The organism is Aliivibrio sp. 1S128 (assembly GCF_001691065.1).
In the GTDB taxonomy this organism is placed as follows: domain Bacteria; phylum Pseudomonadota; class Gammaproteobacteria; order Enterobacterales; family Vibrionaceae; genus Aliivibrio.
On the sequence record NZ_MAJV01000106.1, the window covers coordinates 1 to 57,671 of the forward strand.

41 protein-coding genes, 4 tRNA genes and 1 riboswitch (1 of these 46 running past the window's edge) are annotated in these 57,671 nt (G+C 37.6%); of the genes, 26 read left to right on the plus strand and 19 right to left on the minus strand.

Annotated elements, in window-relative coordinates; translation table 11 throughout:
- Positions 1-214: 214 nt before the first annotated feature.
- Positions 215-2,023 carry a DUF3413 domain-containing protein gene (locus A6E03_RS13620; protein WP_065592937.1) on the minus strand — a complete coding sequence of 603 codons (1,809 nt, stop codon included), beginning with the start codon at positions 2,021-2,023 and terminating at the stop codon, positions 215-217.
- A 19-nt stretch (positions 2,024-2,042) separates the two neighbouring features.
- Complete coding sequence (locus tag A6E03_RS13625; protein ID WP_065592938.1) at positions 2,043-2,270, minus strand: YejL family protein; 228 nt, start codon at positions 2,268-2,270, stop codon at positions 2,043-2,045.
- A 76-nt stretch (positions 2,271-2,346) separates the two neighbouring features.
- Between A6E03_RS13625 and yejK the strand changes: the two genes are divergently transcribed.
- Entirely contained in the window at positions 2,347-3,363 is a 1,017-nt protein-coding gene (yejK, locus tag A6E03_RS13630; protein WP_065593002.1) for a nucleoid-associated protein YejK, read from the plus strand.
- Positions 3,364-3,504: 141 nt separating this feature from the next.
- Positions 3,505-4,695 (plus strand): chemotaxis protein, encoded by a 1,191-nt coding sequence (locus A6E03_RS13635; RefSeq protein ID WP_065601072.1) that lies wholly within the window; start codon positions 3,505-3,507, stop codon positions 4,693-4,695.
- Positions 4,696-4,817: 122 nt separating this feature from the next.
- Here A6E03_RS13635 and nhaC read toward each other — a convergent pair whose 3' ends face one another.
- Entirely contained in the window at positions 4,818-6,254 is a 1,437-nt protein-coding gene (gene nhaC, locus A6E03_RS13640; protein ID WP_065593003.1) for a Na+/H+ antiporter NhaC, read from the minus strand.
- A gap of 623 nt (positions 6,255-6,877) precedes the next feature.
- Here nhaC and asd point away from each other — a divergent pair.
- Positions 6,878-7,993, plus strand: a complete 1,116-nt coding sequence (gene asd / locus A6E03_RS13645) for an aspartate-semialdehyde dehydrogenase (RefSeq protein WP_065601073.1) — start codon at positions 6,878-6,880, stop codon at positions 7,991-7,993.
- A gap of 105 nt (positions 7,994-8,098) precedes the next feature.
- Here the strand turns inward: asd and ansA are convergent, their stop codons facing one another.
- Together ansA and sppA are read right to left on the minus strand one after the other, a co-directional pair.
- The gene (gene ansA / locus A6E03_RS13650) at positions 8,099-9,112 is read right to left on the minus strand and encodes an asparaginase (RefSeq protein ID WP_065592941.1); all 1,014 of its coding nucleotides are present in this window, start codon (positions 9,110-9,112) and stop codon (positions 8,099-8,101) included.
- A gap of 92 nt (positions 9,113-9,204) precedes the next feature.
- The gene (sppA, locus tag A6E03_RS13655; protein WP_065601074.1) at positions 9,205-11,061 is read right to left on the minus strand and encodes a signal peptide peptidase SppA; all 1,857 of its coding nucleotides are present in this window, start codon (positions 11,059-11,061) and stop codon (positions 9,205-9,207) included.
- A gap of 220 nt (positions 11,062-11,281) precedes the next feature.
- Between sppA and A6E03_RS13660 the strand changes: the two genes are divergently transcribed.
- The 4 genes from A6E03_RS13660 to A6E03_RS13675 all read left to right on the plus strand — a co-directional run bounded on the left by A6E03_RS13660 (position 11,282) and on the right by A6E03_RS13675 (position 17,831).
- Positions 11,282-13,285, plus strand: coding sequence for an NADPH-dependent 2,4-dienoyl-CoA reductase (locus tag A6E03_RS13660; RefSeq protein ID WP_065601075.1), 2,004 nt, complete (start codon positions 11,282-11,284; stop codon positions 13,283-13,285).
- Positions 13,286-13,381: 96 nt separating this feature from the next.
- Positions 13,382-15,322: a DNA topoisomerase III gene (locus A6E03_RS13665; RefSeq protein WP_065601076.1), complete on the plus strand. Its 1,941-nt coding sequence runs from the start codon at positions 13,382-13,384 to the stop codon at positions 15,320-15,322.
- Between the two features lie 87 nt (positions 15,323-15,409).
- On the plus strand, positions 15,410-16,234 hold the full coding sequence (locus A6E03_RS13670) for a DUF5718 family protein (RefSeq protein ID WP_065592945.1): 825 nt from the start codon (positions 15,410-15,412) through the stop codon (positions 16,232-16,234).
- A gap of 124 nt (positions 16,235-16,358) precedes the next feature.
- The gene (locus tag A6E03_RS13675) at positions 16,359-17,831 is read left to right on the plus strand and encodes a sensor domain-containing diguanylate cyclase (protein ID WP_065592946.1); all 1,473 of its coding nucleotides are present in this window, start codon (positions 16,359-16,361) and stop codon (positions 17,829-17,831) included.
- 16 nt (positions 17,832-17,847) lie between these two features.
- Here A6E03_RS13675 and dusC read toward each other — a convergent pair whose 3' ends face one another.
- The gene (dusC, locus tag A6E03_RS13680) at positions 17,848-18,795 is read right to left on the minus strand and encodes a tRNA dihydrouridine(16) synthase DusC (protein WP_065592947.1); all 948 of its coding nucleotides are present in this window, start codon (positions 18,793-18,795) and stop codon (positions 17,848-17,850) included.
- Positions 18,796-18,850: 55 nt separating this feature from the next.
- On the minus strand, positions 18,851-19,381 hold the full coding sequence (locus A6E03_RS13685; RefSeq protein WP_065592948.1) for a type II secretion system protein: 531 nt from the start codon (positions 19,379-19,381) through the stop codon (positions 18,851-18,853).
- A 102-nt stretch (positions 19,382-19,483) separates the two neighbouring features.
- On the opposite strand from A6E03_RS13685, the gene A6E03_RS13690 reads away from it, so the two are divergent.
- Complete coding sequence (locus A6E03_RS13690) at positions 19,484-20,098, plus strand: YecA family protein (protein WP_065601077.1); 615 nt, start codon at positions 19,484-19,486, stop codon at positions 20,096-20,098.
- Positions 20,099-20,238: 140 nt separating this feature from the next.
- Here the strand turns inward: A6E03_RS13690 and dsbB are convergent, their stop codons facing one another.
- Positions 20,239-20,754, minus strand: a complete 516-nt coding sequence (gene dsbB, locus A6E03_RS13695) for a disulfide bond formation protein DsbB (protein ID WP_065592950.1) — start codon at positions 20,752-20,754, stop codon at positions 20,239-20,241.
- A gap of 69 nt (positions 20,755-20,823) precedes the next feature.
- Complete coding sequence (nhaB, locus tag A6E03_RS13700) at positions 20,824-22,419, minus strand: Na(+)/H(+) antiporter NhaB (protein ID WP_065592951.1); 1,596 nt, start codon at positions 22,417-22,419, stop codon at positions 20,824-20,826.
- Positions 22,420-22,870: 451 nt separating this feature from the next.
- Between nhaB and fadR the strand changes: the two genes are divergently transcribed.
- Positions 22,871-23,713, plus strand: coding sequence for a fatty acid metabolism transcriptional regulator FadR (gene fadR / locus A6E03_RS13705; protein ID WP_065601078.1), 843 nt, complete (start codon positions 22,871-22,873; stop codon positions 23,711-23,713).
- Between the two features lie 530 nt (positions 23,714-24,243).
- Here the strand turns inward: fadR and A6E03_RS13710 are convergent.
- The gene (locus A6E03_RS13710; RefSeq protein ID WP_065592953.1) at positions 24,244-24,648 is read right to left on the minus strand and encodes an H-NS family nucleoid-associated regulatory protein; all 405 of its coding nucleotides are present in this window, start codon (positions 24,646-24,648) and stop codon (positions 24,244-24,246) included.
- Between the two features lie 244 nt (positions 24,649-24,892).
- Positions 24,893-25,075, plus strand: a riboswitch (Lysine riboswitch).
- A 78-nt stretch (positions 25,076-25,153) separates the two neighbouring features.
- Between A6E03_RS13710 and A6E03_RS13715 the strand changes: the two genes are divergently transcribed.
- The 13 genes from A6E03_RS13715 (at position 25,154) to nspC (ending at position 40,363) form a co-directional block, all read left to right on the plus strand.
- Positions 25,154-26,740, plus strand: coding sequence for a Na+/H+ antiporter NhaC family protein (locus tag A6E03_RS13715; protein WP_065592954.1), 1,587 nt, complete (start codon positions 25,154-25,156; stop codon positions 26,738-26,740).
- A 107-nt stretch (positions 26,741-26,847) separates the two neighbouring features.
- Positions 26,848-27,624 (plus strand): nucleotidyltransferase domain-containing protein, encoded by a 777-nt coding sequence (locus A6E03_RS13720; protein WP_065601079.1) that lies wholly within the window; start codon positions 26,848-26,850, stop codon positions 27,622-27,624.
- 3 nt (positions 27,625-27,627) lie between these two features.
- Positions 27,628-29,997 (plus strand): DNA polymerase II, encoded by a 2,370-nt coding sequence (locus tag A6E03_RS13725; protein ID WP_065601080.1) that lies wholly within the window; start codon positions 27,628-27,630, stop codon positions 29,995-29,997.
- 239 nt (positions 29,998-30,236) lie between these two features.
- Positions 30,237-30,881 (plus strand): UvrY/SirA/GacA family response regulator transcription factor, encoded by a 645-nt coding sequence (gene uvrY / locus A6E03_RS13730; RefSeq protein ID WP_065592957.1) that lies wholly within the window; start codon positions 30,237-30,239, stop codon positions 30,879-30,881.
- On the plus strand, positions 30,881-32,707 hold the full coding sequence (gene uvrC, locus A6E03_RS13735) for an excinuclease ABC subunit UvrC (RefSeq protein ID WP_065601081.1): 1,827 nt from the start codon (positions 30,881-30,883) through the stop codon (positions 32,705-32,707). The genes uvrY and uvrC overlap by 1 nt, the downstream gene beginning before the upstream one ends.
- Before the next feature lie 45 nt (positions 32,708-32,752).
- Entirely contained in the window at positions 32,753-33,307 is a 555-nt protein-coding gene (pgsA, locus tag A6E03_RS13740; RefSeq protein ID WP_065592959.1) for a CDP-diacylglycerol--glycerol-3-phosphate 3-phosphatidyltransferase, read from the plus strand.
- 316 nt (positions 33,308-33,623) lie between these two features.
- Positions 33,624-33,697 (plus strand) — tRNA-Cys (locus A6E03_RS13745).
- A gap of 22 nt (positions 33,698-33,719) precedes the next feature.
- Positions 33,720-33,795: transfer RNA gene (locus A6E03_RS13750), tRNA-Gly, on the plus strand.
- A gap of 110 nt (positions 33,796-33,905) precedes the next feature.
- Positions 33,906-33,992, plus strand: a tRNA-Leu gene (locus A6E03_RS13755).
- Between the two features lie 32 nt (positions 33,993-34,024).
- Positions 34,025-34,100 (plus strand) — tRNA-Gly (locus A6E03_RS13760).
- A 951-nt stretch (positions 34,101-35,051) separates the two neighbouring features.
- Entirely contained in the window at positions 35,052-37,940 is a 2,889-nt protein-coding gene (locus A6E03_RS13765; protein ID WP_065601082.1) for a pyridoxal phosphate-dependent class III aminotransferase, read from the plus strand.
- Between the two features lie 13 nt (positions 37,941-37,953).
- On the plus strand, positions 37,954-39,198 hold the full coding sequence (locus tag A6E03_RS13770; RefSeq protein WP_065601083.1) for a carboxynorspermidine synthase: 1,245 nt from the start codon (positions 37,954-37,956) through the stop codon (positions 39,196-39,198).
- Between the two features lie 31 nt (positions 39,199-39,229).
- Positions 39,230-40,363, plus strand: a complete 1,134-nt coding sequence (gene nspC / locus A6E03_RS13775) for a carboxynorspermidine decarboxylase (protein WP_176703487.1) — start codon at positions 39,230-39,232, stop codon at positions 40,361-40,363.
- Between the two features lie 41 nt (positions 40,364-40,404).
- Here nspC and yccS read toward each other — a convergent pair whose 3' ends face one another.
- The gene (gene yccS, locus A6E03_RS13780; RefSeq protein WP_065592963.1) at positions 40,405-42,573 is read right to left on the minus strand and encodes a YccS family putative transporter; all 2,169 of its coding nucleotides are present in this window, start codon (positions 42,571-42,573) and stop codon (positions 40,405-40,407) included.
- 196 nt (positions 42,574-42,769) lie between these two features.
- Here yccS and helD point away from each other — a divergent pair, with 196 nt between their 5' ends.
- Positions 42,770-44,833: a DNA helicase IV gene (helD, locus tag A6E03_RS13785; RefSeq protein ID WP_065601085.1), complete on the plus strand. Its 2,064-nt coding sequence runs from the start codon at positions 42,770-42,772 to the stop codon at positions 44,831-44,833.
- A gap of 79 nt (positions 44,834-44,912) precedes the next feature.
- Here helD and A6E03_RS13790 read toward each other — a convergent pair whose 3' ends face one another.
- Both A6E03_RS13790 and torT read right to left on the minus strand, forming a co-directional pair.
- Positions 44,913-45,368, minus strand: a complete 456-nt coding sequence (locus A6E03_RS13790) for a methylglyoxal synthase (protein ID WP_065592965.1) — start codon at positions 45,366-45,368, stop codon at positions 44,913-44,915.
- Between the two features lie 67 nt (positions 45,369-45,435).
- A complete protein-coding gene (torT, locus tag A6E03_RS13795; RefSeq protein WP_065601086.1) occupies positions 45,436-46,431 on the minus strand; it encodes a TMAO reductase system periplasmic protein TorT in 996 nt (331 codons plus the stop codon).
- A 74-nt stretch (positions 46,432-46,505) separates the two neighbouring features.
- On the opposite strand from torT, the gene torS reads away from it, so the two are divergent.
- Both torS and A6E03_RS13805 read left to right on the plus strand, forming a co-directional pair.
- Positions 46,506-49,382 carry a TMAO reductase system sensor histidine kinase/response regulator TorS gene (gene torS / locus A6E03_RS13800; RefSeq protein ID WP_065592967.1) on the plus strand — a complete coding sequence of 959 codons (2,877 nt, stop codon included), beginning with the start codon at positions 46,506-46,508 and terminating at the stop codon, positions 49,380-49,382.
- Between the two features lie 127 nt (positions 49,383-49,509).
- Positions 49,510-51,150 (plus strand): methyl-accepting chemotaxis protein, encoded by a 1,641-nt coding sequence (locus tag A6E03_RS13805; protein ID WP_065601087.1) that lies wholly within the window; start codon positions 49,510-49,512, stop codon positions 51,148-51,150.
- Between the two features lie 80 nt (positions 51,151-51,230).
- On the opposite strand, the gene A6E03_RS13810 is transcribed toward A6E03_RS13805, so the two are convergent.
- The 6 genes from A6E03_RS13810 to A6E03_RS13835 form a co-directional block, all read right to left on the minus strand.
- A complete protein-coding gene (locus A6E03_RS13810; protein ID WP_061013845.1) occupies positions 51,231-51,863 on the minus strand; it encodes a DUF2057 family protein in 633 nt (210 codons plus the stop codon).
- A 72-nt stretch (positions 51,864-51,935) separates the two neighbouring features.
- Positions 51,936-52,526 (minus strand): porin family protein, encoded by a 591-nt coding sequence (locus tag A6E03_RS13815; RefSeq protein ID WP_065592969.1) that lies wholly within the window; start codon positions 52,524-52,526, stop codon positions 51,936-51,938.
- Between the two features lie 159 nt (positions 52,527-52,685).
- Positions 52,686-53,435, minus strand: coding sequence for a phosphate ABC transporter ATP-binding protein PstB (gene pstB, locus A6E03_RS13820; protein ID WP_065592970.1), 750 nt, complete (start codon positions 53,433-53,435; stop codon positions 52,686-52,688).
- A gap of 74 nt (positions 53,436-53,509) precedes the next feature.
- The gene (pstA, locus tag A6E03_RS13825) at positions 53,510-54,364 is read right to left on the minus strand and encodes a phosphate ABC transporter permease PstA (RefSeq protein WP_012550648.1); all 855 of its coding nucleotides are present in this window, start codon (positions 54,362-54,364) and stop codon (positions 53,510-53,512) included.
- A gap of 4 nt (positions 54,365-54,368) precedes the next feature.
- Positions 54,369-55,295 (minus strand): phosphate ABC transporter permease subunit PstC, encoded by a 927-nt coding sequence (pstC, locus tag A6E03_RS13830; protein WP_065592971.1) that lies wholly within the window; start codon positions 55,293-55,295, stop codon positions 54,369-54,371.
- A gap of 75 nt (positions 55,296-55,370) precedes the next feature.
- Complete coding sequence (locus A6E03_RS13835) at positions 55,371-56,192, minus strand: phosphate ABC transporter substrate-binding protein (protein WP_065601088.1); 822 nt, start codon at positions 56,190-56,192, stop codon at positions 55,371-55,373.
- A gap of 422 nt (positions 56,193-56,614) precedes the next feature.
- Between A6E03_RS13835 and A6E03_RS13840 the strand changes: the two genes are divergently transcribed.
- Positions 56,615-57,671, plus strand: the 5' end (the start) of a protein-coding gene (locus tag A6E03_RS13840) for a GGDEF domain-containing protein (RefSeq protein WP_065592973.1). Its footprint extends 1,061 nt past the window's final position; 1,057 of the gene's 2,118 nt are visible here — the first part of the coding sequence; it begins with the start codon at positions 56,615-56,617; its stop codon lies beyond the right edge, outside the window.

Sequence of the window (57,671 nt, forward strand, 5' to 3'; positions counted from 1 at the left end):
GCCATCCCTCCAATGCCGAGCATAATAGGGGTTTCTGATTTTATTGTAAAGCATAAAATGAAAAATAACGTCTGACTGCACTATTTTTGTTCGTTATGCTTTGTTTTTAACTTATTAAGCTGTTTTTCTATATAAAACAGTGGGTAGTCAGCATCTGATTTTCTTTAATTGCAGATATAAAAAATCCCTTTATAAGAAAGGGATTTTTGATTTATTATTTTTTAGGATGATAAAACCGTTTTAATTCTGAAATGCCTTGCATTAACAAAGACAATTTTGGTTTGTCATCGGCTAGGCGATTATAGTTTTCGTCGTAGACTTTATAATTACCAAAAGTATCGATCACTACCGTATTTTCATTTGTGATTAACGCGATGTTTTTTCTATCGCCAGCGAGTAACCAATTTCGCTCATTATCCTGAGTAAATAGATTCAAACCACTGCTGTAGCTTTCAGATGGCGTAGTGGTACTTAAAAAGGTTTCCATTAGCGTTGGTGCTAAATCTAAATGGCTTGATCGAGTTGTTATTAATTCAGGCTCTACTTCAGGCCAATGGATTAGCATAGGCACGCGTAATTGATACTGGCTAAAGTTAGTGCTTGCTCCCCAACTGTTTGTGTTGGTTTCATCAAACTCCATTCCGTGATTTGAGGTAATAACGACAATCGTTTTTTCCCAATCAGGAGATTGTTTTAATGCCTCTAGTACCATTTTTAATTGTTGATCTGTTTTTTGTACCGCTTTACGGTAATTAATCTCAAACACATCTTCATTTGAATTGGTTGTTGAAATTGGGCTTGTTGCATCATATTCAGACACTGAGGTTAGTTCTAAATAACTAAACCACGGTTGATCTTCTGTTTGCGCGCTAAACCAATCATTCCATGCTGTGATTGCTTTTCCATCATTCATATTCACGTTGGATTCAGCGATTTCACCGTTGGTGAAAATAATTTGTTTATAAAGTGAAGAATTAAAATTATCACCACTGAATAAGCCAAAAGAGTAATTACGATTATGTAATTCAGCTAAAATAGGAGACTCAATATTTGAATTCCTAAAATTATCTACGTAATTTCCAGGAAGACCATAGAAAAGCCCAAATAGGCTGGTTGGGTTATTGCTTGCGCTGTAATGATTATTGTAGTTTAAATTATTTTGCGCAAAGCGGGTTAGATTTGGCGTATCTGTATGGTTCAAGGTATCAGCACGAAGACTATCGATCATGATGATTTGTAAATTATAACCCGTTTGTTTTGCCTTGAATTTAATCGACTCTAACGGATAACGCATTGCTTCTTGAGCTCCGCCTACTCCTTCTTCTTGAATTTGTTTTGCTAAAGCATCACGGTCGATAAAGCCGTGTTTTTCTAAGAATGAACGAGCAGTCATTGGATATGACAGCGGGAAAGTGGCACGTTGAGCGGTTACTGGTCCATAAGCAGATGCATCTGCCCATGTATGAATTAAATGGCTGCCAATGAAGGCAACAGAAAACAGAATAGCAAAAGGGCGACCTACGTGCTTATGAGCTAATTTACGTAGCTTATTCCATACCCATTCAGATAAAGAAAGCTGAAGTAGGAACATCACAGGTACGAGAATGAATAGATATTGCCATTGTGTATTTAAATTCGATTTATCGTTATTCAATAACATATCCCAAACTAAAGGGGTGATATGTAAATGAAGGGTTTGATAAGCGTAGGTATCAAGCAATAATAATGTCATACCAGCGGTTGCTATAATGACACTTAATATCCGCATTAAGCGCTGGGATGGTGTAATAAAGGTTAGGGGAAATAAGACGAGAATATAAAACCCGAAGACTAAAAAACCAAAATGACCTATCCAGTTTAATACTAGATAGGTCTGCCCAAGTAGCGTTTCAGGCCATGGTGATTGCGATATATAACGTGTGCCAATAAGCATTGCAGCAATGATATTGAAAAAGCTGAACCAGTGACCCCAAGTAATTAACTTGGAGACTTTGTCGCCGTAGGTATTTCCGCTATCAACCATGGTAATTGAATTCTCGCTCTTAGTGAGTTTTTGGTAAATCTAATGAGCTAAGCAGTGCTTGAGCAAATTTTTCAGCGATAATTTTACGCTGTTCTGCTGGCACTTCTTGGTTTAGAACATTAGTCGCAATGTTACCAACCAACATTAGAGATAGATCTGCAGGAGAACGATGTTTATCTAATACATCGACCATCTCTGTTAGCATTTGTTCAATTTGTTTGTTGCTGTATTTAGAAGTAATAGCCATAAGTCTTTTCAGTTAATGATAGTGAAAGCGGCTTATGATAACCTACTATGTACGTCAACTAAAAACCTTTTCTATTATGAGTTTAATCCTTTCAAACGTAATTTTACATAAATTAGTAAAAAATGAGCAAGATGAGCTTGAAGTTTGTCTACGAAATCAACTTCTTGAGAATGAAGAATTTACTGAAGCCCTAGTTTCTGAGCTGCACAGAGTGTTTAATTCAAAAGCAGGTAAAGGTTTTGGTATTTTCAAGACTGAAAGTGAATTTGGTCACTGGTTAGGTTCTGTTCGTAAGAATGAAACCCCATTCTTAGAGTTTAGTAATAAATCAGCAGAAAAGCTGAAATCTGAGCTGATCAAATACCCATTTGCTGAAGAAGGTATTTTAGTTATCGCTGAATATCGTTCACTGGCAACGGAATATTTGTTTGTCGCTGTATTACCATCAAACGAAAGTATGAAGGTAACGGATCAACTGGATATTAGCTCTACTGATTACCTTGATATTGCCAAAATGGACATCGCAGCACGCATTGATTTATCAACATGGGAAACAGATTCAGACTCTAATCGATACCTTACTTTTATTAAAGGTCGAGTGGGCCGCAAAGTATCTGATTTCTTCTTAGATTTCTTACAAGCAGATGTTGGTATGGATACGAAGGTTCAAAACCAAGTATTAATGCAAGCAGTTGAAGATTTCTGTGCTGATGAACGGTTAGAGAAAGAAGAAAAACAGCAATACCGTAAGCAAGTATATGATTACTGTAATGGTCAGTTACAAGCTGGTGAAGAGTTAACGGTAAAAGAATTATCAGGTGAACTACCAACATCTGAATCGGGTTCTAATTTCTATCAATTTGCTGAAGAGCAGGGTTATGAGTTAGAAGAGTCTTTCCCTGTTGATCGTACGGCATTACGTAAATTAACTAAGTTTGTGGGTGCTGGTGGTGGTTTATCCCTGAACTTTGATGCGATGTTACTGGGAGAGCGTGTTTTCTATGATCCAGAAACAGATACATTAACGATTAAAGGCACTCCGCCGAATTTAAAAGATCAATTAACACGCCGTTTAGGTTCTTCTGAATCATAGATGGTATGTATTTGTTCATGTCATAAATGTGAAAATAGCGGTATTTTTATCGTAGATATTAACTATCTAAGTTAATTGTTTTTTACAAAATGCTACCCTATCTATTCTTAATTATAATAATTTGGCTAGGTAGGGTTGTTTATGAAACACACCTCAAAATTCTTTTCTATATTTCTATCTTTATTTGTACTTAATGGGTGTTCTTTACTTGAACTTAAAATTGAATCCCAATCGGTGCCTCTAACAACCGCGGAGTTAAATACCCGTATTTTAACTCGCGCATACAGTAAACATTTCTTTAGTGAAGTTGAATCTGCCGCAGACGAAATCTCAGCGATGTATCCGAAAGACGATACCTTGCATCAATCTTATGTCTTGTTGTGGAAAATACACGCAGAAGAGGGGTTACAACATGCAGCGTATCAAGTGTCACCGACTATTTCGTTAATTGATACATGGGTCTTTGCCGCTCAAATGGAGCAATTCTTTTCTGATGATGGAAAGGGGGCTGATGTATTTGAAGGGAATATTGATTTTAAAGCGAGTCAATTACTGCATGTCGACATTGAGGCATTAGCGAAGAAGCTATTACCAAGTTCTGAATTTAATGAAGCAAAAGACTTTATCGCACAATTTGTTGCAGATCACCCATTTGATAGCGTCGCCATGAGAAGAACCCCTGCGCTAAAAGCATGGCTAGCCGATCAAAATATTGATGAGACAGAAGCGGTAGCAACGCTTGGTTCAATGCCTGAAGCGCTTGGTGATGTTTCTGATCAACTTAGTTTAGTCTCTGAGCAAACACCAAAAATCATGACATGGAAAGCTCAGCTTATCGCGATGAACAGCAATCTGAATGGCGATGACATTAATAAAACAATGGAAAGCTTACGAAATACATCGGAGTCATTCCAAGATTTTGTCAATAATAATCCAGAATACATGCAAAATTTAGCAGAACAAATGAGTTTGCAATTACAGCCATTATTGGATGATTTAGACAATAAAACAGATGATAAGTTAAACCAGTTAAGTGCAGAGCGTATCGCTTTGGAAGCCATGGTAGCAAGAGAGCGCCAAGAGCTGGTTAATATGGTAGAGAGAGAACGAAAAGCGATTGCAGTAATTGTCTCTCAAGAGCGAGAGAAGTTCACTCAAGATCTTGACCAAGTCTCACAAGATGTGCTGACGCTTGCGATGGATAAAGTGATTGATTTGATTAAGAGCACGATCATTTACTTTATCTTGTTCATCTTGGCTATTTTCTTTGCGCCTTTAGGCTTAGGTTATTTCTTAGGGAAACGAGCGGCAGTAAAGAAAACAGTGGTATAAAAATCACAATGATGACAAATATCATGCAAAAGTAAATCAGATACAATAGACATAAAAATGCCAGTGGTTGAATTAACAATCACTGGCATTTTTCTATTTAAAACAGAGTCGTTCTATTTTTATTATGCAGTTTTTGTTTCTACTGCAATAACCTCATCTGTTTCTTCTGTGGTAATAATTGGGTCGCATTTATCAACAAACCAGCCCATGTAAGACGTAACAATCGTTACGATAATACATACAAAGCTTAACCACATGAACGGTGCGTAAGACAGTGTCGCAACACCTAAAATACTTGCCATGTAGATACCGTTATCACTCCACGGAACCATACCAGAGGTTAGCGTTCCGCCGAACTCTGCGTTGCGAGATAAGTTTTTACGTTTGTAGCCTAGGCGGTCGTAGTTTTTCGCACAAATCTTTGGTGTAAGGATAAGTGATACGTACATTGCAGAACCAAAGATGTTACCAAAGAAGGCTGTCGCAATCGTACTTGTCGCAAGTGAACCAGGACCTTGAACTCGTTTTTCGAATATTTTAGCAACTGTTTCTAGTACGCCTACTTTATCTAGCAGGCCACCAAAACCTAAACCAAAGATAATCACCGCAACAGAACCTAGCATTGAAGACATGCCACCACGATTTAAAATTGAATCAATGAAACCAACACCTGATTCAATTGAATATGGAGCCCACGCTGTATTAAATGCGGTTAAGAAGTTGATGTCTTGAACCATCACAGCCCAGATAATTCCTAGCAATGAGCCAAAGCTGATCACAGGGAAAGAAGGCATACGCATTGCTAATAGACCAAGAACAATAACCACAGGAACGAATGAGAATGGGGTGATAACGAATTGTTCTTCCATTGCTAAAATTACAGAATCTACTTGGCTCATATCCACATTACCTGCGAAATGGAAACCAAAAGCAGTAAACATAATACCAGTAATGATGTAACTGATAAGGGCAACAGGAAGCATGCCTTTAATATGTTCTACGACTTCAACACCAGACATAGAAGAAGCAAGAATTACAGAATCAGATAGAGGTGACATTTTATCACCGAAGTAACAACCAGAAAGGATAGCACCTGCAGTAATTGGAGCTGGAACACCAAGTCCTTGACCAATCCCCATCATAGCAATACCAGCGGTACCAGCAGCACCCCAAGATGTGCCCGTTGCGAGTGCTGTTAATGAACAGATAATCATCGTTGCAAGAAGGAAGATAGATGGGTGAATGGCTTTTAAACCATAATAAATGATGGTTGGAACAATACCACCAGAAATCCAAGTACCTACTAAAGCACCAACAGCCAAGAGAATTAATACCGCTCCTAGTCCATTGGAGATGCCGTTTAGAGCTGCTTTTTCTAAAGATTTGTAATCATGACCTAACTTGATACCTAATGTAATGATAATGAACCAACCAATATAAAGTGCTAATTGGATAGGTAAATCAAGTTTAGCCGTGAATGAAAAGGCAAGAAGTAGAAATAGCCCTAAAGAAATAATTACCTGCGTTAGCGAAGGTAATTTTGTCGTTGCTTGCTTCATGTATAAAGCCTCTTTTTTGTATGCATGAATAAAATTCATACGATAAGGGATTGTGTTTCCTAAACGAGATGCACTTTACCTTATGATCAACAATAGATCGATTAAGTATGACTTATTTGTGATTTTCATCTCTAGCACTGTTAAGTTACTCACTTCAAAGTAAATAAATGGTTAAATTTTGTAATTTAAATGCAATGCGTTTGAATTTAACGCGATGTTAATCATTTATTTAATGTTAATTTTAAGTCATTTTTGTGATTATTATTTTTATAATTAGGCTCTTTTTTAGAGTAATCGTTTGCTTTTGTTTTTATCTGTGATGTTTTATGAAGTGTAACGGGATATTTTTATAATCAAATGTTGGTTTTTGAGAGGTTTGTTTTATTTTTTATAGTTAAAGATTAAAAAATAACTTTTATTTGACGGTAATGTGAATGAGATGACTAAGTTAATTTTAAAAGTGTTTATATTTTGCGCGTTAATAGAAGGTAAGGAGTCTCTAATGAGAAGAAATATGATGCATAAAATAAATAAAATACAACAAATAGTGCTTGAGATTTTTTTCTGTTCATCATATAGATGGAGTAAGCACTTTTTATTTTATTAATTACAGGGAGAGTACAATGAGAGTAGGTTTAGTCGGCTGGCGCGGAATGGTGGGTTCAGTATTAATGCAGCGTATGGTTGAAGAGCGTGATTTTGACCATATTGATCCTGTATTTTACACCACATCACAAGTCGGAATTCCAGCACCAAACCTTGGGAAAGATGCCGGTTTACTGCAAGATGCTTTTGATATTCAATCGTTATTAAAATTGGATGCAATTATTACCTGTCAAGGTGGTAGTTATACTGAAAAAGTATACCCAGCACTTCGTCAAGTAGGTTGGAAAGGCTACTGGATTGATGCCGCGTCTACATTACGTATGAAAGATGATGCGATTATTACGCTTGATCCAGTGAACTTTGATCAAATTCAACAAGGTATTCATGCAGGTACTAATACGTATGTTGGTGGTAACTGTACGGTTAGCTTAATGCTAATGGGTCTTGGTGGCTTATATAAAGCGGGTTTAGTTGAGTGGGTGAGTGCAATGACGTATCAAGCAGCTTCTGGTGCTGGTGCGAAAAATATGCGTGAGCTAATTTCTCAAATGGGCGTAGTGAATGATTGCGTGACATCTGAACTAGCAAACCCTTCAAGCTCTATTCTAGATATTGATAGAAAAGTAGCAGAGACAATTCGTTCTGATTCTTTCCCAACCTCAGAGTTTGGTGCTCCATTGGCGGGTTCGTTGATCCCTTGGATTGATGTGAAGCGCGAAAATGGACAGAGTAAAGAAGAATGGAAAGCAACCGTTGAAACCAATAAAATCCTTGGTCTACAAGATTCTCCAATTGCGATTGATGGTACGTGTGTACGTATTGGTGCAATGCGCTGTCACTCACAAGCACTGACTATTAAGCTAAAACAAGATGTACCGATGGATGAGATTGAAGAGATCATCGCAACGCATAATGATTGGGTTAAAGTTATTCCAAATGAGCGTGAGATTACTGCTCAAGAGTTAACACCTGCAAAAGTAACAGGTACGCTATCTGTTCCTGTTGGTCGTTTGCGTAAAATGTCGATGGGTAATGATTTCTTAAACGCCTTTACCGTCGGTGACCAATTACTATGGGGTGCAGCAGAGCCACTTCGTCGTACATTGCGTATTATTCTTAACGAAAAGAAATAATCTCTGAGTAGAATTAATAGCATTAGTTCATAGAACAAAAAAGGCTTCCCATGAGAATATCAGGGAAGCCTTTTTATTATAACAAGATAACCTTGTTACAAGATTTTAGTGAGTTAACTCGCCACGTAAACTTTGCTGCATCATTGTACGCATGGTTTCATAAGGCAAATCTTTACTTAGTAGGTAGTGAAGTTTAGCTAGTGCTGCTTCAGGGGTCATATCATAACCGCTGATCACTCCTGCATTAGCAAGCGCACAACCTGTTGCGTAACCGCCCATGTTTACTTTTCCTGATAAACATTGAGTTAAGTTTACAACGACAACGCCACGCTCAGAAGCCTCTTTTAATTGTGCTAAAAGCTCTGGGTTTTGTGGTGCATTACCGACACCAAAAGTCAGTAATATCATGGCATTCACAGGTTGGCGTAATGTATTTTTAATCACTTCCGCTGAGATACCCGGGTACATGGTTACGACGCCGATTGGTTGTGGTGTAATATTATTAACCGTGAATTCACCTTCTGGCTGTTTATTGATTTCTGCACCGTTGATTTGGATATTAATACCCGCCTCAAGTAATGGTGGCAGGTTCGGAGAAGAGAACGCATCAAAACCATCAGCGTGTGATTTTGTACTGCGGTTACCACGGATTAACTTGTTATTGAAAAATAACGTTACTTCGTTAATAGGGTAGTTAGCTGCTATATGCAATGCATTTAATAAGTTGCTTTGACCATCCGATCGCAGTTCAGCTAGAGGAATTTGAGACCCGGTTACGATAACTGGCTTTCCTAGATTTTCTAGCATAAATGAAAGTGCTGATGCCGTGTAGGCCATGGTATCCGTACCATGAAGAATTACAAATCCGTCGTATTTATCGTAGTTAGCACGAATATCATCTGCAATACGTTGCCAATCTTCTGGCGTCATATCAGATGAGTCAATTAATGGCTCATATTCGTGAATGGTGAAAATAGGCATTTCTGCACGGTGAAACTCAGGCATTTGCTTTAATTGGTGCTGCATAAAACCTGATGCTGGAACGTAGCCATGATCATCAGATTTTAACATGCCGATTGTGCCGCCTGTATAGGCGATGTAAATGTGTTTTCTTTCCATAATAACAACGGTACAGAGTTATGGGAGGTGGTGCGATTATACTGGTGATTAGACATAAAGAAAGCCCGACATGTGTCGGGCTCGTCATGCTTTTACAGATTACTGCAATTGAGGCAGAACAGATATTGCCCTTTTGGATCATTAAAGTTATTTAACGTGTTAACATCTGTTACAACTTTGCTGATAGTTGGTTGCAATGCTTCTGGTGCTAACGAGAAAAGCTCTGTTTTTATATTAGCGCTAAAGCTCATGCTTAGTTCTTCAAGGAATAGCTCCATTGGAGATAACGGCTCTTTAACCCAATATAAATTATATGATTCCATATTAGCGAGTTGAGCGGCTGCTTGAACGGCATCATCAAAGTCACCTAGTTGGTCAACTAATCCATATTTAAGTGCATCTTTGCCGGTCCAAACTCGACCTTGTGCTACTTTATCAACCGCCTCTAGAGACATATCACGATGATCACTAACCAGTTTAATAAAGCGGTGATATCCATGCTCGATACCCAGTTGCATTACTTGGGCAACATCATCACTTAATGGTCGAGTTAAACCAACACCATTAAATGGAGAAGTAGAAATACCATCGTTATGGATCCCCATTTTATCTAACCCTTTTTCAAAGGTTGTTAAAATACCAAAGATACCAATAGATCCAGTAATGGTTGTTGGTTGGGCAATGATTTTATCGGCACTTGCAGAGATCCAGTATCCACCAGAGGCAGCAACACTCGACATAGAAATAACAACAGGTTTGCCAGCTTCCTTTAAAGCATCCACTTCATTACGTATTACTTCAGAGGCGAATGCACTACCGCCAGGGCTGTCAACGCGAAGAACAACGGCTTTTACTTTATCATCTCCACGAGCTTGACGAAGTAGGGCCGCTGTTGAGTCTCCACCAACAGTGCCTTGGCGTTGAGTTCCATCCATGATTGGTCCACTTGCCACAACAATAGCGATATCTTGAGCATCAGGGATAATCGTAGGACGCACATTTGAACGGTAATCGTAGTAGCTTATTTGCTTAAAGCTGTCGTATCCATTTGAGCCAAATTCGGCAATCATATCTTTACGAACTTCTTGGCGAGTCGCTAACTTATCAACTAAACCAAGCTCAACCGTCATTTGTGACAAGTCCCCATTGAGTGTCTTTAATTTTGCAATGAATTGCTCCATTGGCATGGTTAACGTTTTAGCATCAATTTGTCGATTAGTTGAGACATCATCTAAATACGCATCCCATAATTGGTTTAACCAAACAGACGTTGATTCTTTTGCAGCATCAGACATGTCATTGCGAAGATAAGGTTCAACAGCCGATTTATAAGTACCCACACGGAAAACATGAGTGGATACGTTTAGCTTCTCTAATAGCTCTTTATAGTAAAGAGTATATGCACCGTAACCACGCAATAAAACGGTACCATCAGGCGCCATAAATACTTTATCTGCATAGCTAGCTAGATAATATTGACTTTGATTGTAGTAATCACCAATCGCATAAACCGGTTTTCCTGCAGCTTTAAAGGTATTAATCGCTTTTGCAATGTAACGAAGCTTGGTTAAGCTAGTTTCATTCATCTCTTTTAAATGAAGAACTAAGCCAGATACATTGTCATCATGAGCAGCAAAACGGATGGTATCGACAATATCAAATAACACATTTTCTTGTGATTTTTGACTGCCTAATAGATCAGACGTTACTCGCTCTAATGGCTCGCGAAATTTACTTTCTTCAACGATTGGTCCTGCTAAATCAAGAATTAAGGCTTTCTTCTCAATCTGCTGAGTTTCAATATTATGTTCATCGTTACTTAAAAAAGTGAACGCAATCAACCCTATGAGGCCGAGAAAAAATAGATTTAAGACCAGTTGACGCGTAAAGGAAAGTAACTTCCATACCGCTTGAAAACATTTTGCTATGAAGTGGAATAACCCTTTCATATTGTTCCTTATTATTAGTTTAAACTCTGTCTATATCCTACTCTAAGAGATAAGGAAAGTAACTAGATGAAAGAGTTCTAAATGAGAATTAGTTTTATTAAGAAAGTATAAGACCAAAAGATTTGATGAATGTTGCATATTTGTGAAAACTTAATTGTAGCAGAAGCCGATAACTATTATTCTGGTCAGACCACAATAATTATAAAAGCGATGGATTGTTATGACGTACCCACACCTTTTTCAGCCGCTAGATTTGGGATTTACTCAGTTAAAAAATCGAGTCTTAATGGGATCGATGCATACTGGATTAGAAGAAAGTAATGATGAATTTAAAAAGCTATCAGCCTTTTATGCTGCACGAGCTAAAGGGGGTGTAGGCCTGATTGTTACTGGTGGATTTGCTCCTAATTTTCGAGGACGTTTAACACCATTTAGTGCTCAATTTAGTTCTTCTGGAGCCGCAGATAAACATAAAGCACTTACAACCGCCGTGCATGATAATGGCGGGAAAATTGCTCTTCAATTGCTCCATGCTGGCCGTTATGCGATGCATCCACTTGCGTTAAGTGCTTCAGACATACGATCCCCTATTGGTATGTTTACACCTTCCCAAATGAGTGAACGTCAAATTAATAAGACGATCCGTGATTTTGCAAATAGCGCATATTATGCCAAACAAGCCAATTATGATGGTATTGAGGTTATGGGGTCAGAAGGGTATCTGATTAATCAGTTTATCTGTGCACGTACCAATATGCGCTATGACGATTGGGGCGGAAATTATCACAATAGAATGCGTTTTCCATTAGAAATAGTCAAAGCAATACGAGACAAAGTTGGAACGGACTTTATTATAATATTTCGTTTATCAATGCTTGATTTAGTAGAACAAGGCAGTACATTTGAAGAGGTCGTTGAGTTAGCTCAAGCCTTAGAGAAAGCCGGTGTAACTATTTTAAATACAGGTATCGGTTGGCATGAAACAAGAATTCCAACGATAGCAACGCAAGTGCCACGTGCCGCATTTAGCTGGGTAACCGAAAAATTGAAAGGTAAGGTATCTATTCCCCTAATTACTTGTAACCGTATTAATACACCTGAAGTTGCTGAGCATATATTGGCATCAGGGCAAGCTGATATGGTGTCGATGGCTCGTCCATTTTTAGCGGATGCAGAGTTTGTTAATAAAGCAGAGCAAGACAAATCAGAATTAATTAATACGTGCATTGGGTGTAATCAGGCGTGTTTGGATCATGTATTTAAAGCGAAGAGGGCGACTTGTTTAGTTAATCCACAAGCCTGTTATGAAACTGAATTAGTTTTAGACCCTGTCAGTTTAAGTAAGTCCATTGCGATTATTGGAGCTGGAATGGCTGGATTATCGTGTGCGACGTCAGCGGCAGAACGTGGTTATCAAGTTACGGTATTTGAGCGTAGTGATCGTATCGGTGGTCAATTTAATTTAGCGATGCAGATCCCAGGCAAAGAAGAATTTAAAGAAACGATTCGTTATTTCTCTAACAAAATTGATCATAAAAATATTATCGTCAAACTGAATTATAACGTTGAGTTGGATGAATTACGTCAGTTTGATGAAGTGGTTGTTGCAACAGGGGTTAAACCAAGAACACCACAATTAGAAGGGAGTGATCACCCAAAAGTGATTGATTATCAAACTTACATTAAAACGCAACCGACATTGGGTCAGAAAGTGGCAGTTATTGGTGCGGGTGGGATTGGGGTTGATGTTGCAACCATGATTACTGAACCAGAGAACACCACTCTTGATGAATGGCTGAAAGATTGGGATATCGATAAAAATATAGAATTTGAAGGTGGCCTCAAACCCCAAGAGAGTTACCAAACAACACGAGAAGTGTGGTTAATGCAACGCAGAAAAGGCAGTGTAGGTAAAGGCCCAGGCAAAACAACCGGTTGGATCCATAAGCGGACGTTAGAAAAACGTGGCGTTCATATGCTGGCCGGTGTTGAATATCTTAAAGTGAATGATGAAGGGTTATACATTCGTCAAAACAATGAAGTTAAATTATTAGATGTTGATCATGTCCTGATGTGTGCAGGGCAAGTCTCTGTAAATGAGTTAGTTGAAATATTAACGTCTGCTGATATTGCTCATCATGTTATTGGTGGTGCTGAGCATTCCGGAGAACTTGATGCGAAACGAGCTATTCGTCAAGGTGTCGAGTTAGCTGCGAAACTTTAAGTCATACCAATTTCAACAAGTTAGATAACAAAACTTGATAACTGTCTATTCATACAGGTATAGTGCTGATGTTATTCACAACATCAGCACTTTTTTATGTCACGATTATTTATTGCAGAAAAACCAAGTTTAGGCCGAGCGATTGCCGCCGGTCTGCCAAAGCCACAGAAGAATCAACAAGGTTACATTGAATGTGGCAATGGGGACATTGTTACGTGGTGTATTGGCCACTTGTTAGAACAAGTAGAGCCTGATGCTTATGATGATAAATATAAATCGTGGCGTATGGAGCATTTACCTATTGTTCCAGAAAAATGGCAACTTCGTCCAAGAAAATCCTCAAGTAAGCAACTTACTGTTATTCGGAAATTACTGAAAACAGCGTCTCAAGTCATTCATGCGGGTGATCCAGATAGGGAAGGTCAGCTATTAGTTGATGAAGTATTAGATTATTTAAAGTTGTCTAAAACTAAAAAAGCAGGCACTCAGCGTTTATTAATCAGTGATTTAAACTTACCTGCGGTGAAACGTGCATTAACGTCAATGCGAAGTAACCAAGAGTTTATTCCTCTCTCTATCTCTGCCTTAGCACGCTCTCGTGCTGATTGGTTGTATGGCATGAACATGACTCGTGCTTACACCTTGTTAGGCCAACGTGGTGGTTATCAAGGTGTATTATCCGTAGGACGTGTACAAACGCCAGTGTTAGGCTTAGTGACCCGTCGTGATGAAGAGATTGCTAATTTTGTTCCTAAAGCGTATTTCACATTAGAAGCATTAATTCCTTATCAAAACCCTCAGTTGAATGATGGACAAGCGTTTGATATTCGAGCGAAGTGGAAACCAAGTGAAGCGTGCCAACAATGGCAAGATGAAGAAGGGCGCGTGCTCAGTCTTAAATTGGTAGAAAATGTAGCTCAGCGAATTGCGAATCAACCAGCAATCGTAACCAAAGCTGAAAATAAAGAAACCAAGCAAAATGCCCCTTTGCCCTATTCTTTATCATCACTGCAAATTGATGCGGCTAAGCGATATAACTTAAGCGCTCAACAAGTATTGGATGCGTGTCAGGCGTTGTATGAAAAGCATAAATTAATCACTTATCCGCGTTCAGATAGCCGTTACCTACCTAAAGACCATTATAAGCAACGTGAGCAAGTGTGTGCCGCCATTGGCAATAACGATACGCAATTATCAAGTGCTGTAACTAAGGCTGATCTGACTCTAAAGTCACGAACTTGGAACGACAGTAAGGTTGATGCACACCATGCAATTATTCCTACTCCGAAATCAAGTGGTTCGGCGGGGCTTTCTGGCTATGAAGAAAAGATTTATCATCTAATTGCTCGTCAGTATCTCATGCAATTTTATCCTGCTGCTGTCTATGCAGAAGCTGAACTTGTGTTTGATATTGGAGGTGGTGTATTTGTGGCGAAAGGCAAGCAAATGTTATTTGCAGGGTGGCGTGTTTTGCTGGGTAAATCTCAAGCACAAAATAGTGATGATGTAGCGCACAAGGTGCCGCCATTAAAAAAAGGGGAAGTACACACCTGTCGTGAAGGTGAAATTAACCACAAAATGACAGAGCCCCCTAAGTATTTTACGGAAGCTACGATATTGCAAGCGATGACAGGAATTGCACGCTTTGTTGAAAATAAAGAACTGAAAAAAATTCTAAGAGAGACTGATGGATTAGGAACTGAAGCAACGAGAGCGGGTATATTAGATACCTTATTTAAACGCCAATTGTTGCTTCGTAATGGAAAAAATATTCATGCCAGTGATGCAGGGAAGGGCCTAATTAATGCTTTACCTAATGAAGCAACTTACCCAGATATGACCGCAAATTGGGAATTTCAACTGCAAGGAATGACGGAAAAAACCTGTTCTTACCGTCCGTTTATGTCTGAATTGGAAACGAAGGTATTAAACTTTATGCAAGGGGTGCAGCAAGGCCCGGTGCCTGATTCACTAAAAACGCTGAAAAGTTCATCAAAGCCTCAGTTTAAGCGGCGTAGAAAAACAAAGAAATCATAAAATTAGATCCGCATCATCGCATAATATAAAAGAATAAATTAAGGTGCCTTCTTGAATATTACTATTAATAGAATTTAAGAAGGCAATATGACTTTTAAGCATGTAATTGGTTTTGGTGTGGCAGGAAACTTTGCTGGGCATTTAGAGCAAGCGGGAGAAGCAACTGATTTTTTAAATGTTAAAGTTGAAAATGCAATTCAACCTAAAGCTTTATTCCCTTTTTATATCCCTTCGGCAAATGCTGGCTTTTTATCTCAATATCCACTTTCTTCTGATTCAATTATTCCGCCAAATGATGCTGATAATTTACAAATAGAGCCAGAAGTTGCTATCGTTTTTGATATTACATATCAAGATAACAAAGTGGTTGCTTTAACTCCCGTAAAATTTGCAGCGTATAATGATTGTTCTATTAGAAAGCCCAATGCGAAAAAAATCAGTGAGAAGAAAAACTGGGGTGCAAGCACAAAAGGGATCTCTAAAAACTTTATTGAATTATCCTCTTTCACAAAAGGGTGTGAATTAGATACTTACCGTATAGCTAGTTTTCATATTAGAAACGGCCAAGTGAATCGATATGGAGAAGACAGTGCTGCGATTGATTACAGTTATTTTCATGAGCAATTAAATGATTGGATGATTGATCGTATGAATAATCAAAAAGATGAGGGACCAGCTGAAAATCTGGCTCTTTATTTGTCTGATGCTGATTACCCTCAGCAAACGATTATTAGTATTGGAGCGACTCGATATACCCCATTTGGTGAAACTAATTTTTTACAATCAGGCGATGAAAGTATTGTTGTTGTGTATAACGGAGATAAATATAATTCAAAAGATATTGAAGATATGGTGAGTAAGAAACACTTTGCTACACTAGAAATATCAGTATTATCTCAGATAGTTAGATAAGTTAATCGTTCTTATTTTGACGATTATATTCTGTCATATCAATGTAAAAGGTCTTGTTTTTACAAGATCTTTTACAAAAATATAGGTACTATAGTCTGTTCATTTTGTGTTAAAGAATTTATCTATGCCAAAAACAAATTTAAAATATATTTTTATGATCCCGACACTATTTCTAGTGCTGATCTTAAGTATTGTTTTAAATAACCACATTAGCTCGGTTCAAAGACAAGTGAATCGGGAATATGACCGCATTATTGATTCTTTGCAGCGTTCCATAAAAGTAATGGTTTCTCTTGATTATAATTTATCTCAATTATACAAACAGAGTACGGGAAAATTTTATAATCATAATATGAGAGTAGATGAGGATGCTGGATTATGCATTATTCATCCTAATAATGATATTGAAGCGGTTATGGATACTCAAGAGGTCTCTGTTCCTGAAACGAGGTTAGATTATAGCATCGCGGGAATTACAGAATTATGTGATCCTCAATCTGAGCTATATAAATTAGCCTCTAAAAAAGTGACGCTTGCCCCTGTTATTTCTTTTATTCATGATTATGAAAACTATCTTCATGGTATTTATTTTATCTCTAAATATGAATACATTATATCCTCCCCAAGAGTCATCGCAGAGAATTTGTCAAAGCAAAGCCTAGAGACTATCTATTCTCGACCATACTGGAAAAATAGTATGAAAAATGGGAATGCAAAAGATATAACCTTTACTCCTCCTTATACAGATGCTTTTTTTGATGGATTAGAAGTACTGACCTTTTCAACACCTATTTATTACAAAGATTTATTTAAAGGTGTATTAGTTATAGATTTGTCGGTAGATAAATTATTGCATTCAGACAATGAAATTTCAAAACATATTCAACTACTCGACAGTGATCAATATGAACGTTTTGAACAATATAAATTTATGCAACCAATTACGTTGAATGACACGAATTTTACCTATTTTCTATACTATAAAAATTCGATAGAAGAAGAGTTAATCGGTTTTATTTTGCATGATGCAAAGACATTAATTTTAATTTTAGTTACTTATATTCTTGCTGTTTTATCAATGTTTTATTACCAAAGCCGATTATCTCATCGATACTATCGAGACTTAGCAAAACAAGATCCTATGACCGGTCTTTATAATCGACGAGGTTTTGAAATAAGTTTGAAAGATCGTGTCGTTAAGACATTTGTCGGTTTTGCGTTATATGACATCGATGATTTTAAACAAATTAATGATGTATTTGGTCATGATGTTGGTGATGATGCCATTAAATACGTAGCTAAAATTTTGAATAAAAGCGTTCGAGATAGTGATATTGTTTCCCGGTTTGGCGGTGAAGAATTTGTTATTTGTATTAATGCAGACTCGCGGGCAAGTTTAGAAAATATTTGTGAACGAGTGAGAAAATCAATTCAAGATTCATCCGGTAAAGTCGTAACTGGTGGTTTTACTGTATCTGGAGGGGTTGCTATTATCGATTCTCATCAAGATTTCTCGTTTGAAAAAGTGATAAAGAAAGCGGATGATTTACTTTATAAAGCGAAAGAAGACGGAAAAAACCGAGTTTATTTCTCATAAACTCGGAAGTTAACTATTAGCTGACTTTTTCTAATTCTTGATATAAACGAGCAACGATGGGTTCTGGTTTTTTATGGCTTCTAATATCCATAAAAATATCTTTTGCTTCAGAATATTCTTGACGAAGATAAACTAGCCATTGTTTTACTCGATTAGAGTAATATTGACCTTTATCTCCAGCCATTTGTAACTTTGAGTAATGAATCAGCAATGCGATCACTTCTGGCCATGGCATTGGAACATGGTTATGTTTTACGACATTACCCAAATTAGGTACGTTAAAAGCGCCTCGGCATACCATTAATGAATTAATACCAGTTGCTTCAATACAACGTTGACCATCTGCATAATTCCAGATTTCCCCATTGGCAATAATAGGAATATCTACTTTTTGGCGAACTTGGTTGATGTAATCCCACTTAATTTCTTCTGCTTTATAGCCATCGACTTTCGTTCTTGCGTGAATAGTTAGTTCATTTGCACCTGCTTGTTTAATCGCATCTGCAATAGCAAAGCACTCTTCGGGCTTTTCCCAGCCTAATCGGATTTTTGCAGTTACTTTTTTATTACTAGGTACTGCATCTCGACAAGCTTTGACAATTTGATAGATTAATTCAGGATCTTTTAAAAGTGCAGCACCACCACGGCTTTTATTAACCGCTTTGGCTGGACAACCAAAATTTAAATCAAGACCGTCAGAACCAAGATCAATTGCTCGTGCCGCGTTTTCTGCCATCCAATTAGGTTCTTGTCCTAATAATTGCAGACGAATAGGGGTTCCAGATTTAGTTTTACTGTCGTTATGTAATTCTGGACAAATTCGATGGAAAACATGAGGGGGTAAGAGTTGATCAACGATTCGAACAAACTCAGTCACACAGAAATCATAATCATTAATCTCTGTTAATAGCTCACGCATTAGATGATCGAGAACGCCCTCCATAGGGCCTAGTATTACTTGCATATCCCACCTCTTTTATTGGAGGTGGGATTGTAGGGGGAAAGGTAGGGGATGTCACTTATTTTGATTTATTATAAAGTTTCACATATGTTTCCCCTGTACTTGGAGAGTAGAAAAGCTCATTTCCAGTTGACGTTGAATTGTTATAATCACTGACATATGAATAGAAGCACTCATTAGAGGCGGTATACCCATATTGAATGTCAGCTTGAATATTAGTAAAGGTATTATAAGGTTCGATACTTAAATCTTGATTTAATAGAGCATTCCAAAGTTCACCGCAACCTTCCCCCGTAATTATTCCATAATGTGTGGTACCCAATGGAAAGCCTTCATTTGATGGGTAAATAGTTTTGTCAGCGAAAATAACGCCAACCGCTGAACTTGCAGAAGGCTCACCTTGTAAGACCCATGCCTCATTATACAAGTTTACAGCAGCAGTGAAGGCGGAAAATACCCCTGCGGCTCTAGATTCATGAGCATCATCTTGTAGATTTAAAAACTTGGGAGCAGCGGTAACCGCTAAAATCCCCAAAATTACAATAACAACAACTAGCTCAATTAAAGTAAATCCTCGATTTTTTTTCATAGGTTTCTCGACAGCAAAATAAAAAATAATAACGGCACTTAGGCTCTAATAATTATTTACGTTATACTACGCCGAAAACTTAATTTCGGAAGTGAATCAATCATGAAATATCAATTAATTACGTTAGATAGCGTTAATTTAGACTGTTCAAGTCTCTTTCTTGAAGGTGTGGTACTTGCTGCAAATATGGCAACGAAGCCATTAGCTCCAGAAGCATGGTTAGGTGACATAATCGGTGCAGATAACGCGCTTGAAATGATCAAACCGATTTCACAGCAAATTGAGCACCAATATTTATTACTTAAACGTAATGAATACGAAGTGACCGAAATCGTTAATTTTGATGATCTTGAAGCGGTCGCTGACTTTGCTGAAGGTTTCATGACATTATGGCCAACGGTTGAAGAGTTATGGGCTGATCTTAAGGTAGCTGATGGTACGATGCGAATGCTGTCTGCATTACTGACGACGATGATGCTTGCCGTTGACGAAAAAGAAACTCATCGTCAAATGGCAGAAACCGGAATTGATACCCCCCCAACGCTAGAGCAGATGTTACCTAAAATTGATTTTATGATACAAGAAGTAGCAATGGCTGCGGATGAATACCAAATTGGTTATAAAGGCCAAAAGGTAAATCCATATAAAGATGTGGGCCGTAATGATGCTTGCCCGTGTGAAAGCGATAAGAAATTTAAAAAATGTTGTGGTAAATAGCTACATTTATATTTTTCTTCTTTAAATAGAAAAGCCATCTGGTAATCATTACCAGATGGCTTTTTTGTTACTTCAATATAATACCAATTAACATAAGAACCTGATCATTATGGTTAATATTAATGAGTATAACTTTTTAATTACGCACGTTTCTTATTGAAAAATTGAGCAATAACAAAAATTGTTAAAGCAACAAGGTTACTCGCAAAGATAATGACTAACCATTGCGGCATTGTTAATGTTAAGAATTGCCAAACAATTTTACTGCAATCACCATACGCTTCAAACATCCAAGGGGCCCATTTGTTCAGAGGGGCCCATGATGGAAATGTCACAAATAAATCACAAGTGGCAAAAGGTGATGGGTTCAGTTGAAAATCAACGTGTTGCATGGCTAGTTTTAAACCCCAACCGGCACTTACTCCCCAGGCAATGAATCCACACCAACGAATGACTATATTGTTTGGGTTAAGTAAACCAATAATAGCGGCCCCACCAATTCCCATCATAGCGACACGTTCATAGATACACATAACACAAGGTGGCAATTTCATGACATGTTGAAAAGTAAGAGCCGCGGCTTCAAAAAAGGCAATACATAAAAGCAACAAAAGCCATGATAGGCGAATGCGAGAGAAATAATTAAGGGTTTGCATTTTTATTCCTTGTAAAAATAAAGGCCCCGTATAAACAGAGCCTTTTCTATCAAAAGTGGTTATACCTTATTAATGACCACTAGAAACTGCAGAAGTTGCACTTTCTATTACACCATGTGTAATCCATCCTAGATCGTAGAACATTGCTGTCATCGGTTCAAGGAAGAACATAATACCGAATAAGCCAACAAGTGCTAATACAATAGTATATGGTAAGGCCATCCATACCATACGTCCGTATGATAATTGGATTAATGGTGCAAGTGCTGATGTTAATAAGAATAAGAATGCAGCTTGTCCATTTGGAGTGGCAACAGAAGGTAGGTTTGTACCTGTATTAATCGCGACAGCTAATAAATCAAACTGGTCACGAGTAATTTGGCCATCTAGCAACGCACTTTTCACTTCATTAATATATACAGTACCAACGAATACATTGTCAGAAACCATAGATAGCAAACCATTAGCGACATAGAACAAGGCAAGTTGTGCGCCTTTATCTTCAACAGCGAGTACTGAATCAATAATTGGTTTAAACAACTCTTGGTCAATAATTACAGCAACAATCGCGAAGAAAACAGCCAATAAAGCGGTGAAAGGTAATGCTTCTTCAAATGCTTTACCCATTGAATGTTCTTCGATTACGCCAGTAAATGCCGTAGCTAAGATAATAACGGATAAACCGATAAGTCCAACTGCTGCTAAGTGGAGTGCTAAAGCAACAATTAACCATACTGCGATAATTGCTTGAACAATGAGTTTGGCATTATCAATATTAGTGCGGTTTTTTCGTTCTTCAGATTCATATTCTTCAAGAATATTTCGTACATTAATGGGTAATTTTGTTCCGTAGCCACAGATCCCAAACTTTTCAACGGCAACACAAGTTAGCATGCCACAGATAAAGACAGGAGCGGTGATTGGTAGCATTCGGATAATAAATTCACCAAACATCCAACCTGCTTGGTCTGCGATGATTAAGTTTTGGGGCTCACCAACCATTGTCATTACACCACCAAGAGCCGTACCGACACCTGCGTGCATAAGTAAACTGCGTAAAAAAGAACGGTAGTTTTCTAAGTCATCACGAGATAACTCATCAGTTACGTTAGAGTCACAGGTATGATCGTGTGTGGGTGTACCACCTTGACCTGATGCGACTCGGTGATAAATCGCATAGAAACCAACGGCGACACTGATAACAACAGCGATTACAGTTAGTGCATCAAGAAAAGCAGATAAAAATGCAGCGGTAAAACAAAATGCAGCAGATAACCCTGCCTTTGATTTGATACCAATCAGTATTTTAGTAAATATAAACAGAAGCAATTGCTTCATAAAGTAAATACCGGCCACCATGAAAACAAGCAATAAAAGTACTTCAATATTAGCAACTAATTCATGTTTAACTTGTTCAGCACTTGTCATTCCAATCGCTATAGCTTCAATCGCTAATAAGCCACCAGGCTGTAGTGGATAACATTTTAACGCCATTGCTAAAGTGAAAATAAATTCAACAACTAATAGCCAACCCGCAGTAAATGGGTCTACGAAAAAGAAAACCAGAGGGTTAATAATTAAAAAGGACAGTATTGCAAGTTTGTACCAGTCGGGGGCTTTACCAAGAAAGTTTTTGATAAATGCATTCCCTAGCGAAATAGACATGTGATGCTCTCTACATTATTACGTTGGTTATATAAAATAAGGGCAAGTAGGGAGTTGATAATAATCGTCTAACATATTGTTATTATTTAAAATAAACAACTATTTAGAAAAATAACAAAAAAAACTAAATTTTACTATTTTGCCAAATAACTACCTAAACATACTTAACCCTAAGGTAAACGGTTGAACTTTACTCTTTATAAATCAATAGTCAATATTTGGAAATAGGTAAATTGATCAAAATGTGCCTTTGGTCGGTTTTATGAGTAAAACCGATAGAATAGATAAACAAAAAGGGTTATTTAGTATTGATTTTTCAGAGTGATTAGTTCTTAGAAGTGGAATAAATGTGTATAAAATAGAGAGTTGAATTAATAAGTGGTTAAGAAATTATTGATCTGGTGGTATGATGAGTAAAGTATTTTATATAAAGAACGGATTGTAAACTTGTATGGTTATTAAGGCAAAAAGTCCTGCAGCATTTGCTGAAAAATACATTATTGAAAGTATTTGGAATGGTCGTTTTCCACCTGGTTCAATTTTACCTGCAGAGCGTGAACTTTCAGAATTAATTGGTGTAACTAGAACGACATTACGTGAAGTACTTCAACGTTTAGCTCGGGATGGATGGTTAACAATTCAACATGGTAAACCAACTAAAGTAAATGATTACATGGAGACATCAGGTCTTCATATTTTAGATACATTAATGACGTTAGTTGATGCTAATAATGCGACATCTATTGTTGAAGATCTATTAGCGGCTCGAACGAATATTAGTTGTATTTTCATCAGACAAGCATTTAAAACGAATAAAGAAGGGTCTTTACGCACCCTTGATCGTGTTATTGATTCTTGTGAACAACTTTTAGCTGCTGAAAATTGGAATGCATTTATTGATGCTTCTCCTTTTGGAGCAAAGCTTAAAGCTGAAATCAAAGAAGATAATGAAAAAGATCCAGCGAAACGTGAAGAGATTTTAATTGCGAAAACATTTAATTATTATGATTATATGCTTTTCCAAGGTGTAGCATTTAAATCTGGCAATCAAATATATGGCTTGATTTTTAATGGTCTTAAAAAGCTATATGCTCGAGTGGGTAGTTACTATTTTTCAAACCCAGAAGCTCGTGAACTTGCCTTACAGTTTTACCGTGATTTAAAGCAGATTTGTGAAGAAGAAAGAAAAGATGCGGTTATGCCAAGAATGCGTCAATATGGTCTTGAAGGTAACCTTATTTGGAATGAGATGAAACTAAATCTCCCAAGTAATTTCAGAGAAGATGATCGTTAATCTACTTTTCTAGCAGCACATCAAAAGGCAGGTATCATAACCTGCCTTTTTTACATCTGCAGTTTGTTAATAAGGCAACAATAGACGTAAAAGTACAACTTAATATGGTGCATTATTATAGTGCAATGATACATAATTAGTTTACATATATTCGCTATATAAATTCTAAAGCATTGAGGTTGCTAATGGATTCATTGTGGGTACTACGCAGGTTGTTGCATCTAATGTTAAGAGCGACAGTTTATTAATGATTTATCGGCTTATTTACTGATTTAATTTAACGCCAAATGTTATGTTACAGCTGAAATCAGCGATGTGTATTTGAAAGAAAATCCAGAGAATAGTTCAATGACAGAACATACGACAGGTTCAACTGGAAATGTTGGTATAGCATACGTCTTCTAACAAGATAAATAGCAATTACAAGGTGAAAAGATATAATTTATTTGAAATTGCTTTGAATAATAAGTTAAATAAAAAAGGCGATTCTATTAATAGAACCGCCTTTTTATATAGAGCTTGTTTATTGATTAAACTAAAAACTCTTCTAAATCTGCACCAGCATCAAGTTGAGTTTGAAGAGCTGATGGAGTACGGCCTTGACCTGTCCATGTTTTTTCTGCGCCAGCATGATCTAAAAATTTATATTTAGCAGGGCGAGGAGCGCGTTTTTGTTTAGTTTTTACAGTAGTAGAAGACATTGTGTCTAATAGATCTTCTGGAGCTATACCACTTTCGATCATCATTTGACGGAATTCTTCAAGTTTCGCTTGTTTTTCAGCAAGTTGAGAGCGTTCTTCTGCTTCTGATTCTTGACGTTCAGCGACAACTGACTGCAGTTTTTCAAGTGCTTCTTCTAATTGTTCAAGTGTCATTTCACGAGACAATACACGTAGGCTACGTAGGTTTAGTAGTGTTTTAATAGTATCAGACATTTTTGGTCCTATATTTATTTTGATAATAAATTAATTATATAACATTGTAATAATATAACAAATTTTTTAATTAATAAATAAAAACAATCTTAATGACAAGAATATTAAAAGTGTATTTCCTCTTATAGAGAAAGTTGTAATTAAATATTGATAGGCTACCCATTTGAGTGGTCTGGTGTACTAATGTTAAAATACACATATATAGTATTGCAAAATTGTGTTCAACCCGTACAATGGTCGCACCTAAACGGGTAGAGGCGCACTGCCTAAAAGTAAATTGTCATAGGGTGATTCTGATGACGGCAATTGAAAGGAGTCAGTGCCGAAGTTAATTACGTTAATCAAACGTATTAGCTGGGGTTATTTTGAAAAGGAATAACACTGCCATAGTCAATTTATTTTTTAACTATGGAGCGCTACTGTAGGGAAATGTTTTTCTATTCACTTCCTTAGCGGCACCGCCGTATCTGCAGTAGATCTCCAACCAAACTGGTTGCTGTAGATCATGAACTTAGCTGATTTTTCAAATTCTCCGATATCAATATTGCCCCCATTAGTTGCTTTGGGCTTGGCAATTGTTACTCGCCGAGTACTACTTTCTCTTGGTGTGGGTATCGTTTTAGGCGCAATTCTGCTGTCTAATTACTCCATTTCTGGCACTGCGTCTTATACTTTTAGTTCTGTTAAAGGTGTTTTCATCGATGGTGGTTCTATTAATTCTTGGAATATGAGTATTGTTGCTTTCCTTATTTTATTAGGTATGACAACAGCGTTATTGACTCTTTCTGGTGGTACTCGTGCATTCGCTGAATGGGCACAAACAAGAATTAAAAGTAAACGTGGTGCAAAACTACTTGCTGCTTCTCTTGGTGTCTTTATTTTTGTTGATGATTATTTTAATAGCTTAGCTGTTGGTTCAATATCCCGCCCTGTAACTGACCGTTTTTATGTTTCAAGAGCCAAGCTTGCTTATATTCTAGATTCAACTGCCGCTCCAATGTGTGTATTAATGCCAGCTTCAAGTTGGGGTGCTTATATCATTACTATTATTGGTGGTATTTTAGTTTCACACGGCGTGACTGAATATTCGGCATTAGGTGCCTATGTTCGCCTGATCCCTATGAACTTTTATGCTGTGTTTGCACTATTAATGGTATTCGCTGTTGTTTGGTTCCAATTAGATGTTGGCCCAATGCGTGATCATGAAAATGAAGCCGCGCGTGGTAATGGATTTGATGATCAAGCGGTTAATGCGGAATCTAAAGACTTAAATGAAGAATTAAATATTAAGGAAAGTGAAACAGGTAAAGTATCTGATTTGATTTTCCCTATTATCGTACTTATTGTGGCAACTATTTTCTTCATGATATACACGGGTGGACAAGCATTAATTAGTGACGGCAAAGAATTTAATATTCTGGGTGCATTTGAAAATACGAATGTTGGCGCGTCACTATGCTACGGTGGTTTAATTGGTTTAGCCGCTTCATTAGTTACTGTGTTTCGTCAGGATATATCACTAAAAGACATTGGTATGACAATGTGGATTGGTGCGAAATCGATGTTTGGTGCAATCTTAATCCTATTCTTTGCATGGACTATTGGTTCTGTCATTGGTGATATGCAAACTGGTTCTTACCTATCTAGTCTAGCGCAAGGTAGCATTGGTATTCATTGGATCCCAGTAATTCTATTCCTATTATCTGGTCTAATGGCATTTAGTACAGGTACTTCATGGGGTACATTCGGTATTATGCTTCCAATTGCTGGTGATATGGCTGGTGCAACCGACATTACGCTTATCTTACCTATGTTAGGGGCAGTATTGGCGGGCTCTGTATTTGGTGATCACTGTTCACCAATTTCAGATACGACAATTCTATCTTCAACGGGGGCTCGTTGTAGTCATATTGACCACGTTGCAACTCAATTACCTTATGCATTATCAATTGCCGCTGTTTCTGCGGTTGGCTATATTGCGCTTGGTTTTACTGGTTCTGTATTGATGGCATTCCTTGCTTCTACCGCTGCCTTTATCCTTGTTTGTAGTGGTTTAATGGTTCTGTCTAAAAAGCGTACAGTAACAGCATAAGCGTTTTTTAGTTATAAATTAACCGGTCATCATGGCCGGTTTTTTATTGCTTTTTATTCCTTAAATCGCGATCATAACCCTCTTGTTTACACAGATTGGAGTGCTTTGTGTCTCGTTATACTTTACCTAATATTGATAAACATTCACCCTTTCAAAAAGAATTCGAACCTGCCATTCAAGATCTTATTGTTCATGTCCGCTCAGCTGTGCCTAAATCGATTCATAGTATTTATCTATATGGTAGCGTAGCAAGGCGTGAAGCAATTTCTGGACGATCTAACTTAGATGTAACCTTGATTACAACGGTGCCCTTAACCAATAAAGAACAAACCTTAATTAATACCATTAAAATAAGGTTTCAATCGAAATACCCGCAAATCACAGGGGTTACTTTTACTATTGGTGAAGTAACTGAAGTATTGCAGCTAGAATCAATATTCAGTTGGGGCTTTTGGCTTCGTCATTGTTGTGTTTGTATTTTGGGTGATGATTTATCTACTCGATTTGGTGATTTTGAACCCAGCTGGGAAATCGCAAAAAATATGAATATGGATATACAGGAGTGGCTACAGGTATATACAAAAAAAATATCAGTGAGTACCAGCATTAATGTTCAAGTCGAACAACAAAAAACGATAGCCAAAAAATTATTACGAAGCTGCTACTCTTTAGTCATGCATAGAGATAAAGGTTGGTATGATCATCCTGTGCTTTGTGCTCGAAAATTTTTGGAATATTATCCAGAAAAACAAACTGAAATTGAAAGGGTCGTTATGTTATTAAAAGGACGTAAAATCCCTAAACGTTCAACCATTGCCTTATTAGAAGAGTTTGGCGGTTGGGTTGTCAGTGAGTTTAATAAAATTGAAAGAAGAATAGGGTAAGCATTGAATTCATATCAGAGTGGCTTTTTACTTACTCGACAAAATAAAGAGATAAACTCTAATACTTTGATCGACTTATGGGTTAAATGTGATGACCACATCGCACACTTACTGGTTGAGAATGAACAAGCCGTTGCCTTTATTTTACAAGAACGCTTATCTGAATATGAATCTTTATTGAAATCAGAGAATATTCCTTATCTTATTAAGAATATTCAATTAACAACTTTTCACCACCAACCAGTTGTAGGTCTTTACTTTTCAACAACTCAACAAAAACGTCAAATGAGTCAGTTGATTGAACAAGCTGGTTTACCTATTTTTGAAAGTGATATTCGATTAGCTGATCGATATTTAATGGAGCGTTTTATTTGTGGTGGCTTGAATTTTGTAGGCTCCGCGATACAAAAAAGAGGCTATGTTGAATATCGTAACGTTAAAATAAAATCAGCTTCCATTTCACCTCAATTCACAAAAGTGTCGCTTGATATCGAATGTTCTGAAAAAGGTATTTTATATTCAGTAGCGCTGCATAGTGACTTAGATTCTCGAATTATTATGATCGGAGAGCCAGAGCATTCAGATCTATCTATTCAATGGGTTGATAATGAAAAAGCCCTGTTACTCGCTCTTGAGCATTGGTTCCAGACATTTGACCCTGATATTGTGATTGGTTGGAATGTTATTAATTTCGATTTCAGATTATTAATCCAACGAGCGAAATGGCATAACCTAGCTTTTCGAATAGGTAGAGGCAATAGCACGTTATATTGGCGAGATTCAGATAAAAATCGTCAACAAGGTTTTCTTTCTTTTCCAGGAAGAGTGGTGCTAGATGGCATTGATGCACTTAAAACCGCGACGTATCACTTTTCGAGTTGGTCTTTAGAATCAGTAGCGCAAGAGTTACTGAATGAGGGTAAATCGATACATGACCCAAGTGATCGTATGGGGGAAATTAATCGAATGTATCGTGAAGATAAGCAATCACTCGCTAAATATAACCTACAAGATTGTATTTTAGTTACCCGTATCTTTGAATTAACGCATTTGATTGAATTTGTTATTGAACGAACCAAATTAACTGGCGTGGAATTAGACCGTGTAGGAGGATCTGTTGCTGCTTTTACTAATTTGTATTTACCAAGGTTACATCGCTCAGGTTATGTCGCGCCTAACTTGGAAAGTGAAAATTGGATAGCAAGTCCTGGAGGCTATGTTATGAATTCAAAGCCAGGGTTGTATGAGTCAGTACTCGTTCTTGATTTTAAATCACTATATCCCTCAATCATTCGAACATTTAGAATCGATCCTCTTGGATTAATTGAAGGATTAAAGCAAGAGATAGGAAAAGAGCCTGAGCAAGCGATTGAGGGGTTTAGAGGTGGGCGTTTTCATAGGACAAAACACTTTTTACCTGCATTAATTGAATCTTTATGGTCAGCTAGAGATGAAGCAAAGCGCAATAATGAAAAAGCTTTTTCCCAAGCGATTAAGATAATCATGAACTCTTTTTATGGCGTTTTAGGCTCATCAGGGTGTCGATTCTTTGATCATCGATTAGCATCTTCAATTACGATGCGTGGGCATGAGATCATGAAAACTACTCGAGAGCTAATTGAAGAAAAAGGCTATGAGGTTATTTATGGCGATACGGATTCGACATTTGTTACTTTAGGAAAATCGATATCATCAAAAGAAGCAGATGATATTGGGCAGAGTTTAGTTTCGCATATTAACCAATGGTGGACTCAACATTTAACATCAATTTACAACATTGATTCAGCCTTAGAAATTGAATATGAAACGCATTACCGTACTTTTTTGATGCCAACGATCAGAGGATCGGAAACGGGGTCAAAAAAACGTTATGCAGGATTGATAAGGAATAATGGCAAAGAAGAGATTATTTTTAAAGGATTAGAGACGGTAAGGACTGATTGGACACCTCTGTCACAAACGTTCCAAAAAGTACTATTTGATAAAGTGTTTCATCAACAAGAAGTCAAAGAGTATGTTCGTACTTATGTGGATGATACGAAATCAGGAAAGTTAGATGATCAATTAATTTATAGAAAACGGTTAAGACGAAAGCTAGATGATTATCAAAAAAACGTTCCTCCTCATGTTAAAGCGGCGAGATTAGCTGATTATCATCGTCAAAAAATGGGGAAACCACCTCAATATCAATACGGTGGCTGGATTGAATATATTATTACAACATCAGGACCTGAACCGATAGAATTTCTAAGGAGTCCAATCGATTATGATCACTATGTTGAAAAACAATTAAAACCCATTGCGGATGGGATCCTTCCCTTTATAGGATTAGATTTTACGCAATTATCAGCATCGCAATTAGGTCTATTTTAACGAATCTTTTTATTGTATATTAATATCTGAGAGTGGAAATTTACTTCCTTATTTCATATACTTATTTTTTTATACGTGATTGGTATAGATAAATAGGACCTAAAGTCAAGACTATTTTAATAGTAAAACTTTGCGTCTTAACGCATAATCAATACGAGACAGCCTTATTTTTTAAGGTAAAATAGAGCATAAAATTCACCTCAATCGAGGTAGCGGTAAATTAAGTCGGAGTGTCAGTTGTGATTAGAGTTTTCCTTGTAGATGATCATGAGCTGGTTCGCACAGGGATTAGACGTATTCTTGAAGACGTCCGTGGAATTAAAGTAGTAGGGGAAGCTCACAGCGGTGAAGACGCCGTAAAATGGTGTCGAACAGAACAGGCAGATATTGTTCTAATGGATATGAACATGCCTGGCATTGGTGGCCTAGAAGCCACGAAAAAGATTTTACGATTCAATCCAGATATGAAAGTAATAGTATTAACGATTCATACTGAAAATCCATTTCCAACGAAAGTAATGCAAGCTGGTGCTGCTGGTTATTTAACGAAAGGAGCAGGCCCAGACGAAATGGTTAACGCTATTCGAATGGTGCAAAGTGGGCAACGTTACTTGTCTCCTGAAATCGCGCAACAAATGGCATTAAGTCAATTTACGCCTGATTCTGAAAACCCATTTAAAGAGTTGTCAGAACGTGAATTACAAATAATGATTATGATTACTAAGGGCGAGAAAGTAACGGATATTTCCGAACAACTGAATTTAAGCCCAAAAACAGTAAACAGTTATCGTTATCGATTATTCAGTAAATTGAGTATCAGTGGTGATGTAGAATTAACTCATTTAGCTATTCGTCATGGTATTTTAGATGCTGAGACATTGTAGTGTCTTCTTTTGATTCAACTGCTTTCTTAAAATCAGTAACTCATCAGCCTGGTGTTTATCGTATGTATAACACTGAGGCTGACGTTATTTATGTAGGTAAAGCCAAAGATTTAAAAAAACGATTATCTAGTTATTTTCGTAGTAATATCCCTTCAGAAAAAACTAAAGCGCTTGTTACTCATATTGCTCAAATAGATGTAACGGTAACACACTCAGAAACCGAAGCTCTTATTCTAGAGCACAATTATATTAAGCAGTATTTACCTAAATATAATGTATTGCTTAGAGACGATAAGTCATATCCTTATATTTTCATTTCGAATCATCAGCATCCTAGGATCTCTATCCATCGCGGAACGAAACGAAAAAAAGGGGAGTATTTTGGTCCTTATCCAGATTCTGGAGCGGTAAGAGAAAGCCTACACCTTATTCAAAAACTTTTTCCTATTCGTCAATGCGAAGATTCTGTCTATGCAAACCGCCATCGACCTTGCTTGATGTATCAAATTGGGCGTTGTTTAGCGCCTTGTGTAAAAGGAATTATCAGCGATGAAGAATACAAAGAGCAAACTGAATTTATTCGTTTATTTTTGCAAGGGAAAGACAGACAAGTTATTCAAACACTAGTAGAACAAATGGAAGACGCAAGTCAGTCATTGAAATTTGAAAAAGCAGCTACGATCCGAGATCAAATTCAAGCGATGAGACGAGTACAAGAACAACAGTATGTATCTGATGATAGTGGTGATGATCTTGATGTTCTTGGTTTTGCTATAGAGAATGGGCTAGCTTGCATTCACTTGTTGATGATTAGACAAGGTGAAATTTTAGGAAGTCGTAGTTTCTTTCCTAAGATCCCGGCTAAAACAGAAAAAGATGAAGTATTTCTAAGCTTTTTGACACAATACTATTTAAACCATTCTCAAGGTCGAACGATACCGAATAGAGTGGTGACAAGCTTCGAATTCAACGGTGATAGTTTAGAAACGGCGCTAACCGAGCTCTCTGGGCGAAAGGTTATTTTTCAGTTAAACCCGAAAGGAATAAAAGGGCGATATTTAAAGCTAGCAGATACGAATGCGTTAACTGCATTGACGAGTAAATCTAATCATAAGCTAACTATTTATCAGAGATTTAAACAGCTTGAAGAGGCATTATCTTTAGCGTCGATCCAAAGGATGGAATGTTTTGATATTAGCCACACAATGGGAGAGAAGACGGTTGCTTCGTGCGTTGTTTTTAATCAGGAAGGACCAGTAAAAGCAGAGTATAGGCGGTATAATATAACTGGAATAACCGGAGGGGATGATTACGCAGCGATGGCTCAAGTACTTGAACGTCGTTACAGTAAACAGCTTGATGTGGATAAAATTCCAGACATTGTCTTTATTGATGGCGGTAAAGGGCAGTTAAACAGAGCTTATGATGTTATCTCTAAGCATTGGGATGATTGGCCAAAACAGCCTCTTTTGCTGGGTATCGCAAAAGGGGTGACACGTAAACACGGGTTGGAGACTTTGGTCAAAACGTCGGGTGAAGAATTTTCAATGCCAAGTGATTCACCTGCTTTGCATTTAATTCAACATATTAGGGATGAAAGTCATAATCACGCGATTAGTGGTCATCGAGCACAACGTGCGAAAGTAAGAAAAACCAGTACGTTACAAAATATCGAAGGGGTTGGTCCGAAACGAAGACAGGCTTTATTGCAATATTTAGGTGGTCTACAAGAATTAAAAAGTGCAAGTGTTGAAGAAATAGCCAAAGTGCCTGGAATTAGTCATTCTTTGGCAGAAAAAATACAGGATGCGTTGAAACACGGGTAAAAAAAGCGCACCATAGGATCAGCCGACCAAAATTTAAGAATTATTATGCGATTAACGATACCAAATATACTTACGTTTATTCGACTAGCACTTATTCCAGTGTTTGTTGTTGTTTTTTACCTACCTTATGAATGGTCAGCGGTTGCTGCTGCAATGGTATTCTGGGTTGCAGGTTTTACAGATTGGTTAGATGGATTATTAGCAAGAAAACTCGGTCAAACTTCTCGTTTTGGTGCTTTTTTAGACCCTGTCGCTGATAAAGTAATGGTCGCAGCGGCTTTAATTTTGATTACAGAGCATTATCATTCTGTTTGGATTACTATTCCTGCAATAACAATGATTGGACGTGAACTTATTATTTCAGCATTGAGAGAGTGGATGGCTGAAATTGGTAAGCGGGCAAGTGTTGCGGTGTCGTGGGTAGGTAAAGTAAAAACGGTTTCTCAAATGTTTGCTTTGTGGGTTTTGATTTGGCGTTATGATGATTGGATGGTGTGGGTTGGCTATGTTGCACTTTATGTAGCGACAATTTTAACCTACTGGTCTATGGTTCAATACCTAGCTGCAGCAAAAGATGATTTGCTTAATGCAGATGATTAGATAGATAATCGAGATGAAAAGCGAACTTTGGTTCGCTTTTTTTATATCTTAAAAATAAACCACGCATAGTGATCTGATATAACAAGCTTTTGTATTAGTATTTTCTTTAACATAAACATCATTTTTTCAATTATCTTGTTCCTTAAGCTGTTTGAAGAGCTTGTTTTCGTTTGTTTTATATTCATTTTGAGTGCATTTTATTCAAACGAAACAAAAACACAAAAATAGTGTTGACTCTAAGTGCTGAATCAGTAAAATGCGTCCTGTACCCAAGAGGAAGGCAGCAAATAAGCCGCTAGATAATTTGGATTACAACGGCGCCTTGGCAGAGTGGCTATGCAGCGGATTGCAAATCCGTGAACCTCGGTTCGATTCCGGGAGGCGCCTCCATTCTCTTTTAAAGAGAAGACTTGCGACACTAGCTCAGCTGGTAGAGCGCAACCTTGCCAAGGTTGAGGTCACGAGTTCGAGCCTCGTGTGTCGCTCCAAATTTGTAAAAAGTAGTCAAGTAACATTGGCAGACTGCTTAAAAGATGGTGTCTAACCTGCTTTATTATTAAAGCGCATTGGTTGGGAGCATCGCAATAAAGAATTGCGTGCCCTGGTGGTGGAATTGGTAGACACAAGGGATTTAAAATCCCTCGGCGTTCGCGCTGTGCCGGTTCAAGTCCGGCCCGGGGCACCATCTATTAAAGTCTATATCGCAAGATATAGCATGCGACACTAGCTCAGCTGGTAGAGCGCAACCTTGCCAAGGTTGAGGTCACGAGTTCGAGCCTCGTGTGTCGCTCCAAATTAAGAAGCCCAATCAGAAATGGTTGGGCTTTTTTACGTTTGTAGCAGAGTAAGAAGAGGCTCGACTCATGACCTCAATAACTATCAATTCAACTGGTAGAGCGCAACCTTGCCACGGTTGAGGTCACGCCTAGCACCTCGAAGATCGGGAGCCTCGTGTGTCGCTTTAGTTTCTTTAAATAGAAAGTAGAAGCCCAATCAGAAATGGTTGGGCTTTTTGACGTTTGTAGCAAAGTAAGAAGAGGCTCGACTCATTACCTCAATAACTATCAACTCAGCTGGTAGAGCGCAACCTTGCCAAGGTTGAGGTCACGCCTAGCACCTCGAAGATCGGGAGCCTCGTGTGTTGCTCTAGTTTCTTTAAATAGAAAGCAGAAGCCCAATCAGAAATGGTTGGGCTTTTTGACGTTTGTAGCAAAGTAGAATAACGCTATAGATTGCCTTCAATTAGAATAGCTTACTTGGTAAAGGCCATTATTTATTAATAGTAAGATCTAAATGATACTTCTATTATGGAAAATCATTGCCATGTTATGAACAGATATGTTATTTTCATTCACAATCTCGGAACCGTTCTGGGGGAGACGCGTTTTACTATCAAATGAAATAGTAAATACGTAGGGTAGGTATCAACAAGGTTATTGTTGATAGAAGGGATACTAGTGACAAAATGTCACGTTTATGGGAAACCCAACAGTGAACGAATTTAAATTACACACCACAATCCGCTTTATCTTTCCAATCTGTCCGGTTCTTGACGCTGGAAGCATTACTGAACCTTGAATCTTTGAAAAATCATAGCCATCACTTGGCTTAATTTCCATAAGCACATTGCTATGGAATGCATTTTTACATCTTAACTTTTCTCACTTTTAGTTTTTGGCATTATTTTGTCAAAAAAAGAGCACGGGTAAGTTAAAGGAATATATGATTTTTCAAGGTTAGAAAAATGAGTACACTTTTTGATGTCAATACTGACATTGTAATACCAAAATTTTCAGTTGAAACTCCTATTGTCGATGAGCTTTATGACTTAACTCCAGATCATAATGTCGTTGAACAGTCTGAAAATGAATCCAAAGTACGATCATATCCTCATCGTTTTCCTATAGCGATACAACAAGCGTGTGGTGCATTGGTTGAGGATACTCGGGGTCAAATTTATTTAGATTGTCTTGCGGGAGCAGGTACACTCGCATTAGGTTATAACCACCCCGAAATTAATCAAGCACTAAAGGATCATCTAGATTCAGGGTTACCGTACCAAACACTAGATATAACCACTCCTGTTAAAAATAAATTTATTCAACAGGTAAAATCATTCTTACCTTCTTATTTCTCAGAGTCCTCGGTTATTCAATTTTGCGGACCTTCCGGTGCCGATGCTGTAGAAGCGGCAATCAAGTTAGCAAAGCAAACGACAGGCCGAAACACTATGTTTGCTTTTCGTGGTGCTTATCATGGTATGACTAATGGCACGATGGGGTTAATGGGGAATCTCGGAACAAAAGCTCGTCGAACGGGATTAATGTCAGAGGTTCATTTTATGCCATTCCCATACGACCTTCGCTGTCCTTTTGGTATCGGTGGTGATGCAGGTGCAGAAGCGAGTATTCGCTATATCGAACGTTTATTAAATGACGATGAAGCTGGAATTATGAAACCTGCAGCCATGATCGTTGAACCAATTCAAGGTGAGGGTGGTGTTATTCCAGCGCCCGCATTTTGGTTAAAAGAATTACGCAGAGTCTGTGACGAACATAATATTCTCTTGATCCTTGATGAAATTCAATGTGGTGTAGCTAAGTCTGGGTACAACTTTGCATTTGAAGAGTCAGGGATCACGCCTGATATTCTTTGTCTATCAAAAGCAATTGGTGGTGGATTGCCAATGTCATTGCTTGTCTTTAACAAGACGATAGATACTTGGAATGCAGGAGAGCACACGGGAACCTTTAGAGGAAACCAGCTTGCTATGGTATCAGGGTCAAAAGCATTAGAGATAATACAACGTGATAGTTTAGTTACTAAGGCACAAGTTGTTGGAGAATATTTTAAAAAAGGATTACAAGCAATTCAACAGCGAGTCAGTTGTATTGCTGAGGTGCGTGGTCGTGGTCTGATGTTGGGTGTCGAGATCCAACAAAGAGACGGAAGTAAAAATAAATTTGGAGAACCAAACAGTGATGGCGAACTCACATTAGCTATTCAACGAGCTTCCTTAGAGCGTGGGCTTATGATTGAAAAAGGAGGCCGAGATGGGTCAGTTCTTCGCTTTTTACCGCCTTTAATTATTAGCCTTGAGCAAATAGATTTTGCGTTAAAAGTACTAGAAGAGGCCATTGTTTCACTCTCGCCTGAAGTTCAAAATGAGCAAGATCCTCAAGACAGTTGGAAGCCGCATTTTATCCAAACTGGTGAAGGAGGATCTGAGCAATTCCTCACGATGTTAAATCACACCAACAAAGCATTATCTTCTGTGTTTGAAAAGATAGATAAGCCTTACTCTGGACTTGAACCAGCACAGCTCGAACAAGCAATCCATAACGTTGATTTAGACAGTAAGCCACATAATTTGCGTGATGTTATTGATAGCACAATCGATTTGGTAGTCAAAAACGCCATCTTTGTTCAGCATCCTCACTGTATTGCTCACCTTCATACTCCTCCATTATTACCAGCTATAGCTGCAGAAGCGATGATAGCCGCTTTAAATCAATCAATGGATTCTTGGGACCAAGCTTCATCTGCAACTTACGTTGAGCAAAAAGTGATTAATTGGGTTTGTGGGAAATACCAGTTAGGCCATAAGGCAGATGGTGTTTTTACTAGCGGTGGTACACAAAGCAATTTAATGGGATTACTGCTTGCTAGGGATTGGATTGCCGACAAAATAAGTGATCATTCAATTCAACAAATGGGCTTACCTGATTATGCGGATAGATTACGAATTATATGCTCTAAAAAATCACATTTTACTGTCCAAAAATCGGCCTCTTTATTAGGTTTAGGAGAGAGTTCAGTATGCAGTGTTGACGCTAATCATAACGGTACAATTAATATTAATTCATTAGAAAAAACGCTGAATGAATTAAAAGAAAGTGGGCTCATTCCCTTTGTATTAGTAGGAACCGCTGGGACGACGGATCATGGTGCTATTGATGATTTATCCGCTCTTGCAGACTTAGCTCAATCACAAGGTATGTGGTTCCATGTTGATGCCGCTTATGGGGGAGCATTGGTATTAAGTCGTCATAAGAAACGTTTGAATGGTATTGATAAAGCAGATTCGCTCAGCGTTGATTTTCATAAACTATTTTATCAAACCGTCAGCTGTGGTGCGCTATTAGTGAAAGATAAATCACACCTTGGTTATTTATTACATCATGCAGAGTACTTAAACCGAGAAGAAGATGAACTGCCTAATTTAGTTGATAAATCGATTGCTACAACGAAACGATTTGATGCGCTCAAAGTCTTTATGACAATGCAAAGTGTTGGGCCAGAACAGCTCGGTAAAATGTACGATCACCTGTTAGAACAGACGCAACAAGTCGCTGAATTAATTACTCATCGTGAGGGGTTTGAATTACTGGAAATACCTTCATTATCAACCATATTATTTCGTGTTAAAAACTCAAATATCAAGGACTTAGATAAGTTTAATAAAACATTGAGAGTTGAAGCGTTAATTCGTGGAATCGCAGTATTAGGTGAAACTGTCGTGGGTGAAAAAACAGCGTTGAAATTCACCATATTAAATCCATGTTTAAAGATCAGTGATTTTGAATCTTTATTAGAAAAAATTGAAAATTTAATAATTGAATTAGAAAAATAAGGGTAAAACGATAATGTCTATTCTACAAATTGGCGCCGGTGGCGTTGGATGGGTAATTGCACATAAAGCAGCTCAAAATAATGACACTTTAGGTGATATCACGATTGCTTCTCGTATCATTGTAAAATGTGAAAAGATCATCGAATCGATTAAAGGTAAGAACAACCTGAAAGATACGACGAAAAAACTAGAAGCAAAAGCCGTAAATGCAGATGATATTGACGCACTTGTTGCTCTTATTGAAGATGTTAAGCCTGATCTTGTCATTAATGCCGGCCCTCCATGGGTAAATATGTCAATTATGGAAGCGTGCTATCAAGCACAAGTCTCGTATTTAGACACATCGGTAGCTGTGGATTTATGCTCAGAAGGACAACAAGTGCCTGAAGCCTATGATTGGCAATGGGGTTACCGTGAAAAATTCAAAGACGCCGGCATTACTGGCATTCTAGGTGCAGGTTTTGATCCCGGCGTAGTCAGCGTATTTGCTGCCTATGCCGTTAAGCATCTGTTTGATGAGATCGAAACTATTGATGTAATGGATATCAACAATGGTGATCACGGTAAAAAATTTGCAACCAATTTTGACCCTGAAACTAATATGTTAGAGATCCAAGGAGATTCTTTCTATTGGGAAAATGGAGAATGGAAGCAAGTTCCGTGTCATACACGTATGCTTGAATTTGATTTCCCACATTGTGGTAGCCATAAAGTCTATTCAATGGCACATGATGAAGTACGTTCAATGAAAGAGTTTATCCCTGCAAAACGGATTGAATTTTGGATGGGGTTCGGGGATACCTACTTAAATTATTTTAATTGTATGCGTGATATTGGCTTATTAAGTCCTGATCCACTGACATTGCATGACGGTACGGTTGTTCAGCCTCTACATGTATTAAAAGCGTTATTGCCAGATCCAACGTCCCTTGCTCCTGGTTATACAGGGTTAACTTGTATTGGAACCTGGGTGCAAGGTAAAAAAGACGGAAAAGAGCGCAGTGTGTTTATTTACAATAATGCCGATCATGAAGTGGCATATGAAGACGTAGAGCATCAAGCGATTTCTTATACTACAGGTGTACCTGCAATTACTGCAGCATTACAATTTTTTCATGGTAAATGGGCAGATGCTGGTGTTTTCAATATGGAACAGTTAGATCCTGATCCGTTTCTAGAAACGATGCCAACAATTGGCTTGGATTGGCATGTGCAAGAGCTAGTGCCAGGGCAAGCAAAGATCAACACGTTAAAATAAATCAGTAGAGAACATAATCATGAGAGCTCAATTGAATAAGAATAACTTAAAAACACCTTATTTTATGATTGATGAAAAGAAGTTAGTTGCTAATCTTGAAGTAGCTAAACGATTAAAAGAGCTATCAGGGGTCAAGTTAGTATTGGCATTAAAATGCTTTTCGACGTGGGGCATATTTAGCATCATTAAACCTTATCTTGACGGTACAACAAGCAGTGGTCCTTATGAAGTCAAATTAGGTAATGAGACTTTTGGTGGTGAAACCCATGCTTACAGTGTGGGCTACAGTGAAGATGATGTAAAAGAAGTCGTCGATATTTGCGATAAAATGATCTTTAATTCGCAATCGCAACTTGCAGCTTATCGCCATTTAGTTGAAGGAAAGGCATCAATAGGACTTCGCTTAAATCCCGGAGTCAGTTATGCAGGCCAAGACTTGGCCAATCCTGCTCGTGAGTTTTCGCGTTTAGGGGTGCAAGCCGATCATCTAGCTCCTCAAGTGCTTGAAAGCATCAATGGCGTAATGTTCCACATGAATTGTGAAAATAAAGACGTAGATGCATTTTCATCATTATTAGAAGCAATTTCAGATAAATTTGGTGCTTATCTCGATAAGTTAGAGTGGGTAAGTTTAGGGGGTGGTGTGTTCTTTACATGGCCAGACTATGATGTTGAAAAATTAGCATTGGTTTTAAAAACGTTTTCAGAGAGGCATGGAGTACAACTCTATCTTGAGCCAGGCGAAGCGATCATTACAAAAACCGCGGATCTTGTTGTGAGTGTGGTCGATATTGTTGAGAATGGTAAGAAAACAGCCATAGTTGATTCTGCAACAGAAGCACATCGTCTTGATACCTTAATCTATAATGAACCAGCATCAGTATTAGAGTCTTCTGAGAATGGGAAATACAATTATGTGATTGGATCTTGTTCATGTTTAGCGGGAGATCAGTTTTGCGAAACACAATTTGAACAACCATTAGAAATAGGCCAAAAGCTGCACCTATTAGATAGCGCTGGTTATACCATGGTGAAGCTAAACTGGTTTAACGGTTTGAAAATGCCATCTATATACTGTGAGCGAGCCAACGGTCAGATTGAAAAAATGAATGAGTTTAGTTATAACGATTTCAAACGCTCATTATCACAATGGACAGTTAGTTAACTGTAATTAATGCATATAACAATGGCAGTATATTCATACTGCTATTTTTTTTCAGAAACCTGAGTGCCTAATATCGTAGATAAAGAATGCATTTCAGGTAGGATTTGATGCATTAAATGCAGTTGTTGTAATACCATTCTTACAGAGTCCTCATCTTCATCACGCCATTCAGATAATCGTTTCTCAATGCTTTCTTCTGCCATAATATTTAATTCTTCATTACAGTCAGAATTCGTAAACTGACATTGGATTTGGTTCAGATGTGAATGAATAATACGGTGTGATTCAGCAACCAATTGATGAGTTTCTTCATCTTTTAATCGTGTTCTATGGGCACCAAGTGCAGAAATATAGCTAAGCATCGCATGACATAGGCAAAGAAAACGAAATGATTCGTCTACTGCAGTTTGGTATTTTCCTGGTTCTATAAGCATGTTACTAATGGCAGAACTAAGTGCGGCTTCATTATTATGAGCCTGGCGTCGAGAGAGTCGATATTGGAGGGAATCTTTTTTCCCCGCCCTATATTGAGCAATAATATTTGATAAGTAATCTTGATGGGCATGAACCGTATCAGCCATTACCTTATGTAAGCGCTTGGATTGCCAGTCAGGCAAAATATAAGTGACGGCAACCACAGCCAAAATACAGCCAACAATGGTATCTCCCAAACGAGGAAGAATTACGGCATAACCTTCACCTAATTGGTTAAAGCAAAATAAAACTAAGATTGTGATGAAGGCGGTAGCAAAGCCATAGTTAGCTAGACGAAAAGCAAAGAACAAAACCCCAGCAATAACCATTAAAACTAATTGACTATCCAGAGAAGGAAACAGAACGAGCAGTGCCGTTCCTGCCAACAGTCCGATCAGAGTTCCAGCGACACGAGCAACGAGTTTTTCTTTTGTGGCACTGTAGTTTGGTTGGCAGACAAAAAGCGTGGTCAATAAAATCCAATAGCCGCGATCCAAATCAAATGCTTGAATAATGCCATAACCAGCAGTGAGAGCTAAAGCCATTCGAATAGCGTGGCGAAATAGAACAGAATCAGTGGTTAGATTCGCTCTTAATCGTTGCCACATTGCTTTAGGGGTATGAGCTCCTTGATCAGCCAATACGGTGTCTTCTTCGCTTTCTAAACTTCGTTCAGGATTGCTAATATTGGCAAATTGACGTTCAACCGTCGCGAGGTTGTTAAATAAATATTCAAGCTGAATTACCGATAAGCGCCACTCTGGTCGCTGTTGTTCCTTCAGGGCAATTAAGGATTGTTGTAATTCATCTAATGCAAAAATAGAGGTTTGGGCGTGTTGATAAGGTAAACCAAGTGATAAACAACGAGCGACTTCTTTACAAGCCTCTGATTGGCTATGCAATAAATGCTTAAAGCGAAAGAGAATATCACTTCGGTTAAATGTATTAGCAAGATCTTGATAGCGATAATGGCTAGAGCTGACTCGCTCATGGATGTCTTGAGCAATAAAATATATCTTTAGAAAGCGGTCGCTTGCACCAACAACATGGCCGCCTTTAGCTCTCGTTAATAAAGATGCCTTACTGTTATTCAACGCCGTCACCATTTGTGCGTTATTTTTTGCTTCTTGAAGGCGGTAAGGCTGAGGTACTAGATTTGTGATGGGATGAAATAGCTCACTTTTACTATTTAAGTAAGTCGCCATGGTATCAAAAACGGTAGCTAGGTTTTGTTGTACTGGCTGTAAAGGCCAGAAAATTTGCCAAGTTAATGAGATTGAATAATACCAAGCAGCCCCCCCTAGAAGAAGCATAGGTTGATACCATATGTTAGGGCTTTCTGCTGCGCCTAGCATGGTATAAATAGCGATCAGTAAAGAACCAAATGCGATGCTTGCATAACGAGGGCCTAAGGCTCCAAGCATGATAAACGAAAAAGTAGAGCAAAAAAGACCAATCGCAAATAAGATAGGGGTTTTAAAAAGAAGCTCAATAGAGAAAGCTGCAACGGCAAAGCAAATAAAAGTTAAGAAAAGAGCCTTGAGTCGACCAGATAATTTATCGTCAGTTTCTGCTAATGCAGCGGCAATGATGCCTAAAATTAATGGAGTAATTGCGGTGTTTTGTTCTAAATACCAACAAGGAATAACCGCGCCAACTAGAGCGATTAATACACGAATACTGAAATTAATGGTTTTATTGGACCAATATTGACGAAAAAGTTGGCGATAGCTCACAATAGGTATTATCTAATAATGCAAAAGCCTATCATAACAAAGTCCTATAGGGATGAAAGCAACATAGAGTAGATCATTGTCTTAATACTGATCTGGGACAACAAAAAAAGAACCTGATATCCTATCCCTCTTCCAGTCATCCATGGGTGCTTAAAATATGCCCATAAATATAATTATCCTTAGGTAGTATTGAATCATGCAGATCAAAGCAACCACCTTCGCTCAGTGGTTAGTTCAAGGTGATTATTATCAACTTGAATTAGAGCAAGAGCAGCTGTTGTTTACCTCACATAAGTTCCAAGTATCTGTTCCGTTTGATAAATGGAGTGGAAAGGTTACCTTTCAAAGAGGGTTGATTTGGAGTTCTCTGTGTTTTTATAATCGTAATGAACAAATTGCGTGGCGAGTGTCAGGTTTACCGTGGCAAGAATGCGATGTCATTATTAATACCGTATTAAATGCGTATGCTGATTGGAAAGAATCTAAAATAGTGATGCTTAATCAACTTAAACCACAAATGTTAAATTTGGTTAAAGACTTTAGTGGTCAGCGTCGTTTTTTAAAACAAACAGAAGCATTATTAATGGTTGAAAAATTGTATGATTTGTTTGAACAAACACAATTATCAATTCCACTTGCTGAGCAGCTCCAACCAAATTGTATTGCTCCTGTTCTTAACTGGCTTACCGATCCAGAGTTACAATTAACAGAACTTAATAATGAATGGTTAGAGGAACAAAAAACAGAATGGAAAGATTTCTTTTCTAGATGTGAATCTCAGCCACTTAATGAATCTCAGCAAAGTGCCTTGTTATTAAATGAGGATCATACCTTAGTCTTAGCGGGTGCTGGTTCCGGTAAAACGAGCGTCCTTGTTGCTCGGGTTAATTATTTAATTGAAAGTGGCCAGGCACAGCCTGATGAAGTGTTATTGCTTGCTTTTGGTCGCCAAGCCGCTCAAGAGATGTCAGGCAGAATTATCGAGAAATTGGGGTTTGATGTTGGTCAAAAAGTAAAGGTCGCTACATTTCATCAATTAGGATTAGAAATTATTCGCCATGCGGAATACCAACAGCCTAAACTTTCTTGTCTGGTTACTGATGTAAAAAGCCGTAAAGAATGGTTTGTTCACGTACTTGATTCAGAATGGAAAAATGCGACGGCGATGAATCGTTGGAAAAAACATCTAAAAAAATGGCCAATTGCTTATCTTCGTGGTGATGTCGATTTAAAAGAAGAATCGCATAATGAGAAGCTTCAAGAATGGTTATATAAACAGATCTGCCAACTAAATGCATTGCAATTGGATAAAAAATCAACGTTAGAAAAGATAGAATCACATCTTGATGTTGCACGATTAAAAAGTGAATTAAATATCGTTTGGCCGTTTTTTAAGGCGTATGAACGAACGTTAAAACATGAAGAAGCGATTGACTACGAGTTGATGATCTCAAAAGCTAAGCAGTATATTAATGATAAAAAATATGCACTGCCTTGGGCGTTTGTGATGGTGGATGAGTATCAAGATATTTCACCACAGCGTTTAGATTTAATTGAAGCGATTTGTCACAACGAAAATACGCATCAAGAAAAAGCAACGCTCTTTGCTGTGGGAGATGATTGGCAAGCGATTTATCGTTTTGCAGGTGCTGATGTATCTTTAACTACCGGTTTTGAAAAGCGTTTTCAATCAACTCAAATTGCATATTTATCTACGACATATCGCTTTAATGATCAAATTGGTGCAGTGGCAAATAGGTTTATCCAAGAAAACCCGATGCAGCTTACAAAAGAGCTGAACAGCTTTACTAAGCAAAAAAGAAAAGCCGTGAAAGTGATAGAGCATAATTCAATTGAAAAAGAATTATTGTCATTATCTAAAAACAGTAAAGATGGCGATAAAGTGTTAATTCTGGGGCGAAACCATAGCCATAAACCAGATGGTTTTGATGAATGGACAAAGTTTTATCCTGGATTAAATTTGGAATATAAAACGTGTCATGCGAGTAAAGGAACTGAAGCCGATTATGTTTTTATTGTTGAAATGACAGACGGTCAATTTCCGATGAAAATCAGATCAGAATCTCTAGATAGCGCATTACTTCCTCATGAAGAGGAGTTTAGTTATGCAGAAGAACGACGTTTATTTTATGTTGCATTAACCAGAGCCAAGAAAAAGGTCTGGGTAGCATATCATGGCAAACCTTCTCCCTTTGTTCAGGAAATCGTTGATAAAGATTACCCTGTTATTATTGAGTAATATTCTTAAGTTAATAAAAAGCCCTTACTTACTATTAAGTAGGGGCTTTTATTTATAAGTAAGCTGTTAGCGAGTTTTATTATACACGTTCAGCTAAATAGGCTGCATAATCAGGAATTTCGATCTCGACTTCTTTTGTCATATTAGGCGAAGTAATCATTAATTTTGCACTTGCGCGGTTCATTGCAACAGGTACATTCCATACTGTCGCTATGCGTAGTAAGGCTTTAACATCAGGATCGTGAGGAACTGCGTTTAGTGGATCCCAGAAAAAGATCATCATATCAATCTTACCTTCTGAGATTAAAGCGCCTAATTGCTGGTCTCCGCCCATAGGTCCGCTTAATAAACTTTTAATTGCTAACCCGGTTTCTCTGCTAAGAAGATTTCCTGTTGTGCCTGTAGCAAATAGAAAATGACCTTGTAATGCTTCCTTGTTTTCAGTAACCCAACGTAAAAGCTCTGGCTTGTAATGGTCATGAGCCACAAGTGCTATATTCTTATGAGCAGGGATAATCCGTGTTGTTTTTTTCATTAAAGGTTCCTTAATTATAATTTTCTTTAACTTACTACTTTTACATCTCAACTAAATGACACTGCAACTAAGGTTGTGCAGCTACAAAAAACGTAGGGCGGTATTCCGCAGGAGAGAGAGAGTCGAGTAATACCTTTTTTGGTAAATGGTTTGGTGTTAATGCTTCTATTTTTGGCGATAATTTAAAAGGCAATGGTTTATTATTTAAGTACCCAATCGCCTGTTGGACACTTAACCTGCCTTGTAAAACCATTTTATCAGTAGGAGAAAATAACACACGTTTACGTAATAAACCGCGATATACCGCATGACTTAGATAAGTAGACACTAATCCAACTTCATTTTGCATTTTTCTACTAGCAAGTTCGCTGATCGCAACTTCAATTGCAACGGCTCCACCTACTAAATAATCTAATTTTTCACTTTGAAGTGCATCTTGAATAAGGTTGCGTTGGAGTTCTTTACTGTTATCCCCCCAGTAGGTCGCACTGACCACAATATCACTTTCTTTTATTGCGTCGTTAAACCCTTTAGTTACTGGTTTTGTTCCGCCACGAGTTTTAGGCCCTGGTAGCCACCCAATGTAAGTGATACCAGAGTCTTTAGGGTGTCTCTTGGCTAAAAACTCTCCTGCTTTATAGCCCATGTCGTACCAATCTACTCCGACTTCACCAAGATGAATGGGCGGCAGAGGAGGTAATGAACTCGTTAATTGATTTACAGTAGCGAAAATAGGTATTCCAGAGGTTAATCTTTTTAAGTCACTTTGGTAAACAATAGGATCAACGGTACCTAATAAAATAGCGTCAGCACCAATAGATACGCATTGTTCTATCTGTTCTTTTTGACGGTCAATGTTAGGATAACCACCTGATTCATATACGGTTAATTCAATATTTTTGCGCTTTGCTTCTTCAACCATGCCGTAATTGACGGAAAGCCAATAAGAGTCTTTTAAGTGTGGGTAAATAGCACACAATTTCCATGATTCTTTTGCGTGTGCAAGAGGGGATAATAAGATGGAAATTAATAAGATAGCTATGGAATGAAAAGTAAGTTTCATGGTCTCTTCGCACTGACTTTAGGTTGGTGATATGATACTCGCATTACTTCATTTTCTAAAGTGTATTCAAGATTATGTTATTTGCTTCTACAGGGATAGGTCGAAAGCTATTTCTTACTTTTATGGTGATGATTGCTCTTATGGCTTTTGGATCTGTTGTTAGTGTTCTTGGTTTCTCTTATGTTGAAAAAACAGAAAGAACAGTAATAGATTCGGCCATTCCTGCGGTAATTGAAGCTCGATATATTTCTGATTTAAGTACAAAAATAATTTCTACTTCTCAATTACTTTCTCAAGTTAATTCAGAAAAAGAACGAAAAAAATACGGCAAAGAATTATTTACCTCGATTGAAAGCTTATATGTCCGGTTGAAAGGGCTGGGGGTTTATCCATTTGATAAAGCGTTACTTACTCGTTTAGATCATCAAGTTCAAGAGATTGTTGATAATTTAGCAACGATGGGAAATAACGTTGGTGAAAAAGTGGTTCTGCACAGTCTTATTCAAAATAAAAGTCAAAAGCTAACCAAAACAGCGCTTCAATTAGAAGAATTAGCTCGTTCGCAAGTTCTTAACTCAAACACGATCACCATTGCTAATGTTGTTAAAATTTATGATCTTGTTGAAAATAAAGATGACGATGCAGTTTATAAAGCATTAGATACATTAGTTGAAATAGATCTTGATTTGGCCGAACGTTTACATGAATTACGTTTGCTCACATTTAAGGTTGTTAATACGATTGATGATGCGAGAAACAGCCACAATATCGTTAATGTTGAAAAATTACGCCAAGATTTCAATCGAGACATGACGATTATTACTCGTCGTGTGCAAGCTGTTGAAGATCCAAGTCGAACAAAGCAAATGTTGGTATTAGCAAATAATCTTACTAAAAGTGAACGTCTTTTTAATGAGCTAATTCAATTAATCAATATAAATCAACAATTGAAATCGTTAAGTGATGAAAATATTCATCAATTCCAAGAATTAAATTTAACGATTGCACAACTCTTAGAGCAAGCGAATGATGTCACGAAACAAGCCGTTGCTGATGTGAACTTTGTACTAAAAGTGGTACAGCAACTACTTATTTCTATTACGTTATTGGGTTTATGTTTAGTTATCTACATTATGTGGCGCTACGTATATGCTCGCGTAATTATGCGACTTAATCAATATGAACAAGCGATTACAAATGTTGCTAATGGGAAGTTAGACATCGAGTTAGATACATCAGGAGATGATGAATTAGCTCAAATGGGACGTTCAATTCTTGTCGCTAGAGATACAGCACAAGAACTTCAAGATTATAAAGACAGTTTAGAGTTGCAAATTGCTCAAAGAACCCAAGAACTAAAGTCGAGTAATGAGCGCTTAAACGTTGAAATAATTAATCATGATAAAGCGCGTGATTTAGCGGAACAAGCCAATCGAGCTAAATCTGCTTTCTTAGCAACGATGAGCCATGAGATCCGAACGCCACTAAATGGTGTTCTTGGGACTGGAGAGTTATTACGCGGAAGTGGCTTAACGGCTTTGCAACAACAATATGTTGATATTATTAATCGCAGTGGTGAAAACTTACTGGATTTACTTAATGATATTTTAGATTACTCAAAAATTGAAGCCGGTCATTTATCTATTCGTAATGTAAATTTTAACGTGCATTCTATGGTTACAGATGTACATCATTTATTTAGTTCAAGGGCTCAACAGAAAGGGATTACTCTTGCGTTTGATGTTCCGGCAGAGATACCTGCGTGGTGGATAGGAGATAGCACCCGAATTAGACAAGTGTTGAATAACTTTGTCGGTAACGCGGTTAAATTTACCCATGTAGGTAGTGTGACAATTCAATTGCACGTTATTTTGGATACGACGTTATTGTTTGAGGTGGTTGATACTGGTGTTGGTATTGCCAAGCATGAAATGGGTAATTTGTTTGAGGCGTTTACTCAAGCAGAAGAAGGGCAAAAAGTTTATGGTGGAACAGGTTTAGGGCTTGCGATTAGCCAGCGCTTAATTGAAGCGATGGACGGTGAAATTGGTGTTGACTCACAAGAGGGGCTAGGGAGTACATTTTGGTTCTCTTTAGAATTAGAGGAGGGGCATTGTATCATTGCCCATAATGAAGAAAGTACCACTCCTGATGTTGCTCCTGCTCATATTCTTCTAGTGGAAGATAATCCGGTTAATCAAATGGTGGCTGTTGGTTTCTTAGAACGCTTGGGTCACAAGGTTACCGCTGTTGATACCGGTATCCTTGCGGAAGAGGCGTTAAAAAAAGACCAATTTGATATGCTATTTTTAGATATTAATCTACCTGATACGGATGGTGTCACTTTACAGAAACGATTAAGAGAAATAGAACAGAACAAAGAGGGTTATACGCAACATACCCCTATACTTGCTGTTTCGGCTCACGTTTTTAATGAAGATGTTGAAAGCTATTTAGCCGCAGGGTTTGATGGTTTTTTAGGGAAACCTTTAATTGAAAATCAATTAATAAAAATGCTTAATCGTTTTTTAAGCGAGGTTCCTTTAATACAGGAAATAGAGATGGCTCAAGAGGCATTAGCTTTTATTTCTGATAATAATAGCATTGAGGAAGCAGATGTGATTTTAAATGAGAAGGTTCTTCAAAGTGATCTGGCTGTGTTAGGAGAGGTTAGAATGGCCAAGATCATCGATCTATTTAGAGTATCCTCTAAAGATAATTTAGTTCAATTACAACATGCAATTATCAATAGAGATGTGTATCAAGTGAACCAGCTTGCACATAAATTAAAAGGATCTGCCGGTAGTCTTGGTTTAATGCAATTACACGCACTTTGTCATTCTTATGAAGAAAAAGGGAAAAGTGGTGACGTATCTGGTTGCAGTGATATCGAAATTTCTCAGGTTTATGGACAATCAATAGAGGCATTAAATACCTTTTTTGATAAATGAAATTAACTTCATAAATATCAATAATATGAGAGAAATTTATTTGCCAATATGATGGGTTTGGACAATTTATATTTAGCGTTATTTGGTATAGTTCTGTGGAATAATTTTTATTTCATATGGATAGGTTATGAAGTTAGCAGGACGTTTATCAGTAAAAACAAAAATAGCATTGCCAATTGTCGCGATTGTTTCTTTATTCAGTGTTATTTCAACGCTTAATGTAATTAAGCTAAATGAACAAGCGGAAGTTAATTACAAATTAATTGAGCTTGTTCAGCCAGTAAATGAATCATTAGAAGATGCATACCGAGATCTTTATCAAGTCACTGCAGCAGCGCAAGGTTTAATGCTTTCAACAACCAATGCAGAAAGAGATCATCATACGTTTGAATTTCAAGATAACGCTTACAACGCTATTCCTCGTTTAAAAAAGGTTGAAGTGTTATTTCAAGAAAACATTTTGCCTTTAAATACTCAGGTTGAATTAACAACGTTAATTAATGCGGCCGAAAAATGGATTGAACTCTATGAACCCCTGTTCTCTGACCCTAATAATTCTCAAGCTTATTATCAGAAACATCATAATCAGTTAGAAGAACAATTCAAGATCATGCGAAAGCAACTTAAATCAATCAGCAAGTTGATTATGAGTGAGCAAGTAAAGTTAGGGGTACAGAGCCATCATGGGATTAATTCGGGGAAAATTATTTCAGAAATTGGTGCCATTAGTGCTGTGATTTTTGGCTTATTCGCTATTTGGTTATCAATTAATTGGATTGTAAAACCAATTCAATCATTAGAATCGGCGATGTCAGAAGTCGCTTCTGGAGACGGAGATTTAACAAAGCGCATCGCCGTTACCTCAAATGATGAAATTGGTAAACTTGCACAAGCCTTTAATTTGTTTGTATCAAAGATACATACCACGGTTTCAGATGTTATTGCATCGTCTAATACCGTTCGTTCTGAAATGGACAATATCCAAGTATTAACAAAAAATATCGCTAAATTCTCTTCAAGCCAACAACAAGAGAGTGAGGTCGTTGCTGCTGCTGTGCATGAAATGCAAGTAACAAGTAATACGGTGAATGAAAATGCCAATGAAGCAGCAGAAGCAAGCTTAGGTGCCACAGCAGAAGCTGATACGACAGAAGCTATTTTGCAGCAGACCGTAATATCGATTCAAGGATTGGCCAATGAGATAATATTGGCGGGAACTGTAATTCATACTCTAGATAGTGATGTTTCAAATATAGCATCGATTTTAGGTGTAATTAAAGGGATAGCTGACCAAACAAATTTATTAGCATTAAATGCGGCAATAGAAGCTGCGCGAGCTGGTGAGCAAGGACGTGGTTTTGCAGTTGTTGCTGATGAAGTAAGGGCGTTAGCAAGTAAAACGCAATACAGTACTGGTGAGATCGAAAAGATGATTGAGCGTTTACAATCGGGGGCAAAAGAAGCTGTTTTCGCAATGGAATCAAGTACCAAAAGTGGCAAAGAAACGATTGATCTAGCAAGTGAGGCATCAAAGTCATTACAACATATCACAAGAGCGATTGTTGTTATGAACGATATGAATACGCATATCGCCACAGCCGCTAATGAGCAGAGCCATGTTAGTGATGACGTCAACTCGAATGTACAACGTATTGCAGATAATAGTTCAGAAATGGTGCTGATGGTAAGTCGCTCAGAAAGTGCTTGTATTTCACTATCAGAACAGTGCGAGCGTCTTGATGGTTTGGTCTCTCAATTTAAAGTGTAATTTTGACAGTTGGTTTTGATAAATAAAATAGCCCACGATATTCGTGGGCTATTTTATATCTATTGATCTGTATGGGGCGTTTATTTATTTTGTAATAAGTAGGCGGAAAAACGTTCTTGCGTTTCTTTATCTGCTTTTTCATACCAGTAATGCAGCATTTGTTCAGCAGTGTTTTGGCCTTGCTCATTTTTAATTTCTTTATGAGTTACAGTTACCATGCCTTCTTTAAATGCGGCAGGATCATTGGTGCTATTGAATTGCGCTAGTTCAAATTGAATATTTCGGCCAACTTGAACACCATTATGGATAAGTTGTGATTGGGCGTAAGGGATCACTGCATTGTTTTGATCGATAAGTTGCCAATTTAAGTCAGTATTAAAGGCTTCTGCTTTTTCTGGCGAATTATAGGTTGGAAATTTAAAGGTGATCTCTTTATCTGATGCAGAGAATTTAGAAATAATAATATCGCTAGAGACGATGATATTATCTTTACCTTGTTTAAATACTGGGTTGTATCTAAATGCAATTTGGTGCTCGCCGTTTTCTAATTCAAGATTTGATGAAGTAGAGAAGAAAGAACTTTCTAATTCAACTTCTTGATTGTCAACCAGTAGTAGCTCAACATCTCCAGGAATAGTCAGTTGAATTGAGGCATTTGCACTTACTGAAGTAAGAAGACAAATACTGGCAGCAAAGAGAGAATTAATTTTCATTTAAGTACACCTAATCATTATTATTAGATTAAGTGTACTTAGATTCTAGTGATAAATAAACGCCTAACTGAATTAGAAATTATACGTTAACCCAATATAAGTGGTCCCAAAGTCATATCCAATACCATCTATAATAGCACGTGCTATGTTGTGACCTGCTGTCAAAGTGAAATGTTTTGTAAAGTCATATCCAGCTTCAAAACCATAAGATAGACCTAAGGCGCTTCGGCTTTCGGATCCTGTTCCTTTAAAACCTTTATTCCCTTCTTCTAAGTAAAAATCAATATCCATATCTAAGTAGTAATATCCATACCCAAACAGACTGGTAATAAAGAAATCAGACTCCAATATATAAGCTCGGTATTTTAAATTAGCACCGAAAAAATGGGCATCAATATGGCTTCTTGCAAATTCATTATCTTTCTTCCAGTCGTAATCAAAACTGCCCATATTGTTATATTCAAGTTCAACAGACATATAAAATGTATCTGAAATTGGGAAATCATAACCACCTTTAATGTTATAGCCACGATCAAGGTCTGTTTGAACTCCAAGAAAAGTCACTGAAGACTCTTCGAGATTAGTTGTTATGTAATAGCCTGATTTGTCAGCTTGTACAGAAAAAGAAAATAATATAAATGATATGAAACTCAATAACTTCATGTAATTATCCGTAATATCTATGTAGTTGTTATTATTATTCACGTTAACTATAATAAATCAAATAATATAACAAATAAATTACAATTTATAACAAAAAAAGCCCCTAACTAGTAGGGGCAAAGAGTTTCCATCGCTTTTGTTATAATTCAATAATTAGGTTTAACCAAAGTCACCATTTACATAGCCTTGGGTACGGTCATCTTTAGGATTTGAGAAAATAACATGAGTATCGTTATGCTCTACTAATTCGCCCATCAAAAAGAAAGCCGTTTTATCTGAAATACGACGAGCTTGTTGCATAGAGTGAGTAACGATAACAATCGTATAATCTTTTTTCAGTGTTTCCATCAATTCTTCAATTTTGTGTGTTGCAATAGGGTCTAATGCTGACGTTGGTTCGTCCATTAAGATGACATCAGGTTCCATTGCGATAGTACGAGCAATACACAAACGCTGTTGTTGTCCACCAGATAGGCCAAAAGCATGAGATTTTAAGCGATCTTTTACTTCATCCCAAAGAGCAGCACTGCGAAGTGATTTCTCAACAACGGCATCTAGTACTTTTTTGTCTTTTACGCCTTGTGCTTTTAAGCCATAGGCAACGTTTTCATAAATGCTCATTGGAAATGGGTTGGCTTTTTGGAAAACCATCCCAACTTTGATTCGTAAATCGGCAACATCGATATTACTGTAAATGTCATGGTCATCTAAGCTAACAAACCCCGTAATTTTTACGCCAGGGATTAAATCATTCATGCGATTTAAACAACGTAATAACGTTGATTTTCCACAGCCAGAAGGGCCGATCAGTGCAGTTACTTGTTTTGCAGGGATCGGTAAGTTAATGCCTTTTAATGCTTGGTTTTGTCCGTAAAAAAGATCTAGGTTTTCAATATTAAATTTGTTCATTGTGTTTTCCTTACTGATCGCATCTTATACCGTGCAATCAGTCAATAATTAGTGATAGATAATAAATCGATTAATTAAGACGCTTTATTGATTTTTCGAGCCAATAGCTTCGTTAGCGTGTTAATTATTAATACAAGAACAATCAATACTGTCGCTGTTGCGTAAGCTTGATTCCATTCTTCGATAGTAAATAATTCAGTGGTTAATTTGTAAAGGTGAACGGTTAATGTTCTGCCTGAATCAAGCAATGAATCAGGAATACGTGCCACCATCCCCGCGGTTAAGAATACCGGCGCAGATTCACCAATAACACGACCAATACTTAAAATAACAGAGGTTAAAATACCTGGCATTGCGCTTGGTAATATTAAGCGCCAAATTGTATAGATTTTTGATGCACCTAAACCATAAGAGCCTTCTCTAAAGGTTTGAGGTACGGCCATTAATGCTTCTTCTGTTGTACGAATAATCACAGGTAAGATTAAAATACTCAGCGTAAGTGCGCCGGATAAAATTGAGAAACCTAATCCTAAAATACCCACAAAGAAAGTCATACCAAATAGACCAAAGATTATCGATGGAATACCAGCTAATGACTCGGTACAGAAGCGAATGACTTTAACGAGTTTACTGCCTACTTTTGCGTATTCGGTTAAATAGATGGCCGTCATTATCCCAAGTGGTGCTGCAACTGCAATTGAAGCTAATACCATGTAGAGGGTGGCCACGATCATTGGGAAGATACCGTGCTCTTCACCAGTACGAGTGTAATTATCAGTAATGAATGACCAGCTTACGTGCTGTAGGCCATTTGATAAGATGTACCACATTATCCAAAAAAGAAAACCGACGGTAATAGATGCAGATAGCCAAATTAATCCTGCGGCAATCTGGTCTTTAATATGACGTTGTTTTTTTAATTTATTCATTGTCTTATCTCGCTGTTTCACGATTTAGATAAAGAAGAATGCCATTTAGAGACATGATAAAGACGAGTAATACTACGCCTGTTGCATATAGAGCACTGGCATGGATGCCACTTGCGTATGACATTTCAATCGCAATGTTTGCGGTTAATGTACGCGCTGAATCTAAGATACCTTCAGGCATTGCAGGGGCATTACCCATTACCATAATGATTGCCATGGTTTCACCTAGCGCACGAGCAATACCTAGGATGACGCCGGTCATAATGCCTGAGCGAGCAGCAGGAAGAAGAATTCGGAAAATAGTAAATATCTTAGATGCCCCAAGTGCTAGGGAACCTTCTTTATAGGTTGCAGGGACGGCTCTGATGGATGTTTCTGATACCGTAATTACGGTAGGTAAAATCATAATACCCAAAACAATAATTCCAGCAAGAATGGTGTTACCTGCAGGGACTTGAAATATATCTTGAATTAATGGAACGATGATAACTAGACCGAAGAAGCCATAAACAACTGATGGGATGCCAGCCAGTAATTCAACCGCTGGGCGGATAATATCGGCAAGGCGTTTAGGCGCGATTTCAGCGATAAAAATAGCCGTAAGGATACCGATTGGAACACCGACGAGAACGGCACCAAAGGTAGAAACAACGGATGCGACGATCATGGTGAAAACACCATAAAGAGCGGGTGGCAGCCAGTCTTGGCCAAATACAATGCCGCTTACGCCGACTTGTTGAAATGCAGGGATACTTTCTTTAACAATAAAGTAAGCAATTGTTGCCAGTGAAACAATACCAATAACAGCACAGCTTAAAAATAAGCCATGGAAAATGCGCTCTCTCCAATCCACTCGCTTTTTTTGCCTCAACGGGCTTTTTGAAGGCTTGTCGTTATTTATTGTATTTGGATTATTCATTGCGATGGTCATAATAAATACTCACATGTCGAAAAATTCGAAATGGAAAAAGCCTGACCTTCACAGGTCAGGCAAATAGGGTGGTAATTAGTTAACTGAGATGTAACCTTTCTTTTCTACTAGTTTTTGAGCGGTCTCTGCTGTCATCCAGTCTAGGAATTGTTGAGTTTCAGCTGAAGGCTTACCTTCACGGTACAGAACAAGGAAAGGACGAGATACTTTGTATGTGCCATTTTTAATATCAGCAACGCTTGGTACTACGTTATCGATAGAAAGAGCATGAACTGAGGTATCTACGGTACCTAAAGAGATATAACCAATAGCGTATGGGTTGCTTGCCACCATTGTTTTTAGCGCGCCGTTGCCATTTGCTACTTGAGCTCGTTGAGAGATAGCCGATACTTTCATGCCTGAGATTTTTTTCTTAAGGCTCATGATGTCTTCGAATGCGCCACGAGTGCCTGATGCCGTGTCACGAGTAATTGCAACGATTGGTTTATCTTCGCCACCCACTTCTTTCCAGTTTGTCACTTCACCTTTGTAGATGGCTGTAACTTGCTCTGACGTTAGGCCTTTAAGTGTATTACTTGGGTTAACCACAACAGCGATGCCGTCGTGTGCAACCACTAATTCTTTTAATGTCGCTTCTTTTTCTGATGCTTTTAGATTTCGTGATGACATACCTAAATCCGCAGACCCATTTTTTGCTGCTTTTACACCAGCAGAAGAGCCCGGGCCTTGAACTTCGATATATACATTTGAATGTTCTTTCATGTAAGTTTCAGAAAACACTTCCATAAGAGGGGTCACGCTGCTTGAACCAACGGCAGAAATAGTTTCTTTCGCTGATGCTGGTAATGCTACTACTGAACTCAGAATTGCTAGTGCGCCGATAACTGACTTTTTCATTTTCATTTCCTTTATGAGGCATACGTGCCGGATTAAGTTGACGAGGCCACTTTAGAAAACTTATGTGACAGTAATATTTCAGTTTTCTTAAAAGTGTATGACAGAAGGAAATTTATTTTTTTTGAGATGTCTTTATTTTTGTACTTTAGCCTATTTTTTCAAAGATCAAAGTATTCTAGTTATCTCTTTTTAAGAAGAAGAATCAACGATAAAAAATTTCTTTATGGAAAAATCTTATTTTCTTTATTATCAATAGATTAATGCGTAATTTTTGAATTTTTATAATGTAATTATTTGTTATTTCATTGTTTTTTATTGAGCTGTTTCGCAAATAGAAGAACTAAGTCATTAGTTAATTCGCATATTTTAAGGAAAATATGCATTATTACGTATTAATCCGAATTGAGTGCTGATAAATAAAAATGATTCAGAATCTTGAACTAACCAATACCAAAAATAGGCAGACGTTAGAGCAAAAAATAATTCAATGTAATGATGAAAAAATCATTTCGGATCTTTTGTTTTGGTACTTTTCGTTAAATTTCGAAGTCACTTCAGCGTCTATTATCACTTTCTGTAAAGACAGTTATGACTACCACGAAGAATATACTTATGGTGAGCACCTCCCCTTAGAGAGCGTCCCAATGAGTCTTTGGTCGTGGGCGAATAAATTCATGAGTAGCGACGGTCTTGTTCCTATATCGAGCAATACTATTGGTTGGGATTATCGACAAGTATTAAATCACGGTACTTGTTTGTTTGTACTGGATAGTCATCGGTCCAATAGAACGTATTTAATTGTTGATAATATAAAGCCCCCTCCTGAAGCTCTTATCGAACAAAATAAAGTAGACTTCTTATACATTGCAGCATCTCAATGGCAATGTATAAGAGCCGAAAGGAATACCCATAATGATATTCGTTTAAGGGATATAAGAGCAGCTAAGTACCTAGATGAGATAAAAGAACGAGACGAATTTCTTGATAAAATTAAATTAGTACAAAATTTGTCACTTAGCTTATCGAAATTAGAAACGTTAGATGAATTATTTAAAGCTGCAATAGAAGCGGTTCGAGATGATATGGGGTTTGATCGAAGTGTATTTATGTTATTGGATTATAAGCAAGGATCTTTTAGCAGTACGTATGGAACAAATGAGCGCGGAGAAACGGTTAGAGAGCACCATAAATCATATAATTTGAATCAGTTAGATCCATTTTATCTTGAAGCGTTATACAGTCACTCTGAAACATTAGCCGTCATCGAACCAGCACCGCTTTATACAGCAGGAGAGGTGGTAGGAGAGGGGTGGAATGCAATGCTTATATTAAGAGGGGAAAGTTACCCTGTTGGATGGATTGCATTAGATAATTATATACATCGTGGGCCTATTACTATTTATCAACAAGAAATACTGAAGTATTTTGCCGCACTATTGTCACAAATTTATATTAGAAAGCGGAGAGAGCAAGCAGTTC

What these genes read in the sequence shown, in the direction of transcription:
- A6E03_RS13620 (WP_065592937.1), bottom strand. Translation starts at nt 2,023, where the DNA reads ATGGTTGATAGCGGAAATACCTACGGCGACAAAGTCTCCAAGTTAATT.
- A6E03_RS13625 (WP_065592938.1), bottom strand. Translation starts at nt 2,270, where the DNA reads ATGGCTATTACTTCTAAATACAGCAACAAACAAATTGAACAAATGCTA.
- yejK (WP_065593002.1), top strand. Translation starts at nt 2,347, where the DNA reads ATGAGTTTAATCCTTTCAAACGTAATTTTACATAAATTAGTAAAAAAT.
- A6E03_RS13635 (WP_065601072.1), top strand. Translation starts at nt 3,505, where the DNA reads ATGAAACACACCTCAAAATTCTTTTCTATATTTCTATCTTTATTTGTA.
- nhaC (WP_065593003.1), bottom strand. Translation starts at nt 6,254, where the DNA reads ATGAAGCAAGCAACGACAAAATTACCTTCGCTAACGCAGGTAATTATT.
- asd (WP_065601073.1), top strand. Translation starts at nt 6,878, where the DNA reads ATGAGAGTAGGTTTAGTCGGCTGGCGCGGAATGGTGGGTTCAGTATTA.
- ansA (WP_065592941.1), bottom strand. Translation starts at nt 9,112, where the DNA reads ATGGAAAGAAAACACATTTACATCGCCTATACAGGCGGCACAATCGGC.
- sppA (WP_065601074.1), bottom strand. Translation starts at nt 11,061, where the DNA reads ATGAAAGGGTTATTCCACTTCATAGCAAAATGTTTTCAAGCGGTATGG.
- A6E03_RS13660 (WP_065601075.1), top strand. Translation starts at nt 11,282, where the DNA reads ATGACGTACCCACACCTTTTTCAGCCGCTAGATTTGGGATTTACTCAG.
- A6E03_RS13665 (WP_065601076.1), top strand. Translation starts at nt 13,382, where the DNA reads ATGTCACGATTATTTATTGCAGAAAAACCAAGTTTAGGCCGAGCGATT.
- A6E03_RS13670 (WP_065592945.1), top strand. Translation starts at nt 15,410, where the DNA reads ATGACTTTTAAGCATGTAATTGGTTTTGGTGTGGCAGGAAACTTTGCT.
- A6E03_RS13675 (WP_065592946.1), top strand. Translation starts at nt 16,359, where the DNA reads ATGCCAAAAACAAATTTAAAATATATTTTTATGATCCCGACACTATTT.
- dusC (WP_065592947.1), bottom strand. Translation starts at nt 18,795, where the DNA reads ATGCAAGTAATACTAGGCCCTATGGAGGGCGTTCTCGATCATCTAATG.
- A6E03_RS13685 (WP_065592948.1), bottom strand. Translation starts at nt 19,381, where the DNA reads ATGAAAAAAAATCGAGGATTTACTTTAATTGAGCTAGTTGTTGTTATT.
- A6E03_RS13690 (WP_065601077.1), top strand. Translation starts at nt 19,484, where the DNA reads ATGAAATATCAATTAATTACGTTAGATAGCGTTAATTTAGACTGTTCA.
- dsbB (WP_065592950.1), bottom strand. Translation starts at nt 20,754, where the DNA reads ATGCAAACCCTTAATTATTTCTCTCGCATTCGCCTATCATGGCTTTTG.
- nhaB (WP_065592951.1), bottom strand. Translation starts at nt 22,419, where the DNA reads ATGTCTATTTCGCTAGGGAATGCATTTATCAAAAACTTTCTTGGTAAA.
- fadR (WP_065601078.1), top strand. Translation starts at nt 22,871, where the DNA reads ATGGTTATTAAGGCAAAAAGTCCTGCAGCATTTGCTGAAAAATACATT.
- A6E03_RS13710 (WP_065592953.1), bottom strand. Translation starts at nt 24,648, where the DNA reads ATGTCTGATACTATTAAAACACTACTAAACCTACGTAGCCTACGTGTA.
- A6E03_RS13715 (WP_065592954.1), top strand. Translation starts at nt 25,154, where the DNA reads ATGAACTTAGCTGATTTTTCAAATTCTCCGATATCAATATTGCCCCCA.
- pgsA (WP_065592959.1), top strand. Translation starts at nt 32,753, where the DNA reads ATGCGATTAACGATACCAAATATACTTACGTTTATTCGACTAGCACTT.
- A6E03_RS13765 (WP_065601082.1), top strand. Translation starts at nt 35,052, where the DNA reads ATGAGTACACTTTTTGATGTCAATACTGACATTGTAATACCAAAATTT.
- A6E03_RS13770 (WP_065601083.1), top strand. Translation starts at nt 37,954, where the DNA reads ATGTCTATTCTACAAATTGGCGCCGGTGGCGTTGGATGGGTAATTGCA.
- helD (WP_065601085.1), top strand. Translation starts at nt 42,770, where the DNA reads ATGCAGATCAAAGCAACCACCTTCGCTCAGTGGTTAGTTCAAGGTGAT.
- A6E03_RS13790 (WP_065592965.1), bottom strand. Translation starts at nt 45,368, where the DNA reads ATGAAAAAAACAACACGGATTATCCCTGCTCATAAGAATATAGCACTT.
- torT (WP_065601086.1), bottom strand. Translation starts at nt 46,431, where the DNA reads ATGAAACTTACTTTTCATTCCATAGCTATCTTATTAATTTCCATCTTA.
- torS (WP_065592967.1), top strand. Translation starts at nt 46,506, where the DNA reads ATGTTATTTGCTTCTACAGGGATAGGTCGAAAGCTATTTCTTACTTTT.
- A6E03_RS13805 (WP_065601087.1), top strand. Translation starts at nt 49,510, where the DNA reads ATGAAGTTAGCAGGACGTTTATCAGTAAAAACAAAAATAGCATTGCCA.
- A6E03_RS13810 (WP_061013845.1), bottom strand. Translation starts at nt 51,863, where the DNA reads ATGAAAATTAATTCTCTCTTTGCTGCCAGTATTTGTCTTCTTACTTCA.
- A6E03_RS13815 (WP_065592969.1), bottom strand. Translation starts at nt 52,526, where the DNA reads ATGAAGTTATTGAGTTTCATATCATTTATATTATTTTCTTTTTCTGTA.
- pstB (WP_065592970.1), bottom strand. Translation starts at nt 53,435, where the DNA reads ATGAACAAATTTAATATTGAAAACCTAGATCTTTTTTACGGACAAAAC.
- pstA (WP_012550648.1), bottom strand. Translation starts at nt 54,364, where the DNA reads ATGAATAAATTAAAAAAACAACGTCATATTAAAGACCAGATTGCCGCA.
- pstC (WP_065592971.1), bottom strand. Translation starts at nt 55,295, where the DNA reads ATGACCATCGCAATGAATAATCCAAATACAATAAATAACGACAAGCCT.
- A6E03_RS13835 (WP_065601088.1), bottom strand. Translation starts at nt 56,192, where the DNA reads ATGAAAAAGTCAGTTATCGGCGCACTAGCAATTCTGAGTTCAGTAGTA.